The sequence below is a fragment of the Halorussus sp. MSC15.2 genome (assembly GCF_010747475.1).
In the GTDB taxonomy this organism is placed as follows: Archaea; Halobacteriota; Halobacteria; order Halobacteriales; family Haladaptataceae; genus Halorussus.
Genome location: NZ_VSLZ01000007.1, coordinates 110,995 through 166,880, shown reverse-complemented (window position 1 = coordinate 166,880; position 55,886 = coordinate 110,995). Strand labels below are relative to the sequence as shown.

The following is a 55,886-nucleotide window of genomic DNA, read 5'->3' as shown; positions in this document are numbered from 1 at the left end:
TCGGCGTACTGAACGACGTAGCCGCCGGGAGTGAGGTAGTAGGTCTCGGGCGCGTCGTCTGCGACCTGCTGCGTTTCGAGTCGCCGGCGGTCGCCGATTTGCTTGCCGTCTCGACCGATTCGTCCGGGTTCGCGCTGTTCGTAGACTGCCTCCAGCGTGAGGTCCACACCGTTGGGTTGAACTTGCTCGTCGTCGGTTTCCGAGATATGTTCGGCGACGAACGGGCCACTCTCGAACATGTGCGTTCGGTTCCACCGCGCAACTATAGCGTTGGCGAACTCGCGGCGGCGTGAGAACGCGACTCGGTTGGCACAATTTTTGCCCTACAGCGCCGGGATTTACAACAACCATCAAGAACCGAAACACGCGGGATTTATACCCGAGGAGGGCAGATATTTGAACGATATGGGACAGACGCTAACGGAGAAAATCCTCGAGGACCACCTCGTCGAGGGAGATCTCACCACAGGCGAGGAAATCGGAATCGAAATCGACCAGGTCCTCACACAGGACACGACTGGGACGCTCGTTTGGCTTCAGTTCGAGGCGCTCGGTCTCGACGAAGTACAGACGGAACTGGCGGCGCAGTACTGCGACCACCAGACTTACCAGTTCGACTTCAAGAACACGGACGACCACCGCTTCCTGCGCTCGGCCGCGGGCACCTACGGCGCGCACTTCTCGCGACCCGGGAACGGTATCTGTCACAACGTCCACAAGGAGAACTTCGCCGCGCCCGGCAAGACGATGCTGGGTTCGGACTCCCACACGCCGACCCCCGGCGGACTGGGCGAACTCGCAATCGGTTCCGGCGGTCTCGACGTGACGGTCGCCATGGGCGGCGGCGCGTACTACATCGAGATGCCGGAAGTCGTCAACGTCCGACTCGAAGGTGAACTCCCCGAGTGGGCCACCGCGAAGGACGTCATCCTCGAGATGCTCCGACGCCTCTCCGTGAAGGGCGGCGTGGGCAAAATCTTCGAGTACACCGGTCCGGGCGTCGAGAGCCTCTCGGTCCCCGAGCGGACGACCATCACCAACATGGGCACGGAACTCGGTGCGACCTCCTCGATTTTCCCGACCGACGAGAACACCAAGGACTACCTCGAACGTCTCGGTCGCCCCGAGGACTACGTCGAAATCGGTCCCGACGAGGACGCCAACTACGACGACCAGATTACCATCGACCTCTCGGACATCGAACCGCTCATCGCGAAGCCGTCGATGCCCGACAACGTCGTGCCCGTCAGCGAGGTCGAAGGCACGGAAGTCGATCAGGTCATGATTGGTTCCTGCACCAACGGCGCGTACGAGGACATCCTCCCGGCCGCGAAGATGCTGGAAGGCCGCGAGACCAACAAGACGACCGAGATGATAGTCGCACCCGGTTCCAAGCAGGCCTCCGAGATGCTCGCCCGCGAGGGCTGGGTCTCCGAGATGATGGCCGCAGGGGTCAACTTCTCCGAGGCGACGTGCGGTGCCTGTATCGGCATCGGTCACGTTCCGGCCAGCGACTCCGTGTCGCTCCGGACGTTCAACCGTAACTTCGAGGGCCGTTCGGGTATCGAGGACGACAACGTCTACCTCTGCTCGCCCGAAGTCGCCACCGCGGCCGCCATCAAGGGCGAGATTATCGACCCGCGCAACCTCGCCGACGAACTCGGCGACCTCGAGGACCCCGGCTTCGAGATGCCCGAGAAGTACACGGGCAGCAACGTGGACCTCATCTCGCCGGACGAGGCTCCCGACGACGAACTCATCAAGGGGCCGAACATCGGCGACGTCCCGCTGAAGGACGAACTTCAGGCCAGCCTCGAAGGAGAGGCGCTCCTGAAGATGGAAGACAACATCACGACCGACCACATCATCCCGGCGACCTCGGACATCCTGAAGTTCCGGTCGAACATCCCGAAGCTCTCGGAGTTCACCCTCTCGCGAGTGGACCAGGGCTTCGCCCAGCGCGCGCTGGACGCCGACGGCGGCTTCCTCGTGGCGGGCGAGAACTACGGACAGGGTAGCTCGCGCGAACACGCCGCGCTGTGCCCGATGTACCTCGGCGTGGAGGGCGTCCTCGCCCAGAGCTTCGCCCGCATCCACAAGGCGAACCTCTTCAACTTCGGTCTCATCCCGCTCGAAATCGACGAGGAGACCTACGCGAAGATTCAGCAGGGCGACGACATCGAAATCGTGGACGACGTGGCCGAAGCGGTCCGCTCCGGTCAGGAAGAGTTCACGGTGCGCGTCAACGACGACTGGGAAGCGACGGCCCACCTCGACGCCTCCGCCCGCGAACGCGAGATTCTGGCCGACGGTGGCAAGCTCTCGCACACGAAGAAGCAGGCCGAAGGCGGTAGCTCCGGCGCGACCCCCGCGGACGACTAAAGGGCAGAACTATTGCTTTTTTATTAGTAGCGATTATCTACTTGTAGCCTCAGATGTAATACTCGAAGAGTATTCCGATATATCCCATAATTATAATAAGGATGCCAAAGATTCGATAGAACAAGACGCCCGTTTCAGTTATCTCCTCCTGGTCTGCCATCCCCGGAGTATTTCTAATTTTAGATACTTTATTAGGGAATAATATCCAGGGAGACCCTACAAGAATGATGATTAGACCAATGACGATTGGCTCAAGCTGCATCTAAATAAATAAAGGAAAGTTTTTCTTTTACCTCTTCTCCTTTATTTCGCCAGTTTCACTTCAAGGAAACGGAGATAGGGAGATTAGTTGCTATGTATTCTGGTTTTTCACCAGAAATATCGTGAGTGCTTATTTCAGTGTTTTCAGTCACTTTTTCAATACCATACTTTTCTTTTGCTGATTTACTCATGCGTTCAGGGTGAAGATCAACTTTTCCCCGTTTTGGGTGGGTGTTGACTGAACAGACGGTTCATCATCTTCGAAGAAACTGACTGAATACTCAACTTCAGTTGCAGTATTCCCCAAACTACCTTGGCTACAGCCTGTTTTGATGTTTAGATGTTCTGCACCAGCGATCATACCTTCAGGACCTGCAACGAAAAATCGCTGGAAATGAGAGGCGTCCGACCAACGGTCTTCCCATGAAGCAGGATGGTGAGTCAGTTCCCATCCATCCGAGGTCTGGTTGACACCGTTATTGTCATCCAAAGTGGCAGCGAAGTCATCAAGTGCTACTGCGAAGGCAATCCCTGGATGAAGAGCGCCTAAAGCGACATCAATTGGGATTTCAAACTTGTCCGGTAGAGTATCACTATTACTAATATTATTCGGATATACACCAAAGTAATCCCGGTTGTCATGGGTGGTGATTGTCCAATCACTATTAGGGCGGCCAAGAGTCATGTCATAATACTGTCCCCCAATATTATTGCTAGGCTGAAGACTCCCATCTGTATATTGCCATCGGGCAGCGATGTTTGTCGAGAGTGCCATGTCATGTAGCCATCCCCTTGAGGAGTACCATTCGCCATGATACCATGCAAGGGAAGACCCCTGAGAAATTGCACCGTCACTTGTGTCAAATTGACCCCACTTGTCAGAACACTTCCATTGCGTCTGGGGGCAATCAGTGCCTGTATAGTGTTGACAATCAAAGTTAGTTGTCCGACCACAGTTGCCATCCATTGCCTCCACATTACCACTTGCCACTATCGAAGGGCCAGTGATTGCTAATCCGCCTGTAGCAGCCATCTTCTTCAAGATATTCCTTCTGTTCATTTTTTCAACAGGGGTACTAACCCTATCATAGTAGTGTAATGGTTAGAATTGAAAACTTTCTGATTGGATAATACATAATTATAATTCAGTCACAAAATTACCCGGACATTCGCAGGGCTGGCTAATATATGTGCAATCGCATCCAAAATTCGCGGGAAGACTATCCAAAAGGTGGGGGTGGGTGGGGGAGATTTCGGGAGCTTGCACCTCCGGCCGGAGAGTGCATTTCGTTCTTATGATTAGTGCTACTAAAGAATTACGGGGTCGATTTCGGGCATGACACTCTTAAGGGTCGGGCGAGAAACCGCGGCCAGTGACAACGACTCACGCGGGGAACGGCGACGGCGTGCGGATTCGGCAGGCGGTGCAGGCAGACCTGCTGGCCGTACTCCGCATCGAGCGGGCCTCGTTCGACCAGCCGTGGCCGTTCTCCGCGTTCGAGCGATACCTCGGCGAACCCGGCTTTCTGGTGGCGGTCGCAGGCGGCCCGGGAACTCCGCTGGTCGAAGACGGCGACGAGCGAGACGTGCAGTCGAACGAGAGCGTCGTCGGCTACGTCGTGGCCGACCTCGTCCCCAACCACGGGCGACCGTTCGGCCACGTCAAGGACATCGCGGTGCATCCCGACCACCGCGGCGAGGGCGTCGGCGCGCGACTGCTGGAGCGCGCGCTTCACGTGCTGGAGGTCCGGGGCGCGCGGAGCGTGAAGTTGGAGGTCCGGGCGAGCAACGACCGCGCGGTGTCGCTGTACCGGGAGTTCGACTTCGAGTTCCTCCGGACCATCCCGCGATACTACGACGACGGCGAGGACGCGCTCATCATGGTCGTGGACCTCGACGTTTGAGCAATCGAGACTGGGAGTTCTCGAACGACAGCGGTCGGTCGAACGTGCGCACCCGAGTCGAGCGAGCGCCGGAGTATCGCCGGCGGTCCGGCGTCGAGCGTGGCGCTTTTCGGCGCGGGCGACCTACGACCGGGCATGGGATACGCCTGTCCGGTCTGCGAGACGCCCCAGTCCGACGCCGAACACCTCGCCAACCACCTCGCGTTCACGGCGATGCTCGGCGACGACGACCACGAGGCGTGGCTGGACGACCACGCGCCCGGGTGGAGCGAGGACGGCGAAGACGAACTCGCGGCGCGCATCGAGGAGTTCGCCAAGGAGGTCGAGTTCCCGCAGGTGTTCGAGGACACGACGCACGACCACGGCCACGGCGACGAACCGCAGGCGGGCGACCTCTTCGAGGACGAGTTGGAGCGCGCCAACGAGCGCGGCCGCGGGTCGCGCGCCAGCGGCCGCGGCGGTGCGGGCGCGCCTGCGCTCGACGCCGAAGCGCAGGGGATTCTGCAGGAGGCCCAAGAGATGACCGAGGAGATGCTGGACGACGACGGCGAGGACGACGAGGAGTGACTGCTGCGGTCCCGTCGGTGACGACTCCGTGTCGGACCGAGCGGAGGACGAAAACCAGTAGTCCCCGGCCTCCGAACGCCCGACCATGGAGACGCACGGCTTTCTCGCGCCCGAGAGCGAGACCGAGGTACGGCAGCGCTACGAGGCGGTCGGTCCCGCGGCCCAGACCGTCGTCAAGGAGACGGCGAGGGCGATGGCGTTCGACGCCGACGAGTACGGCGAGCGCGTGACCGGCGAGGTGGTCGAGACGGCGCGCGACGCCCTGTTCGCGTCGCTGCTCGAAGTCCGGACCGGCACGCGCGAGCAGTACGAGGAGTGGTTGGCCGACCGCGACCGCGAGGTGAGCGAAGAGGGGTCGGAGAACGTCGGGCACGTCGCGTGGCACGACGCGCTCGGCGAGACCGTCGTCGCCGCGACGTACGAGAACGAGCGCCGGGCCGCGGTGGCGACCCTCCGACGGCAGGCGTTCGGTCGCGTCTATCGCGACCTCGTGGCGCAGTAAGCGGACTTTGAACCCGGTCTGGGACCTCCGTGGTCCGGAGAACCGGAGGAGTTCCCGTCGGAGGACGGTTACGAATCGACGTCGACGTCGTCCGCCGGACCGAGGTCGTCGTCCTCGCGCACCGCCTCCGCGCGCTCGGCCGTCCCGCGAACCTCGTCACTGCACGCGCTGTACTCGTGGTTGGGCGCGCTGCACTTCCCGTCGCAGGGGTGGTCCACGAGGTTCTTGAGTCGGTGGACCGCCTCCTCGGAGAGCGCCTGTCCGATGGCGCGCGGGTCGTCGGCGTCGCCGTCTCGGAGCGCCGCCACGTCGAGGTCGAGGTCGTCTTCGAGGAAGTTCTCGGCGACGCACCGCCGCCACGTGAACTCGCGGGCCGCCGCCTCGCCGTCGTCGGTGAGGACGACGCCCTCGTACTTCTCGTAGTCCGCGAGACCGCGCTCGTCGAGCGACGTGACCATGCCGGTGACACTGGCGTCGCTCACGTCGAGCACTTCCGCGAGTTCGCCGGTGCCCGCACGGCGGTCGGTCTCCGCCGTGAGCAGGTGGACGGCGCTGAGGTAGCGGCCGACGCTCTCGGATACCTCGCTCATGCTACGCGTTTGGTCGTGTCCGACCGGCATAAGCCTGTTCCCGGACATCTCGGGCGAGGTGACGGAGTCCGAGTGACCGACCTGCGACCGGGAATCGAGAGGTCCGTCAGCGATTCTCCAGTCGGAGCGTGACGGGCAACAAGCTACTAAGCCTCCGACGCTGTACGTTTGCGGCAGCATGTTCACGGCCGACCGGACAGGGGCGACCACGAGCGGGGACCGCACTCCGAAGCATGGCTGACGGAGAGTCGCCGTTGAGTCAGTCGGACATCGAGTCGCGAATCCAGCAAGTCGGTCGGTACTCCCGCCTCGTCAAGACCGGGTTCGCGGTGATACTGCTCGCGTTCGCGCTGGCCGTGGTCACGGTCCTCCCCGCGAACCTCGGGAGCGTCGCGGCCGCCGTCGACGCGATACTCCTCCCCCTCATCTTCGTCGGGATGGGGCTGTTGCTGTTCGGAATCGGGATGCACCTCCACCTGCTCCACCTCAACCTCGTCCACCAACTCCGCAAGCAGAACGGGAAGGAATCGCAGGCCGCCGGACGGGAGACCGAGTCGGAGTCGTAACGCGCTCGGATTCCGGTCGGATGGCCGAGACGAGCAGTCACGCTTTAGCGTCCGGCACCCGACCCACCCCACATGAGCGAGGACTGGCGCGTCGTCGAGTCGGTCGCGGAGTACGAAACCGGGTGGTACACCGGGGGCTACGACCTCGTCGAGCAACCCGACGGTTCGACCAAGAAGTACTACTGGGCAGAACTCCCGCCCGCGGTCGTGGTGCTGGCGGTCACCGACGGGCAGGTCGTCTTCGTCGAGCAGTACCGACCGGTCATCGGCGAGACGTGTCTGGAGTGTCCCGCCGGAATCGTCGAGGACGGCGAGTCCTACACGGTCGCCGGCGCGCGCGAACTCCGCGAGGAGACCGGGTTCGACGCCGCGGGCGTCAGCCTCTTGGAGGACTTCTACTGCTCGACCGGCGTCCTGCGCCACGAGCGGGGAATCGTCTTCGCGGAGGGCCTGACGCCCGTCGAACGCGACCTGGACGACAACGAGTTCCTCTCGGTCCGAGCGATGCCCGTCGAGGACGCCCTCGACGCCGCGCGGGAGGCCCCCGCCAACGACGCCACCATCGAGGCGCTCCTGCTCGCCCGCGAAGAAGGACTGCTGTGAGACCGATTCCGCCGGTCAGGTGTCGGTGACCAGCGTCCGGGCGATGAGTTTCGCCTCGGCCCGGCGCATCCGGCCCGAGACGGCGGTCGGCGAGAGGTCGAGCAGGTCGGCGAGTTCTTCGAGCGTGACGTCCCGCGGTTCCTCGAAGTAGCCGTGTTCGAGCGCGGTCAGTAGGGTGTCGCGCTGCTCGGCGGTCAGGTCGTAGGTGCCGTCGGCGTCGATTTCGGTCAGCGAGTGGAGTCGCTGGAGTTCGAGCGAGATGTCGTGGTCGATGCAGTCTGACTGGAACGACCGGACGGCGTCGTGAGACGGGAAGCGGAGTTCGAATCGCCACACGTCGCGTTGTCCGCTGGCCTCCAACACGGTGGCATCGACGCTCTGGATGACTCGCGCGAGGTCGGCCACGACGTCCGACCACTCCACTCGGTAGAGGGTCTGGTCGTCGATGCTGTCGACGACCTCCAGCGACTCGACTCTCGGTTGCTCGCGGACCGTCTCGGCGAACTCCGCCAGCGTCTCGCCCCACGCCCAGAAGAACGGCAGTATCTCCTTGCGCGTCGGCACGACCTTCTCCAGTTCGACGCGAACGTCCGGGTGGGCGGCGAGCGCGTCGCCCAGCGCGAACTCACCGGCGGGCGTCGTGAACTCCGCGATGATACTCATCGTCCCATTAATCGGCATTCTTGTTTAAAAGGACTGTCCAGTATTGAAAGCGGGCGAGTCCCGGCAGTGCGTCTGCGCCACGGACTCTCACCGGCACGCCGACACCGCCTCTCGAATCGCGGCGACGTACTCCTCGCGGTCGTACCCGATTCGCGGGAGCCAGACGTTCTGGTAGGATGGGTGCAGCAGCGGGAGGACGGTCGTCCCGAACTCCGGGAGGTCCCGGAGGTCGAGGACCGCATCGAGGAACCCATCGGGGAGGTCCCCTAACAGCGCCACCGTGGCGTGCTTGCCGGTGGCCGCGACCACCGCGGGGGAGATTCGGTCGAGTTCGGTCGCGAGGTGGCCACGGCAGTTCTGGCGCTCCGCTGCCGTCGGTTCGCGGTTGGTCGGGTGTCCGTCGTCCTCCGCCTCGTCGTTCTCGGAGTCTTCTGGAAAGCACTTCACTGCGTTCGTGAAATAGAGGTCCTCGGGCGCGAGGCCCGCGTTGGCGAATAGGTCCCGGACCGCCCGGCCCGAGTGCCGGGAGGTGTAGGCCATCCCCGTCCAGTTACCGCCCCGCCAGCGGTCGGCCTCCGGGTCGCCGAAGGCGGGCGCTTCCCCGACGACCACCACGTCGGCGTCGAGCGACCCGTTCCCCCACGAGATGCACTCGCGGGACTCGGCCAACGCGGGACACCGCGAACATCCCGGTTCGAGGACGTTGCGCGACTCGCGGTCCGGATACTCGGCCATGGCGAAGTTTGTGCGGGCGCGGCCGTGAATCTGGCGTCCACCGGAGGAAGTTGTGAAACGCTGTTCAGGCGTTCAGGTTGTTGTTCTCGACGTACTGCTTCGTGAGAGCGCTGGAGTTAGCGAGTAGTTCCTTCGCCGTTTCCACGTCGGGTCCCTTCGCGGCGAATCCAAAGTTTCCAAGCACGACGTACACCGACCAACCGTCGGAGTACACGCCCGAACCTTTGTCTTTGGCGTCTTTCTTCGATGACCATCGGAGAATCTCTACCGCGTAGTGGTTACCATCTTCGTCGTCATACCCTGCCGAGTAGCCCGCTTCCGCGCCGACCATCCCGGCCGACTGTTGCTGGGATTGAGTCCGGGTCAAGCCCTCGGGTGCGTCCGGGAGCAGTTCCTTCGGGTTCGCGTCCTCGGCGGGAGGCGACGGACCGTCGTTCCCACTACCGCCACCGGTACAACCGGCCAGTGTTCCCGCGAACGCTGCACTCGCGACACCTCGAACAAATGTTCTACGTTCCATCAGGTACAATTTATGACACTCTATTCATACCGCTTTTGGTTCGCGTGGGGAGTAGCGAAGTTGACGCTCACGAAACCTATTTGTCGCCGGTCGCACACCCACGACGCATGGACGACGCAAACATTCGCCCCGCGACACCCGACGACGTGGCCGACGTGCGCCGCGTCGCTCGCGAGTCGTGGCACGCGACCTACGACGGCATTCTGGGCGCTGAAGCCGTCGAGACGGTCGTGGACGATTGGTACGACCTCTTCCGCCTGCGCCAGTCGGTCGAGCGCGAGGACGGCCTGTTTCTGGTCGCGGAGCGTGAGGGAGACGGCGAGGACGCCGAAACCGAACTGCTCGGTTTCGCGCAGAGCGTCCTCGGCGACGCGGACGACGCCGCGGCCCAACTCCCGCGCATCTACGTTCACCCCGACCACTGGGGCGAGGGCGTCGGGTCCGCGATGCTCGACCGGGTCGAGTCGTGGGCGGCCGACCGCGGGGCCGAGCGACTCCGACTCCTCGTACTGGCCGACAACGAGGTCGGCAACGCCTTCTACGAGAGTCGGGGCTACCGGACGGTCGGCGAGCGCGAGTCCGAGTTCGAGGGCGAGACCGTCACCGACTACGTCCGCGAGAAGGAGTTGTAGTTACTCCTCGACGACTTCGATACCGCGGTTGTTGACCGCGGCGGCGTCGAGACCCACCTCTTCGAGGAACTTCTTGTACTCGCGCTCGCAGGCCTCGGCGTCGGCCTGCTTGTCGCTCGCGCGGTCGCAGAGCGCCACGAGGTCCTCGGGCACGTCGTTGGTGTAGACTATCCAGTGGTTGATGAGGTCGCTGAGTCGACGGATGGGACTGGTGAAGTGACCGTAAATCTCGAAGTTGAGCGCGTGGTGGCCGCCGAACGGGTCGTTCATGTACCGCGCTCGGGGCATCACCTTCATCACGGCCCACTGAATCTTGTCGAGTTGGCGGTCGGGCGCGTCTTCGAGCGTGGCGTTGACCGCCTGTCGGGGGTCGTCCCACTTCGACCCCGGAATCGAGACGCCGTCGAGGTCCTGAATCTCCTGCAGGGCCTCGCTCCACTCGTCGGGACTCGGTTGCGGGTGGACTCGGTACATCGCTTCGACGCCCCGGTCCCACATGAGCGTGTGCGTGACGGCCTTGTTGGCCTTCAGCATGCACTCCTCGATGATGGTGTGAGCGCGGTCGCGCCGGGGGTTGAGGACGAGGCTCCCCTCCTCCTTGCGCTGTTGGTGCATCTTGTCGGCCAACTCGAACGCGAGTTCGTTCTCCTCGTGGAGGTCGGCGTCCTCGTCCTCGATGCGGTCCTCGGCCTGCGTGTAGGTGAGTCGCTCGTCGCTGTTGATGACCGACTTGTAGATGTCGATGCTCTCGTAGCCCAAGTCCTCCTTGTCGAGGTGCATCTCGACGGTGTGGGCGAGGCGGTCCTCGTTGGGCACCAGCGAGCAGACAGTCTCCGCGAGCACCGGCGGGAGCATGTGTATCGTGTAGTCGGGGAGATAGACGGTGTTGGCGCGCTCGACGGCCTCCTCCCACATGTTGGTCTCCGGGTTGACGTAGTGGGTCACGTCGGCGATGTGGACCCAGAGGACGTACTCGTCGTCGCGCTCCTCGATGGAGAGGGCGTCGTCGAAGTCCTGCGCGTCGATGGGGTCGGTCGTCCACGTCGTCTTGTCCCGGAGGTCCTCGCGCTCCTCGACCTCGTCTCGAATCTCGGACTGGATGTCCTCGGTGCGCTTCTCGGCCTCGGTCAGCACCTTCTGCGGGAACTCGTCGCGGATTTCGAACTTCTCGAAGAGTTCCTCGCGCTTCTCTTCGAGTCGGTCTGCCAATTCAGGGGATATCTCGACCGGGCCTTGCCCTTCTGGGGTGCCGGCCTCGGCCTGTGCGTCGCTCGTCATACCGAAGGATAACGGAGTCGAATAGTTAGGCGTATCGGAGCGACGGTGTCGTCACCGCGTCCGCTCCGGCGCGACCGCTCGTCGTCGAAGGCGTTAGACCGTCTCTGACGGTAGTGACGCTACCCCGTCGCTCCCGGCAGTAATGCCGATTCATCGCTCGTGGTCGAGCGGACCGTAGCGGTCCTCTACGGCCTGACAGTAGCGGGAGAGGAACTCGATTTCGGTCAGTCCCCCGGCGTCGATGTCTACCAGCAGGTCTTCGAGTTCGTCTCTCGGTTGGTGACACAGTTCGGTGTGACACTCCTTGCAGAGGTGTTCGAACGTCTTGCCTTTGCGTTCCCAGCGGTCACCTTCCTTGTCGTACTCGCGCGCGTCGGAACGACGGATGGTCTCGCCGCAGGCGATGCAATCGACCGAGTCGTTTCCCCGGTTACTCCGGGAACCCCACATACTCGGATACACGTCCCGCGATTACTTGCGGTTTTTGGTCAACACTTCGGTAGCTTCGCCCGGATTTCCGCGAAAGTAACGGGCGCTTACCGCGGTGGTTTCGCGCCGGAGCGAGGCGATACGAAGTTACGGACGGACTATCCCGGTCGGCACCCACGGACCGCCCTGTAGTAAACGACCGAACACCTAGCCGTCGAGACGGACCGACCGCTCGGCCGACGGGACTCGCGTCCGGCGCGTTCGAGGTACCGCGGGGCTTATTCGGCCGGAAAGCGAAGGTGGAGTCGATGGACGCCGAAATCTCCCCCGAGGAGGTAGACGAACTCCTCGACGCGGACGAGGACGTCCGCGTCGTGGACATCCGGCCGGAAGCAGAGTTCGACCGGGGACACATCCCCGGTAGCGAAAACGTCCCGTTCCACGCGCTCGCCGACGAAATCGAACGGTTCGACGGGGCCGACCGAATCGTGACCGTCTGCCCGCACGGCAAGGCCAGCGTGCAGGCCGCGCGACTCGTCGCCTCCTACGAGGGCGTGTCCGACGACGCCCGCGTCGAGAGCATGGAGGGCGGACTCTCGAAGTGGGAGTACGGACTGACGCGGAGCGGCGACGAGGAGAACGCGAGCGACGAGGGCGCTGACGGAGACGACACCGACGAACCGGACGCCCCCTTCTGAACCGCGGCCGACGGACGACGCAGGCAACCAACACGCGTCTGTGACGCGGATTTCAACTCTCGAACGTTCAGACGCGACTGTAACGAGCAATACCGAGTAGGGCCGGTCGGTAGAAAGAAGAGTAAGAACGTGGTCGTGACTCGATGACCCTCTTCGACATCACAAAACCGACGTGAAATCAGGCTACGTTGAACCCTTTGTCACGGAGGAAATCCTCGACGCGCCCGGTGTGATTGCCCTGGAGCTCTATCTGGCCGTCCTCGACGGTCCCACCGCAGGCGAACTTCGACTTGAGGTCTGAGGACAGACTGTCGAGATCCACGTCCTTCGGGTCGAATCCTTCGATAATCGTTACTTCCTTACCGTAGCGTCGCTCGTCGATGCGGATGTTAATCTGCTGGGACTCTTTGGCCACGTCCTCGCAGACGCAAAGCTCTTGAGGCAGCCCGCACGTCGAGCACACTTCCGACATTACAATTCGGGAATTGGTCGTAGGGGTACAAAACTGTGTCGCTAATTCCCCGAGTAGGGCCGCGATAGAAACCGGAGGCGAGCGATTATCCTCCGTCGGGGAGACGCCGTAGCGAGGCCGGAAGCGTGCCCTGCCTCACCGTCTGCCGCCGTCCGCACCGACATCGAGGAGACCCCGGCGCTCGCTGACCAACTCGTCCACCAGCGAGACCGCCTCCTCGGCCAGTCGCTCCTCGGCGTCTCCGGCGTACCGGACGCGTTCGTAGATGGCCCCCACGCGCTCGGCCCGGTCGTCCACGTCGGCGTTCGCGGCCAGCGACGCGAGGTACTCGCGTCGGGACTCTCCGGGTCGGCGCTCGCGGTACTCTTCGGCGAGCAGGCGTTCGAGTCGGTCGAACGCCCGCGTCACGTCGGTCTCGGGGTCGCGACGAGGTTGCCACCTGAGCCAGACCGCGCGCCGGAGTCGGTCGAGGAGACCGGCCCGGCGCGCGGCCGCGAGCAGGCCGACGACCACGAGCGCGCCCAGCACCGCCTGCTCGCGCGACGGCGGGCCTATCGGGAGACCGCCGCCCTCGTCGCCGGAGGTCCCGCCGCCCGCGCCGTCTGCGGTGGTAGTGAACCCGCCGAGCGTCCCGTTGAGCGCATCTCCGCCGGGGTTGACGGGGCGGCGGTCGCCCAGTCCGGGCGCAGACGTCGTCGGCCCGGTCGTCCCGTTTTCGGTGGGACCTGTCGTCGTGCTCTCGTCGGGGTCGGTCGTCGTCGCGGTGGTCGTCGGCGTCCACGTTCCCTCCTCGCTCTCCTCGGTGTCCACGTCCGAGATATTACTCTGGCGGGCCTGTTGGACCTGCGAGCCTTCGGCCTGCTGGCGCGGGGCGGACGGCGTGGGGTCGAACTTCACCCACCCGACCTCCGGGAAGTAGACCTCGACCCACGCGTGGGAGTCGAGACCACGGACGACCCACTCGTCGCTGGCGACTCGCTGGCCGGGGGTGTAGCCGACCGCGAACCGCGCCGGAACCCCCTGCGACCGGAGCATGGTGACCATCGAGGTGGCGAAGTAGGTGCAGTAGCCCGACTCCATCTCGAAGATGAAGCTCTCGGCGATGTTCCCGTCCGGGCGCGAGACGTCGAGCGAGTAGCGCTTGTTCGATTCGAGCCAGTTCTCGACGGCCTTCGCCGTGCCGTAGGGCGTCTCTGCGCCCGCCTCGCTGACTATTTTGTTCGTCCGCGTCCGGATTCGGTCGGCCGAACTCCCCGGCAGTTGGAGGTAGCGACGCTCGACGCGGTCGGGGTAGTCGGTGCCAGCGGCCTGGAGTTGGCGCGCCGTGGGGTTCGGAACTCGACTGACGACCGTGTAGCTCTCGCCCTGTCGGAGCGCGCCAACTGGTTCGAAGGCCCCGAGCGAGGTGACGCGGGTGTTGTCGCGGTCGCCCGACTTCAACCGCGTCGGCTTCCACGCCGCGGGCATCGCGCCCATCCGTTCGACTTCCACGTTGACGGTCTGGGTCACGGTCTTCGACCGGCCGGGCGGTGCGGGTTGGGCCTGATACGTCCTGCCCTCTCCGGTCCGAATCCAGCCGTTACCGTCGTAGCGGTCGTAGGCCGCGACCCGCCAGTAGTCGGCGTCGCTGGATTCGACCGTGAATCGGACCTTCGGCGAGAGCCGAATCGACCCGACGATGGACACCCGGTCGCCGCTGGTGACGAACGCCTCCTCGACGGTCGGCGGACTCGCGCCGCCGCCGGGGAGGACGGGACTCGCGCCGCCGCCCGGAACGACGGTGGCCGTGGAGGCGAGGACCACCATCACCACGAGCACGACCGCCAAGGTGTCCACCTGCGCGGACGTGCCGCCGCGGCGCGCGAGCGTGCCGAACCCGAGCGTCGCGGCGGCCGCGAGCGACCCGACCAGCGTGGCGAAGTTGCCGAGGTCGCCGGTCAGGACGAAGAATCCCATCGCTGTCCCGGCCGCCCCGACCGCAAGCGCGTATCGCCGCCGCAGGACGAGGTACCACGGCGCGAACACCATCGCCGGGGCGACGCCGAGCGCCCACGCTCCGACCTCGGTCATCCGGAGGACCGACAGACCGGTGAGTAGCGCCACGTTGTCGGCCACGATTTTCCCGACCGACGCCGCGACGAGGTAGGCGCTGGGCACCGCCAGGTAGTACGCGGCGAGTCCGAGCGCGAGCAGTCCCGCCGCGAGCGCGCTAGCCTGCGCGAGGCGGAGGCGACGGGCGACCGCCGCCCCGGCGAAGAGCGTGGCCGCGACGAGCGCCAGCAGGGTCGTCGTCCCGCCCACGATGTCGGTGACGTGGTAGAGGACGCCGAGGTAAGTGGCCATCACGACCGCCAGCGACCCGACCGCCAGCCAGTGGTACGACACCGTCACCTCGCCGAGGTCGAGTTCTCGGCCGACCGCGCTGTTGGTGCTCGTTCCGCTCGCACGGTCGGAATTCGCACCGTCCGCGCTCATCGTGACTCACCTCCGGAGGGTCGGCCGCCGTCGGCGAGCGCGGTCCGGCTAGGGGCGGACTCCTCCGCACCCGTACCCGACAACTGACCGAAGGTGACGGTCCGCTCGCCGACGGTGACGCGGACCTCGTCCTCGTCTGTTCGGCCCTGTACGAGGACGTCGATGCCCTCCCGGCGGTTCTCGCTCACCGTTCCGGGGTGCGTCCGGGCCAACAGCGTCAGCAGTTCGGTCCGGTGGTCCTCGCCCGTGCCGGGTTCGACCCGGCCGCCGGGGACGGTCAGTCCGACCGCGAGTCCGGCGTCGAGCAGGTACGTCAGGATGCTGGCGGCGGCCTCCGCCACGTCGTCCATCCGGCCGCCGTCGGCCTCCGCGAGGAGTTCGACCTGCTGGCGCTCCTCGTCGGCCTCGAACTCCATCACCACGAGGTCCTCGTTGGGCCGCTTGGCGCTGGACTTCCAGTGAACGTCCCGGAGCGGGTCGCCGCGCTCGTACGCTCTGAGTTGGTCGAACCGGTCGCGGCCACCGAGACCGAACTGCCGCTGGAGCGACGCGAGGTCGCTGGCGTCGCTCAGCCGGTGAATCTCGGGGAACACGACGATTTCGTTGTTGACCGGGTAGGTGTACGTCTCCTCCCAGACGCCCAGCACGTCCTCCGCGACGACTTCGACCGGGCCGACCGACTGGAATCCGCGGTCCCGGAGCGTCACGTCGAAGGTGACGGTGCCGTCGGCGACGGTGGTCTCGAACTCGGGGTCCGCGAGGTCCAACCCGTCGCCGACGTCGAGACGGACGGTCGCCGCCAGCGGCGAGGCGGCCCGGAAGTCGAGCGACACCGTCGCGGTCTCGCCCGCGAACCCGTACTCGGGCGTCTCGGTCCGGAGTTCGGGCTGTCCGGCGCGCCTGACCTGAAACCACCCGGCCGCGAGCGCGACCAGCGTCGGGCCGACAACCGCGTTCAACGAGCGGGCGCCGAAGCGCGCGGCCATCAGGAACGCGCCGACCGCGACGACGGCGAGCGCCCATCCGCGTCGCGTGAACATCTCACTCCACCGGAACCGATTCCAGCGCCTCGGCTATCAGTTCGCGGCCCGACGCGCCGCCCGACGACGCGGCGGTCCGGACTCGGTGGGCGAGAACGCTCTGAGCCTCGGCCTGCACGTCGTCGGGAACCACGTAGTCGCGGCCGTCGAGGACCGCTCTGGCCTGCGCCGACCGGAGGAGCGCGATGGACCCGCGCGGACTGACCCCGAGGTCGGCGTGGTCTCGGGTGTAGTTCGCCAGCCGAGTCACGTACGCCCGAACCGGTTCCTCGGCGGTCACGGCAGCGACCGTCTCGCGGGCGGCCAGTACGTCCTCGGCGGTCGCCACGGGTTCGAGTTCCTCGATGGGGTGGCGGCCCGTGACGCGTCGGAGGACCTCCGATTCGTCCTCGGGCGAGGGGTAGCCGAGCGTGAGCCGTTTGGCGAATCGGTCCACCTCGGCGATGGGGAGTTCGTAGGTCCGGTCGGCCTCCACGTCGTTCTGCGTGGCGATGACGGTGAACGGCTGGTCGAGTTCGTAGGTCTCGCCGTCCACCGTGACCTGCGCCTCCTCCATGGCTTCGAGCAGTGCCGACTGGGTCTTCGGGGGTGCCCGGTTTATCTCGTCGGCGAGAACCACGTTGCCGAACACCGGGCCGGGACGGAACTCGAACTCGCGAGTTCGCTCGTCGAAGACGTTCACGCCGGTCACGTCGGTCGGCATCAGGTCGGGCGTGAACTGGACCCGCGAGAACTCGCAGTCGATGGACCGGGCCAGCGACCGCGCGAGCATGGTCTTGCCGACCCCGGGCACGTCGTCCAGCAGGAGGTGACCCCGCGAGAGGATGGCGGTCACGATGTGTTCGGTCACGTCGTGATGACCCACGATGACGCGCTCCACGTTCTCGACGATTCGCTCGGCGACGTCGGCGGCCTCGTCTACCGGCAAGGGGGTCGGTGACGCGTCGGTTCGACGTTGAGGGGAGTTAGCTTCCGTCATGAGTGGCTCCGTCAGCACGCGGAGGGCGAGAAAGCCGACGACCTGTCGCGTTGGCCGCCGAAGCGTGCAGTTATCGTGTTACCTTTCGCGTCCAGCTTTGAAACTTTTGTCCCAGCACGAACGTGTTTTACTCCGCAGTGGGAGACGGTCGATTCGTTCCCGACGTTCTAGCAGGGTTACGATACGTCGAATCTCGGAGGAGTCCGAGGTTTGATACACCCGCGCACACTACGTAGTTATCGACCACATGCCGCCGGAGAATCTCTTCGAGGAGTCGGCCGACGACACTCGGACAGCCATCATGGAAGCGACGTACCGAGCGCTGACCGAGTACGGCTACGCCGGTCTCACTATCCAGCGAATCGCGGACAAGTTCGACAAGAGCAAATCGCTACTCTATCACCACTACGACGGGAAGGACGACCTACTGGTCGATTTCCTCGAATTCGTCCTCGACTACGCCGAGAGCAACGTCCCGAGGAGCGGCGACGAGTCCGCGCCGAAACGGCTCACGGCGTTCATCGACAGCGTCTTCCCGCCGGACCCGGAGACGGACGACGAGTTCGTCGGCGTCTTCGTCCAACTCCGGGCGCAGGCGGTGCAGGACGACGACTACGAGTGTCACTTCACGGAGAGCGACCGCTACTTCCGCCAGCACATCGCGGGCGTCATCGAGGACGGCATAGAGGAGGGGACCTTCCGCGAAGTGGACGCCGAGCAGTCGGCGGCGTTCCTCGTCTCGCTGGTCAACGCCGCGCTGACCGAGCGCACTACGACCGACGACCCCGAGGCGCTCCGGGCGGTCCGAGCGGAGGTAGACGAGTACCTCGAAACCCGCCTGCTCGCGAACGACGACGCCGGGAACAGTGAGAGATAGCTCCGCTCTTCTACATCCGGACATCGACTGAGGTGACGGGGGGAACGGACGCGTCCGACCTACCACTCTTTGCAGTCGGCGCACACGAGACCGCCGTCCCGTTCGCCGTCCGCGCGCCACCGGCGTTCGACAGACGCGCCGCAGTCGGCGCACTCGCCGCCCGCGGGCGACCACTCGTACGTCGAGACTGCGGGGTCGGCGTCGTCGCTCTCGGTCGCGGCCGTCGATTCGAAGCCGTCGAGCGATGCGTCGTCACTCACGCCCCGAAGTACGGAGCCACCCGTCGTAAGCGTGCCGGAGTATCGTCCGCATACGGAGCAAACAAGTATCCCGACTCCAGACGTGTAGACATGGCGAGCATCATCCAGAACGTCTTGGACATGATTGGCTACTTCACCGACGTTGCGTTTGCCTTCCCGACCTCCATCCTCCTGCTGACGGTGGGGTTCTTGCTGGTGGTCCTTCCGTCGCTCGTGTTCGGGTACCTCGCCGCGGGCGGAATCGTGGACTACATCGTGCCCGACTCGGTCGGACGGCCGCCCGCACACCAGCGGTAACGCCGCTTCTCAGTCGCCCCGCTACTCGGCCGCGTCCAGCGCCCCAGCAACGAGGCTGACCGCGTCCTTCGGGTCGGGACCGAGCGGCGACCCGGCGACGAAGCTATCGGCGTACTCCAGCACTCCCGAAATCTTCTCCGCGGCGGCGTCCGGCGTTCCGGCGATACAGAACGCGTCTATCATCTTCGGCGTGACCGCATCGAACGCCGCCTCGAAGTCGCCGGACTCGATGGCGTCGCCGATTTCGGCCGCGCGGTCGCGGTCCACGTCGTGTCTGTCGAGGACCGGCGGGGCCGCCCCGGCGGCGATGAACGCGACCGGCGGTCTCGCGGCCTCGCGGGCGGTCTCTGCGTCCTCGGCCACGCTGACGCTGGCGTAGGCCGCGAAGTCGAACTCGTCGCGCCCGCCTCGGTCCTCGGGGCGCTCGGCCAGTCCCTTCTCGACCTGCTGGTCGGCCCACGCGAAGTCGTCGGGGTGGGAAGCGTTGACGAGCACGCCGTCGGCGTGCTTCGCGGACATCCGAATCATGTGGGGTCCCTGCGCGCCGACGTAGACCGGGATGTCGTCCTCGCGGGCCGCGCCGACCTCGTAGTTGAGACCGGCGTCGGTCGCTCGGAAGGTGCCGTCGTGGTCCACGCGCTCGCCCGCCCAGAGCTTCTGGGAGACCTTCATCGTCTCCAGCACGCGCCGGAGCGGCTTGTCGCGCTCGAAGCCCAGATTCCGGAGCGTCGAGCGGTCGCCCGCGCCGAGACCGCAGACCGCCCGACCGCCGCTGGTCTCGTCGAGCGTCGCCACGCGCGAGGCCAGCGAGACCGGGTGGCTCTCGTAGGGGTTGGCGACGCCCGGCCCGACCAGCAGGTCGTCGGTCGCGGCCGCGACCCTGTCGAGGACGACGAAGGGGTCGCGGTTGTTGTAGTGGCAACTGGCGAACAGCGCGTCGAACCCCTCGCGCTCGGCCTCCCGACCGATGTCCACGAGGTCGGAGACGGGGTGTTCGGGCGTGAGTTCAATTCCGCGCAAACTCCCACCCCCTGAGCGCCTGCCGAACGAAGTCGCCGTCCACGTCGCGGTAGAGGTTGTCGCTCCCCTCGTGGTTGCCGAACTCCCAGTCGCGCACGACCGCGACCGGGAGGCCGTCGTCGCCCTCGCCGGTCACGAGGTTCGCCGCGGCCGCGAGTTCGTCAACGACCGCCTCGACGGTGACTTCGAGTTCGTGGCCGTCGCGGTCGGTCTCGCCCCGCCAGTCGCGCGACGCCTGGATACCGGACCACCCGATGGCGACCCCGCGCTGGCCGTGCCGGAAGGGCCGCCCGGAGGTGTCGGTCACGATGACGGCGGGGTCGGCCGAGAGGTTGCGCCGGATTCGGTCGGCGCTCTCGCTCGGACGCTCGGGTAACAGCAGGAGGTCGTGCCCCTCGTCGCCGACGTTCGAGCGGTCGATGCCCGCGTTGACGCCGACGTGACCGAACCTCGTCGCCGTGAGCAGGAACGGCGCGTCCACGATTACCTCGGTGCTCTCCTCCAAGACGGCCTGCGCGAATCGGGGGTCCTTCTCCTCGCCGGAGACGGCTTCGAGTCGCTCGGCTATCTCCTTCGCTCGGGGTCCCGCCGGGAAGTCGTCGAGGTCGGCGCGTCGGTCCTCGGCCTTCGAGACGACGGTGCTTGCGACCAGCAGTACGTCGTCGTCCCGGATGTCGGCCCGCGATTCGACGAGGGCCGCGAGGTCGTCGCCCGGCCGGACCTCTGGCAGTCCCGGCACCGCGAACACGTCCATACCCGGAGATTGGCGCGTCGGAGGTAAAAACCCGCCCGAAACGGGCAAGTGACGACGGTGAGAGAAGGACGAGCGAAGCCGGGAACGGAAGCGAACCTCGTCGGAGAGACCTACGCCTCGGGGTACTTCTCCGGGTTCTCGACCCGCACGTCTTCGACGTACATCTTCGTGTTCACTTCGCCTTCGAGAATCTCGACGGTCATCATCGTCGCCACGTTCGCGGGGTCCGCGCCGGTCGCGCTCCCCGGGTTCAGGAACCGGATGCCCTCGATGTCGTCGTCCACGACCGCGTGGGTGTGGCCCGCCACCGCGATGCCCGGCCCGGTCAGTTCCTCGTTGACGGCCTCGGCGATGGTCTCCTCGTACTCCTCCGCCGTGGCGGCGGTGCCGTGGGTCACGACGAAGGTGGTGTCGCCGACCTCGACCGAGGCTATCTCCGGCAGGTCGAGCGACTCCGGGTCCATGTTCCCCGCGACGGCGGTGAAGTTGTCACCCGCGAGGTCCGCGACAGTCTCGTAGGCTTCGGGGCTGTCGAAGTCGCCGGCGTGGATGGTGTAGTCGGCCTCGCGGACGCGCTCGGCGACCCAGTCGGGGATTCGGTCCGCGCGGGACGGGACGTGCGTGTCGCTGATAATCGCAATTTCGACCATGGACGTGGTTTCAGGGCCGGTCGGCAAAAACGTTCAGGGCGGTGTCACAAGCGGTGGTCTTTTGCCGGGTGCGGTGGTCACTGTCAATGGTGGGGGAGACAGGGGGAATGCTAACACACGGTAACGGAACGACAGCGACGCTACTGGTACTGTTGCTCCTCGCGTCGGGTGTCGCCGGAGCGACGGTGGGTGCGAGTACGTCGAAGAGGACTGCGAGCGCTGCGACGGCGAACGCGCCAACAGCAAACGCCGCGACGGCGACAGCAAACGTAGCGACGGGGAACGGGGTAACAGAGAGCAGAGCGACGAGCGCGCAGGACGACGGCGGAACGCAGAACGCGACGGTGGCGTCGTGTGCGGCGACGCCGCCGGAGAACGGCTCGACCCCGCGTCGGACGTGAAAGGGTGGGAGAACGGCTACTGGTACGACGAGTCCATCGACGTGAGTCAGGACGACGGGGTCCAGCGCGAGGAGCGCGAGACCATCGTCTCGCGGACGATGGCGCGCGTCGAGGCGGTCCGGTGCGTCGAGTTCAATCAGTCCGTGCCGGTCGAACTGCTGAGTCGAGAGGAGTACCGCCAGCAGCAGGCAGGCCGGAACGTCTCGGATGGACTCCGAGCGTTCGACAACGGGAAGTTCGAGGCGCTGTTCCTCGTCAACGAGTCGGCCGACTCCATCGCGGTTCAGAGACGGAACAGAGGCTCCGGCGTCCTCGGGTTCTACAGTCCGCGAGGCGATAGAATCGTGGTCATCGCCGAGAGCGCCGAGACGCTCCGGATGGACGAGTTGACGCTCGCCCACGAGTTAATGCACGCGTGGCAGGACCAGCAGTACAACCTCTCGGGCAAGCCGTTCGCCGCGAAGTTACGCGACCAAGTGAACGCCCGGAACGGCATCGTCGAGGGCGACGCGAGACTCACCGAGCAACTCTACGACGAACTGTGCGGGGAGGCGTGGAACTGCCTCGAACCGCCCTCGCGCAGGAGCGCCGGGCCGCTGGCCAACATCGGCGTCTACCTGCTGAAGTACCAGCCGTACAGCGACGGTCCGGCGTTCGTCCGGATGGTCCACGAGGTCGGCGGCTGGGACGCCGTGAACGCGCTCTACGCCGACCTGCCCGCCTCGACGGAGCAGGTCATCCACCCGCAGAAGTACGGCATCGACCAACCGACGAACGTCTCGCTGAACGACGAGACCACCGAGGCGTGGAGTCGCGTCAGGCCGCCGGACCGACCGGGCTACGGCCAACTCGGTGAGGCCGCGCTGATGGCGATGTTCATCTACCCGTACTACCACAGTCAGGGCCAGTCGAACGTGGTTCCGCCCGCCCAGTGGTTCAACCGGAACGAGACGGGTAACGTCAGCGACTTCGACCCGCTGAACTACGAGTCCCAGTTCTCCACCGGGTGGGACGGTGACCGCCTCCACGTCTACCGGAACGAGTCCGGCGCGGGGGCGTACGTCTGGCGACTCGCGTGGGACTCCCCGCAGGACGCCACGCAGTTCGTCGAAGGCTACAGGCAGGTCCTCCGGTACTGGGGCGGCGAGGAAGTCGCCCCGAACGTGTGGCGCATCGACCGTGGGGGCTTCGCCGACGCCTTCTACGTGGACGTGAACGAGACGACGGTCACCATCGTGAACGCGCCGACGGTCAGCCAGTTGAACGAGGTCCGGTCGAGCGTCGGACCGCTCTCGGGCGACCAACCGACCGACGACACCGAGGCGACTGCGACAGCGGAGACCGAGACGAACGGGACCGAGACGAACGAGACTGCGACGAACGAGACCACGACCGAGGCGTAGGTCTGCGGCCGCGACACTGCCTCTTTTTGGACCGGGAGTTCAAGCCGCTCCGGACCGACGCGTCGAATATGGAGAGGACCCACGTCGTCACCTGTTTCCTCAGGAATCGCGGTGAGGTGCTGTTGCTGCGGCGCTCCGAGGCGGTCGGTTCCTACCCCGGTAAGTGGGGCGGCGTGGCGGGCCACGCCGAGGGCGACCCCGACGCCGGAGGCCGGACCGCGTCCTCCGAACCCTCGCCCGCCGACGCCCGCGAGGACGCCGCGGCCCGCGAGGAGATAGCCGAGGAGACCGGCCTGCTCGACGCCTGCACGCTCGCTCGCAAGGGCACGGCCTTCGAGTTCGAGGACGAAGAACTCGGAACGCGCTGGGTCGTCCACCCCTACCTGTTCGACTGCGAGCACCGGGACGCCGAGACCGACTGGGAGACCGACGAGTCCGAGTGGGTTCATCCGACCGAAATCCTCCGGCGCGACACCGTGCCGAACCTCTGGACCGCCTACTCGCGGGTCGCGCCCACCGTCCAGCAGGTCGCCGAGGACGAGGACCGCGGGTCGGCCTCTCTCTCGGTCCGGGCGCTCGAAGTCCTGCGTGACCGGGCGGGGTCGTTCGCCGTGCAGGGGAACGGCGGGTGGTCCCAACTCGCCGCCCTCGCCGAGCGACTGCTCGACGCCCGGCCGAGCATGGCCGCGGTCGGCAACCGCGTGAATCGCGCGATGGCGGCGGCGAGCGACGCGGCCGACGACGAGGCTGACGACGAGACCGCCGCGATGGCCGTCGAACGCGCCGCCCGCGAGGGCATCGAGCGCGCCTACCGGGTGGACGAGCGGGCCGCCGCGAACGCCGCGGCGGAGATTCGGGGCGGAACCGTGCTGACGCTCTCTCGCTCGGGGACCGTCTTCGACGCGCTCCCCGCGGCCGACCGCGCGTTCGTCGCCGAGTCGCGTCCGGCCCGGGAAGGCGTCGGCGTCGCCGAGCGACTGGCCGCGGACCCGGAGGGGCCGGACGTGACGCTCCACACCGACGCCGCCGTCGCGCACGTGCTGGCGACCGAAAACGTGGACGCGCTACTCGTCGGTGCCGACGCCGTCCTGCCCGACGGGCGGGTGGTGAACAAGACCGGGACGCGCGGGGCCGCGCTGGCCGCAGAGAGAGAGGGTGTTCCGGCGTACACGGTCGCGGCCAGCGACAAGGTCCGGACCGACGACGCGGTGCATCTGGAGGCGGGCGACGCCCGAGCGGTGTACGACGGCGACGCCGAAGTCGAGGCGCTGAACCCGACGTTCGACGTGACGCCCGCGGACCTGCTCTCGGGCGTGATTACCGAGCGCGGCGTGCTGGACGAGAGCGGAGTCTCGGCGGTCGCCGACGAACTCCGGGCGCTCTCGGCGTGGCGCGACGGCGAGTGACGGCGGCCCGGAACGACTCCGGCCGAACACTCAACTCGGCGCGCCTCGAAGTCGTACCGATGCCGGTACCGCCCGCAGACCTCTACGACCAGTACGCGGCCGACTTCGACGCCGACACCGGACTCGACGCGTTACCGGAGACGTTCCGCGACCTCCTCGACTCGTTCGTCGAGTCGCTCGACGGTCCGGCCGTCCTCGACGCGGGGTGCGGACCCGGCCGTGACGTGGAGTACTTCCTGACCCGCGGTCTCGACCCGGTCGGCATCGACCTCGCACGCGGCATGGTCGAGTACGCCCGCGAGAACCGTCCCGGCCGATACCTCCAGATGGACGTCCGCCGACTCGGGTTCGAGAGCGACCGGTTCGACGGTCTCTGGTGTCCCGCGTCACTGTTCTTCGTCCCGCCGGAGGAGATGGAGACGGCGCTGAGCGAGTTCGTGCGCGTGCTTCGGCCCGGCGGGGTCGCGAGAGTCGGATTCAAACTCGGCGACGGACCGGTCGAAGTCGAGAAGTGGGACGCGACGACGGTAGAGTATCACGTCTCCGAGAGCGAGGCGCGGGGGTTGCTCGAAGCGGCCGGGTTCCGCGTCGAGTCGGTTTCGGTGGACGAGGTCTCGCCGGAACGGACCTTCGCGAACTTCCGCTGTCGCGAGGCGGGCCGGTCGTAGAACGCTCTCGCCCGCGTCCGACAAGGATGGATTCATCACGCTCCGGGCGGTAGCACTACCCGGTGGCGATGAAGAAAGTTACCCCCTCCGAGCCCCTTGTGACGAGGAACTTTCACCGAGCCACCGTTCGATAATTCACGGCACGGTGGTTTCTGCGGGGAGGACTGGGTCTCGATACGCCGGACAGTAGTGACGAGTCCGGGCAACCGAGTGAAGTCGTCCCGCGAGACAGTCGATAGTTCCCCGACCCGAAGATTCAACCGCCGAGACTCCGGACAGTCAGCCATGCAGGTACGCCGTCTCGGCATCCACGACTCCGTGAGCGCCGTCTTCCCACCGGAACGACTCCGCGACGCGCTCGACGACCTCGGTAGCGAGGCGCGTCGCGCCTCGGACACGAGCGGGGAGCAAAGCGACCCGCGGGTCGCGGTCCCGGTCGTCGGTGACGACGAACTCGGCGACTGCGACGCGGTCGTGACCTTCGCGTACTCCGACGCCTTCCTCGACGCGGACCTCGACTGGATTCACTCGATTCAGGCCGGGTACGACCGCTTCCCGCTGGACGTCCTCGAAGAGCGGGGCGTCACCCTGACCAACAGCACCGGCATCCACGACACCTCCGTCGGCGAGTTCGCGGTCGGCCTGATGCTGTCGTTCGCGCGCCGCCTCCACACCTACGTCCGCGCGCAGGAGGACCGCGAGTGGCGCCACCCCGCGTGGGACGACCCGTTCACGCTCGACGGCGAGCGCCTCTGCGTCGTCGGACTCGGCACCCTCGGCCGAGGAATCGCCGAACGCGCCGACGCCCTCGGGATGGACGTGGTCGGCGTCCGGCGTTCGGGCGAACCCACGCCCCACACCGAAGCGGTCTACACGCCCGACGACCTCCACGAGGCCGTCGCGGACGCCCGGTTCGTCGCGCTGGCGGTCCCGCTGACCGACGAGACCACCGGGATGGTCGGAGCCGACGAGTTCGCTGCGATGCGCGACGACGCCTACCTCGTCAACGTCGCCCGCGGGCCGGTGGTCGTGCAGGACGAACTGGTCGCCGCGCTCCGCGACGGCGAGATAGCCGGCGCGGGACTGGACGTATTCGAGGAGGAACCCCTGCCGGAGGATTCGCCGCTCTGGGACTTCGAGGAGGTTCTCGTGACGCCTCACCGCGCCGCGGCCGAGCGGGACTACTTCCGACACATCGCGTGGTTAGTCAGGCAGAACGTCGAGCGCGTGGAGTCTGGCGACGAGATGACGAACAGGGTCGTCTGAGTCGGGTCTCACTCGTCCGGCGGCGTCATCCCCGCGTGTTCGTCGGCCGCCCGAACGCGCCACATCCGCGCGCGGAGGTCGTCGGGCATCGCGGGCACCCCGAGGTCGGGGACGCGGTCGAGTTCGTCGGGTGCGACCGGGAATTGCCTGAGGTCCTTGTGGAGCGCGATGCCGGCGTACGCGCCGTCGCCGATGGCGATGGGCGTCTGATTCTGACCGTGGGTCAGGTCGCCGACGGCGTAGACGCCCGAGACGCTGGTCTCGCGGTCCTCGTCCACTGCCACGGCACCGTCGTCGCGGAGGTCGCACCCGAGTGCCGCGGCGAGGTCGTTGTTGTACTCCCTGCCGTAGACGGCGAACCCGCCGCCGTACTCGCGGGTGCGGCCGTCGGCGAACTCCAGACCGCCGAGCCACGGGGCGTCGTCGCCGGTCGCGTGGTCCGAGTCCTCCGCGGCGAACGCGTGGTCCACGCGGTCCTCGACCACAGCGACCGGATGGGTCTCGACCTGCTCGGCCACGTCGTCGCTCCAGTCGGGGTCCTCGTCGTTCAGCAGGACGTCCACCTCGTCGGTGAAGTTGAGCAGGAGCATCGCCACCTCGGCCGCGTGGTCCTCGTGGCCGAGGACGAAGACGGGTTCGTCGCCGAGGGTGTAGGCGTCGCAGTGGACGCAGTAGTGGAGACCCCGGCCGGTGAACCGGCGGAGGTCCCGGACTCGCGGGGGAACGTCGGTGAACCCGGTCGCGAGGACCACGCGGTCGGCCCGGAGCGCGACGTTCTCGGCGGTCACGCGGAACTGGGTGTCGTCGCTCTCGTTCTCGAACTCGGTCGCGGCGGCCCGGTCGCGTTCGACCTCCTCGACCGCGCGCACGTCGTCACAGTAGTAGTCGGCGCCGTACTCTTCGAGTTGGTCGATGGCGAGTTCGGTCACGTCGCGTCCGGACGTCTCCTCGGAGACGCCGACGAGGTTGTGGACGAACGAGACCGACTCGTACCGGCCGCCCTCGCGGTTGACCAGCGCGGTCCGGTGGCCGAGGCGGGTCGCGTAGAGCGCGGTCGTGAGTCCAGCGGGGCCGCCACCGACGACGACGACCTCGTAGGCCGGGGTCTGAGCCATTGGGTGCGATTGCGTCGTGACGTAGTTTGACCTTGGGGCCGGGAATTTCGACCTTTGAATCGGACGTTCGGTGCGGGCGATTCGCGACTCCGGACGAACCCCACTCCGGACCGGTCGTCAGTGACCCACGTACTCGTCGCGCAGGCGAACCTCGTCGTCGGTCACGTCGGCTATCGCGTCGTTCCGGAGGGGGTAGGTGTCCTTCGTGTCCGCGCCCCAGTCCAACTTCGTCTTGAGCGGCCCCGCGAGGTCGTCCGCCGGGTCCACGTACGCGGTGCCGTCCTCGACGTCCGCGACGATGCCGATTCGGTTCCCCTCGCCGTCCACGACGGCGTTCGCCACGTCGTCTTCGGTCAGTTCTGGCATGGGTAGACGAGTCGGTGGCGAGCGTGGTAGGCGTGTCGGCCAGTCGCGCTTCGGTTGTCGGGAGACCAGAGACGTTCCGCTCCGGTGTCAATCGTCGTCAGTGTGGAAGGCGGGTGCCTCGCTTCGCGGGGCCGCGACCTCCAAGAACTGGACGTTCGGACTGCCCACGAACGCGACCAGACTGGCGAGAAACACGGGCGTGATGCTGGCCCCGTTCGTCAACGCGATTGCGATGAGCGCCGACGAGAGGGGAGTCGCCGTGACGACCGAGTTGAACGCCGCCATCCCCGCCAGCATCCCGAACATCGGCGGCAGTCCCGGCACGACGAGTCCGGCGGCCTGTCCGACGAGCGCCCCCATGAACATGTGGGGGATGATGAGTCCGCCGAGCCAGTTGCCGTGAATCGTGAGCGCCGCCGCTATCATCGTCCCGCCGAGGACGAGCAGCAACCGCTCGACGGTGAACGTCCCCGACAGGAGCACGTTCATCTTCGACCCGCCGTAGAAGTACGTCAGCGGGAGGACGTAGCCCAAGACGCCGATACCGAGACCCGCGAGCGTCGTTCGGACGTACACCGCGGGCGACCACTCGTTGAACAACCGCCCGACGAACGCGAACAGGTGCGTGTAGACGAAGCCGAACGGGATACAGACGAGACCGACGCCAATCGCCGCGGCCAACTGCCACGGTTCGACCGGGACGAGCGAACTCGCTCGCCACGCCGGGAACAACTCCATCCCTCCGAGCAGCACCTCTGTGAGATAGCCCGCGAAGCTCGCGACGAAGGTCGGCACGATGGCCTCGTAGTACTCGAGGCCGCGCTTGTGCGGGAGTTCCAACCAGAGGAGCGCCCCGCCGATAGGTGCGCCGAGAATCGTGCCGAACCCCGCGCCCATCCCGGCGAGGGTCAGCAGTTTCGTCGAGTTGTCGAACTCGAACAACTCGGACATCTTCGTGCCGAACGACCCGCCGACGATGCTCATCACCCCTTCGGGACCGGCGTTCTGTCCGGCGACGAGGCCGACGAGTCCGACCGGGATGACCGGCACGTTCTCGGCCATCTCGACGCGGCCCTCGCGGTGGAACTGCTGGACGAGCGCCGAGAGCGCCCCCGGGTAGAACGTCGCGTAGAGGATGACACCGATGAGAATCCCCGCCCCGGTGCTGACGACGACTCGCCAGATGGGCGCGTTCAACGCCGTCCAGAGCTGGTGTTTGAGCGCCAACCAGACGACGCGGAAGGCCGTGGCGACGACGCCGACGGTGACGCCTAAGAGCGCGGCGACGAACATCTGATGGTGGAGATGGCGTTCGTCGGCCCACCGCAGAGCGGTAGAGAACTGCCCCGGGACTCCGCTGGAAGCCATTACGCTGGCGTAGCCACTGAAGGGGGAGGTGCTTTACGTTCTGCGAACGCCGTGATTACGCTCGCGGGACGGCGACGACGGGCGTCTCGCCCACGCGAATGACGCGTTCGGTCACGCTCCCCATGACGACCCGGCCGACGCCCGACCGGCCGTGCGTACTCATCACGACGATATCGACGTCCTCCTCGTCGGCGTACGCGAGAATCTGCCGATACGGGGTCCCGACCTCTATCGCGCTGGTCACCGACAGGTCGCGGGCGGTGGCGTCCTCGACGAGGGGCGTAACGGCGTCGCGGCCGCGCGCTTCGAGCGCGTCGAGTCGCTCGTCGCCGCGTCCGACGATTGCGGTGGTTTCGTTCTCCGGAACGACGTGAAGCACGTGCAGTTCTGCGTCGTATCGCTCGGCGAGACTGTAGGCGTGTTCGGCGGCGGCCTCCGCTGCCTCGGACCCGTCCGTCGGGAGAAGCACGCGGTCGTACATGCGAGCGGGTAGCACACGAAACCCCTTAACTCTCGACCCGCCGACAGTGAACGCGCTCCGGGACGAGTCGGGAGAGAACGGGCGGTTACGAGAAGAACTTCAGCAGGTCGTCGCGCTTCTGCTCGTGGAGGTGGTCCTTCACGGCCTCGTTCAGCGCGTCGATGTTACCGCGCTTGGCGCTGATGGGCGCTATCGTGTCCTGCCACTGCTTCCACGGCGGGTGGAGACCGAGGCGGTCGCAGAGTTCGTTCAGGCGCTCGTCCTCGTCGTCCACCTTGTCCATCTTGTTGACCGCGACGACGACCGGGATGTCCACGTCCCGGAGGAAGTAGAACATCTCCACATCGTAGGGCACCTCGTCCTCGCCCGAGTGGCGGTCGATGATGTCCACCGCGCTCTTGCCGTCCACGACGAGGACGCCTACGAGTATCTTGTCGGCGTTGTCCTCGATGTAGCGCACGATGTCGGTCTTGATTTGCTCGCGTTGCTCCTCGGGCACGCCCGACATGAAGCCGAACCCCGGCAGGTCGGTCAGTACGAAATCGTCGCTGGCCCAGTCGTAGTGGTTGGGCGACCGCGTGACGCCGGGTTTGCTCCCCGTGTCGAAGGTGTGGCCCGTCAGTTCGCGCATCAGCGTGGACTTCCCCACGTTCGACCGGCCGACGAAGACGACTTCGGCGTCGCGGCCCGGGCGACTCTCGAACATACCCCCGATTGGGCGTGACGACGTTTAACGGCCGCGGTTCCACCGAATCGGCGTCCTCGGGTGCGGTCGGTCCTCGACGCGCTGAAACAGTTCTGTTGGCGCGGCTTATTTACCTCTTCCGTGCCATCTCCGAACATATGCGGCTCGTGCAGGTTTCGATTCCGGCGGGCAAGCGGGAGCTAGTCTCCGACGTGCTCGATTCGGAGGGCATCGATTACATGCTGACCGACGAGACCAGCGGCCGGGAGTACACCGCCATCGCCTACTTCCCGCTGCCGACCAACGCCGTCCAGCCGATTCTGGACAAGTTGGAGGACGCCGGACTCGGCGACGACCCCCACGCGGTCATCATCGACGCGGAGACCGACACGTCCCGCCGGTTCGAGGAACTCGAAAAGCGGTACACCGAGGACAGCGACGCGTCCGAACACATCGCCCGCGAGGAGATAACGACCAAGGCCCGCGAGATGGTGCCGGAGTTACAGACCTATCTGGCGATGACGATAATCAGCGCGGTCGTCGCCACCGCGGGGCTACTGCTGGACTCGGCGGCGGTCGTCGTCGGGTCGATGGTCATCGCCCCGCTCATCGGTCCGGCGATGGGCACGAGCGTCGGCACCGTCCTCCGCGACCGCGAGCTGTTCCGCGAGGGCGTGAAGTTCCAGTTCATCGGCGGGTTCGCCGCCGTCGCGAGTTCGACGCTGTTCGCGTTCGGCGTGCGATACGGTTTTCTCGTCCCGCCGGGGACGAACATCTTCGCCATCTCGCAGGTGAGCGGCCGACTGACCCCCGACTTCCTCTCGCTAGTGGTCGCGCTCGGCGCGGGCGCGGCGGGCGTGCTGAGTCTGGCCTCCGGCGTCTCGGTGGCGCTCGTGGGCGTCATGATAGCCGCGGCGCTCGTGCCGCCCGCCGCCGCAGTCGGCGTCGCCATCGCGTGGGGCCAACCGATGGCCGCGGTCAGTTCGCTCGTGCTGGTCCTCGTCAACCTCCTCTCCATCAACCTCTCCGGATTGCTCGTGCTCTGGTATCTCGGCTACCAGCCCCGGAGTTGGTTCGAACTCAGCGAGACCCGAGCGACGCTGGTCAAGCGCATCGGCGTCCTCGTGGTCGCCATCGCCGTCCTCTCGGTGTTCCTCGGCGGCGTCACCTACGCCACCGTCCAGAACGCGACGTTCCAGAACGAGGCCCAGAACGAAATCGACGCCGCGCTCTCACAGGAGGGGACACCGACGCTTCTCAACGTCGACTTCGAGGGGAACAGGGCACCGCCGTTCGGGCAATCGAAACAGGTGATAGTCACGGTCGGCAGAGCGCCCGGCGAGGAGTACCCGCGACTGGCCGAGCGACTGAAACAGCGCATCCGGCGCAGTACCGGCCGGTCCGTGACCGTGCAGGTCCGGTTCGTCGAGATAGACTCCGCGTAGGTCAAATCGCGATTTCACTCAAGCGGAGCTTTTTCTCGGCCCCCGTCGTACCACGCAGCGATGCACAAAGGAGTACTTGCAACCGTGGGTGTCGCCCTCCTGCTGGTGACTGCCGGATGCGTCGGGAGCGTCGCCCCGACCGCCGACGCGAGCGCACAGACCCAACAACCCGACCGCGGCGGTAAGACCATCGGCGTCTCCGCGACCGGGCAGGCCGCGGCCACGCCCGACCAAGCCGTCGTGCGTGTCGCAGTCGTCGCCAGCGACGACGACGCGAACGTGGTCCGCGAGCGACTCGCGGAGAACGTCACGCGGATGCGCGAGGCGCTCAAACGGGCGGGCGTCGCCGACGACCAGATTCGGACGGTCGCGTACAACATCGAACAGGAGTACCGCGAGGAAGGCGGCGAACGGCGACCCGCCGGGTTCCGAGGCGTCCACGCCTTCGAGATTACGCTGTCGAACACGAGCAGGGCGGGCGCTATCATCGACGCGGCGGTCTCGAACGGGGCCGACCGCGTGGACAGCGTCGAACTCACGCTGTCCGAGGAGCGCCGGAGGGAAGTCCGCGCCGAGGCGCTCCGGGACGCGATGGACAGCGCCCGCGCGAACGCCGACGTCATCGCCGAGAGCGCGAACCTGACCGTCACCGGCGTCCACAGCGCCTCGACCGGCGACGTGAGTTACAGTCCCGTGAGGGCCGAGTCGCTCTCTGCGAACGCGGCCGGCCAGTCCGGAACGCAAATCGAGTCGGGACCGGTGACGGTCGTCGCACAGGTGCAAGTGACTTACAACGCGACCGGCGCGTAGGTCTCCTCCGGGCGACCGGGGTATCGGTCCGTAGAGCGGGTTCAGGTGGCCTGAATGTTTTTGCGTCGGTACGCCGTGGCTCTGCTGTGCGACTGATACACGTCCTGATTCCGGACGAGCGACGCGGCCCGGTTCTGGGCGCGCTCGACTCGAAGGAGATAGATTACGCCGTTCTCGAAACCGACGAGCGGACGAGCGAGCAGGTACTCGTGGAGTTCCCCCTCCCGAGCGACGGGGTCGGCGACGTGATGGACGCGCTCAACGACGCGGGACTCGAAGAGGAGAAGTACACCGTCATGGCGACGGCCGAGACCGCCTCCACGCCGAACATGGAACGGTTGGAGAACAGGTACTCCGACGACTTCGACCCGCTGACCCGGAAGGAACTCCGGTCGAAGGCCCGCGACATGGCCCACGACCGGACGTCGTTCGTCTGGATGATATTCCTGAGCGCCATCATCGCCACCGCGGGCCTGCTGCTCGACTCGCCCGCAATCGTGGTCGGGTCGATGGTCATCGCGCCGATGGTCGGGCCGGTCCTCACCGCGAGCGTCGGCGCGGTCACCGGCGACAGGGAGATGCTCGCGGACAGCATCAAGTTGCAGGCGATAGGACTCGGCGTCGCCGTCGTGAGCGCGCTGGCGTTCGGCTATATTCTCCGGACGTTCTCGTTCGTCCCCCAGTTGCGAATCACCGCCCTCGGGCAGATTAGCTCGCGGGTCGCGCCGAGTCTGCTGACCGTGGCGGTCGGTCTCGCCGCGGGGAGCGCCTCCGCGTTCGGACTCACGACGAAGGGACCGACTTCGCTCATCGGCGTCATGATTGCCGCGGCGCTGATTCCGGCGGCGGCGACCGCAGGCATCGCTATCATCTGGGGATTCCCCATCGTCGCGGCGGGGTCGCTAGTCCTCCTGCTCGTCTCGCTCATCGGCATCAACGCCGCCGCGTTCACCACGCTCCGTTACCTCGGCTATCGGCCGAACGGCTTCGAACCGGGCCTCTGGCAGTTCGACAGTCGCAAACAGACCGCGACCGTCGCGGTCGGCGTCGCGGTACTCCTCCTCGTCGTCGGAGTCACGACGTTCGCCACGTACCAGCAGATAACCTACCAGCAGACCATCAATCGGGAGGTCAGTTCGGTGCTTCAGGACCCGGCGTACGCGAACCTCACCTACGTCCAGACCTCCACCGAGTACGCGTTCAGCGGCGGCCTGTTAGAATCAGAGTCGGTCACAGTGACCATCAGTCGCACGTCGGACCGGGAGTATCCCGAACTGGCGAATCGGCTCCAGCAGCAGTTGAACGCCGCGACGAGTCAGAATCCGTCGGTTCGGGTTCACTTCGTGGACTACGAGACCGCGAACACCACTCGGGAGTCGCTCGCTGCGTCCCCCTCCGCGGCCTACTCCCGGTCGTCGAAGGGGAGTTCCGGTTCGTACCCGACCGCCTCGACGGCGTCGTCCAGCACGCCCTCGACGTTCTCGCCGCTCTCGACGCTCATGTAGGCGTCGGCCTCCACGTCGGTCGAGAGGTCCGACTTGTTGCAGACAGTGAGGACCGGCACGTCTCCGAAGCGTTCGGCGAGGGCGTCCCGGAGTTCGAGTTGGGCGTCGAGGGGGTAGCCGCAGTACCCGCTGGCGTCCACCACGAAGACGATGGCGTCCGCGAGGTGGGTCAGCGCCGAGACCGCCTGATTCTCGATGTCGTTGCGCTCGTCTTCGGGTCGGTCCAGCAGGCCGGGGGTGTCCACTATCTGGTAGCGGATGTGGTCGCGCTCGAAGTGGCCGACGCGGACGCCCTTCGTCGTGAAGGGGTACTCCGCGATTTCGTTCCGGGCGTTCGTGACCGCGTTGACGAACGACGACTTGCCGACGTTGGGGTATCCGGCCACGACGATGGTCGGTTCGCTCGGGTCGATTTCGGGGAGGCGCCGGAGGTCCTGATGGGCCTGTCCGACGCGCAGGAGGTCGTCTTCGACCTCCTCGACGATGTCGGCGAGGCGGGCGAACCCCTGTTTGCGAATCTTGCGGTCGGCGTCGGCGTCGCCCGTGAGTTTGCCCTGATACTCGCGTCCGATGTCGTGGGTCTTCCTGCTGGCCCACTGGATTTCAGAGAGGCTCTGTCGAAGTTCGTCCACGTTCACGATGGCGTCGGCGAGTTCGTAGTAGAAGGGGTCAATCTCGTCGAAGTCCGGCCACTCCGCGGCGACGTTCTGCATGTTGTCGCTCAGGATGTTGGACGCCGTCTGGAGCATCGACTGCTGGGCCTCGGTCCCGTTCTTGGCCCGTCCCGCCCGCGCGGCCCGCGAGAACGCCTTGTCGATGAGTTCCTCCGACGTGGGTGTCGTCGGTAGGTTCTCGAAAATCATAGGCATAGGTAGGGTCTCGCGGGATTAAAAGGGCGTCCATACGAGCGCGGGGAGGAGCGGAACGCATGCGCTCAGAAGCCTCCTTTTCTACTATCTATAGAACAGAAAAATTTATTTTACCGGAATTAGAAATCCATATCGTGTCAGACAGGCAAACATCGGAGAAGCGTCGAACAGTTCTCAAGCAGGTCGGTGCTGCGAGTCTCACGTCGGTCGCCCTCTGGTCGGGGGCGACGGCAGCGGAGTCGGCGAGCCAGAGTCGCTCGAACCGCGGTCGAAGAATCGAGAACGCACTGAGTACAGTTAGCGATTACTTGGTTCTGGACTCGGACTTGACGATAACCGTCGAGGAGAAGCGAGCAGAAGAAGACGGAGTTACCGGGTTCGACCGGCGAGTAGCCGAAGACTTCGCGAGCCTCAACAACGAGTTGGCCGAAATCGACTTCCGAAGCATCAACGACCCTAGCGCTCGGTCGAAACGGGCGGAGCAACTCTTCCGACGTTTCGAACCGTACTTCGAACGGATTGCGACGGGGGAGGCCACTGGGAAGTCCATCGGGAGAGCGAGCAAGCGCCTCCGTCAGCAGTGGTCCGGCGACGTGACGACTATGGACGGCGGATGCGGTGGAACCCGAGACGACCCGCACCCGTGCCCCGATCGGAACTGGGTGAGCGATTCGTGGAATTCGAAGAGCGAAGTGCAGGACCACCTCAAATCAGAAGGGTATCACCAAACGGCGGAGTACGCGGCTTACGGTACCGACATCGACTGGACGAAGGTCGTCGACGCATACGGCTGTAGCGGTGGGCCGTTCCGCAACCAAGCCATCATTCAGCAACGAAACGGTGAGTGGACGTACAACACGCAGGGACCCGAACCGAATCCCGAAATCCACGGCTACGTCTGGCCCAGCGTCGATTGGGGGACGTACGTCGAGTGGTGGCACAGTAACCACTGTTAACTATCTCGACAGCTAAGCAAAATCAATAGCATGCTTCCCCTCCAGAGACGCCACCGACGCGCCGTCTCGGTCGGTGCCGCACTGTCCGGAGCGTTCCTGCTCTACTGGTCAGTCTCGGCCCTCTTTTCCGCATCGTACACGCCGAACACCGTCCCCGCAGTCGACGCGTTCCTCGGGAGCATCGACTGGATTTGGCTCACGGGACTCGGCGTTTTGCTCTTCCTCGTCGGCGTTCGACGGCCCCTCCGTTCGCTCTCCCGTCGCTCACGGGTCGTCTCGGTCGCGTTCGGCGCAGTCGGAGCGTGCCTCGTCGCCGCGTGGGTCGGGTTCGTCGCGCTGTCACTCAGTAGCGTCGGCGGGATGCTGTTCTTCTCGCCGGTCCTCGGAGCGGGCGGTCTCCTGCTGTCGGTCGGCGTATCCGGTTGGAAATCGGCGGGCGAGAGGGCGACGCAGTCGTAGCCCCTTTTCTCGGAGACCGTCACGCAAGTTCACGCCGGTCCCCGAGTTCGACCCCGCACCACTAAGTACCACGCTGTTTTACCACCAACTAATGAGCGGAGAGAGCCGACTATCTGCGACCGAGACGCGCTCGCCGGCACCGGTCGAGAGACCCGTCGCGCTCACCGTCGCGGGGAGCGACTCGGGCGGCGGTGCGGGCGTGCAGGCAGACCTGAAGACCATCGAGGCCCACGACGCCTTCGGGACGAGCGCTGTGACCGCAGTCACGGCCCAACACACTCGCGGTGTCGAGTCCACCCACGTCCTGCCCGCCGGTGAGGTCGCGGCCCAAATCGACGCCGTGACCGACGACTTCGGCGTGCGGGCGGCCAAGACGGGGATGCTCGCCACCGCCGAAATCGTCGGAGTCGTCGCCGACCGCGTTGCGAGCGCGGCGTTCCCCGTCGTCGTGGACCCGGTGATGGTCGCGACCTCGGGCGACCGACTGCTCGACCGCGAGGCCGAGGCGGCGTACGAGGGGCTGATTTCCGAGGCCGCGCTGGTGACGCCAAACGCCGACGAGGCCGCGGTGCTGACCGACGTGACGGTCGAGGACCGCGAGTCGGCGGTCGCCGCGGGCGAGGAACTGGTGGCGATGGGTGCCGACGCGGCGCTCGTCAAGGGCGGCCACGTCGGAGGCACCACGCTTCGAGACGTGCTGGTGACGCCGGACGAGACCCGGATTTTCGAGCATCCCCGCGTCGAGACGGACGCGACTCACGGGTCCGGATGTGCGCTCTCGGCGGCCGTCGCGGCCCGACTCGCGCGGGGAGACGACCTCGCGGACGCTGTCGAAGCGGGCGTGGACTTCGTGACTCGCGCTGTTCGCTACCACCTCGACGTGGGCGAGGGACCGGGCGCGGTCCACCACGGCGTCGAGGTGCGGAACCGGGCGGCGCGCGAACCGACCGCGGAGGAGGTCCGCGAGGTCGTCCAGACGTTCGTGGAGACCGACGTGTCGGCCCTCGTCCCGGAAGTCGGGATGAACGTCGTCGGCGCGACGCCATACGCCGAGTCAATCGGTGAGACCGCCGCGGTGGAGGGGCGCATCACGCGGACGTTCTCCGGCGTGAAACCGAACCGGGGCGTGCGCTTCGGCGCGTCGAGCCACGTCGCGCGCTTCCTGCTCGCCTGCAGGGAGTTCGACCCCGACCTCCGGTTCGCGGCGAACTGCCGGTTCGATTCGGACGTGGAGGCCGCGCTGGAGCGTCTGGACTGGGCGGTCGACGAGTACGACCGGGGTGCGGAACCGGACGAGGTGAAGGAGCACGAAGGGTCCACGATGCAGTGGGGAGCCAGACGGGCCTTCGAGTCGGTCGAGGGGACCCCGGTCGCTGTCGTTGACCGGGGCGAAGTCGGGAAGGAGGCGATAGTGAAGGTGGTAGCGGAGGACGGCGAGGAGTTGGCCGAGCGCGTGCTGGCGTTGCGGGACGCGCTTTGAGTGTCGTTTCGACCGCCGCACCGAGGTCGCTTCGACCGCACTACTGTTACCAGAGCGCGACGTAGGACGCCTATGGCTGATTCGGACGACGGCACGAATAGTCCGGACGACGGGGCGGACGATTCGGGCGACGACGAGGACCTCGCGTCGCTCGTCGCGGACCTGCACGACCACCTCGAAGCGACCGCCGAGTTGCCGGTCGAGGCGCGGGCGAGCCAGTGGCTCGGGGAGGCCGAGGCGGTCTGCGGGGACGCGACCGGCCCGGACGTTCCCGAGGCGGTCGTCGAGAAGCGCGTCGGACAGGTCCGGATGCTCCTCTCGAACGTCGAATCGACCGGGAACGACGCGGCCGACGAACGCGTCGCCGCGGCGCGCGAACTGGTCGAAGAAATCGAGTCGCGGCTGTGAGCCGGGGACCGTCGTCAGACCGCCTGCTACACCGCCGTCAGGCCGCCTGCTGCATCATCTGGCGGCACGACTCGGCGCAGTCGTCCAGCACGTCGGCGCAGACCTGACAGTGGTCTTGGTCGTGACGACGACACTCCTCGGCGCACTCCTCGCAGGCCCCGGCGCAGGCCTCCGCGAGTTGGGCGCTGTAGTTGGAGTTACGCGCCATGAACCGCGCGTGTTCGCTGGTGAGGTCGGCCACGTCCCGGCAGAGGCGGATGCACTTGGCCATGTCCATGTCCTCGTCGAGACACTGGTCGGCGCACCACTCGCAGGCCTGCATCGCTTCCAGACAGTTGTCCATGCACTCCTCGGCGGTGTCGCTGAGTTCGAGTTCTGCTAGTGCCATCGCATCTGAATGACACGATAGCGAGCGACTTACGCTCGGTGGCTAACTCGAAGCGAGGGTTCGCTCGTCTCGCGCGAAGTCGGTGTCGTCACGCCCCCATCTCGGTTCCCATCTCCGCGGGGTTCATCATCCCCCCCCTTGACGCCGTAGCGAATGAGCAGGAGGTTGACCGGGTAGGCCGCGAGGAGACCCAGCGTCAGCGAGAACACCAGCGAGGTCCAGAACAGCACGTCGCCCAGTCCGGCCTCGCCCGCGAGCCATACGTCGGTGCTGATGGCGACGATTTCCATCACGGTGATGCTCGCGGTCTCGGAGTAGAAGGCGTCCCAAAGTGCCTCGCGCAGGCCGACGCCCTCCTGTAGAAGCGGACCGACCGTCATGAGATAGCCGAAGAAGTACGCCAGCGCGAAGGTGAGGACGACGACGCCCGTCGTCTTGAACGCGAACAGACCGACCGCGATGGAGACGCCGAGGACCTCGCCGGTGCCACACCCCGAGTAGCAGTGGCTGACCGACCGGAACCCCTTTCGCCAGAGCGAGTCGTGGTCTATCTGAGTCCGGCCCGAGTACCAGTAGCCGAGGAGACCGAGTGGTCCGGAGTACAGCACCGTGAACCCCCAGACGAACTTCATGAGGCTCTTCAGTTCCGCGTTGTTCGTCCGGAGGTCCCAGACGAGGACGCCGAGCGACAGCGCGACGACGACGGCCCACACCGCGAGGTAGGTTGGGTTCGTCAGCACGTTCTGGAGCGCCTGTTGGATACCCATACGAGCGGGTACGGCGCTCTGGTTTTACGGGGTTGTGGCTACTCCGCAACGCTACTCCAGGGGTACTTTCGGCAGAGAATCGGTCTTTCCCCGTATTCCGCCTTATTTTCTGAACTTCGTATCGGGGGTAGAGCGCAGAATCGAAGGGGAAAGTCCGAAAAGGAACGCTCCCCTAATCACACACATGGCGAAACAGATAACCGTCGAAGGCATGAGCTGTGGCGGCTGCGAGGAGAACGTCGAGAACGCGCTCCGGGACCTGCCGGGCGTGACCGACGCCGAGGCCGACAACGAGCGCGACAGCGTGACGGTCGAAGGGGAGGCCTCCGACGAGGACATCGCGGCCGCGGTCGAGGACGCCGGGTACACGGCGAAGGTGTAGTCGAGCGACACGGCGAAGCTGTAGTCGAGGCCTGACGTTCCGCGGCGCTACGTTCTCGCGTTTTTCGGAGGTCCCGTAGGCGATTCCGCACCGTTTTAGTCGTCGTCGCCCCTGTCTCTCGATGATGACTCTACTCTCGCGTTCGTCCCACCGGGGAGGTGGCCGACGTGTCCGAGGCTGACGCCGAGGCGACCGGTATCGTCGGGGAGTTCCTCTCGCTCAAGGCCGAGACCGACGCCGAGTTCCTCGTGATGCAGGTCGGCGACTTCTACGAGTTCTTCGGCGAGGACGCCGAGGAAGTCGCGGACCTGCTCGACCTGAAGGTCTCCCAGAAGTCCAGCCACGGGTCCAGTTACCCCATGGCTGGCGTCCCGGTGGACAAACTCACGCCCCACCTCAAGCAGTTGGTGGAGCGGGGCTACCGCGTCGCCATCGCCGACCAGTACGAGACCGACGACGGCCACGCCCGCGAGATTACGCGGGTCGTGACGCCCGGGACCCTGCTGGAGACGACCGACGCCGAGGCCCAGTATCTGGCCGCGGTCGTCCGGGTCTCGCCGGAGCGCTACGGTCTCGGCGTGGCCGACGTGACCACCGGCCGGTTCCTCGTGACGGAGGTCACCGGCGAGGACGCCGACGCCGCGAGCGACCGGGTGTTCACCGAACTCTACCGGTTCGACCCCGCCGAGGTCCTGCCCGGTCCCGAGGTCCGCAACGACGACGCCTTCCTCAACCGAGTGCGCGAGCGCACCGACGCCACCCTCACGCTGCATCAGGCCGACGCGTTCGCGCCCGGCCGGGCGACCCACGAGACGAAGGCCCAGTTCGGAGAGGAGACCCTCGCCAGCGTCGGTCTCGACGAGACGGCGGGGGCGAGCAGGCGAAACGAGAACCCGCAGGTGCAGGCCGCGGGCGCACTGCTCTCGTACGTCGAGGAGACCGGGACCGGCGTCAAGGCCTCGATGACGCGCCTCCAGTCCTACGAGGGCGACGACCACGTCTCGCTCGACGCGACAACCCAGCGCAACCTCGAACTCACCGAGACGATGCAGGGCGACCGCGACGGGTCGCTGTTCGACACCATCGACCACACCGTGACGAGTCCGGGCAAGCGCCTCCTGAAGGAGTGGCTCCAGCGCCCCCGACAGGACCTGCCGACTCTCCGCGAACGGGCCGACGGCGTGGCCGCGTTCGCCGACTCCGCACTGGCCCGCGAGACGGTCCGGGAGACCCTCGACGGGGCCTACGACCTCGAACGACTGGCGAGCAAGGCGGCCCACGGGAGCGCGGACGCCCGCGACCTCCTGCGGGTGCGCGAGACCCTCGCGCTCCTGCCCGAGGTCGCCGACGCCGTCGCTAACGACCCCCGGCTATCGGACTCACCGCTCGCCGAGGTTGTCGCCCGGCCCGACCGCGAGGCGGCCGCCGCCCTCCGCGAAGAGTTGGGAGCGCTCGCCGAGGACCCGCCGGGAACCGTCACGGAGGGCGGTCTGTTCCGACGGGGCTACGACGACGAGTTGGACGAGATTATCGACCAGCACGAGGAGGCGAAAGAGTGGCTTGCGACGCTGGACGACCGCGAGAAGCGAAAGACCGGCATCGGACACCTCCAAGTGGACCGCAACAAGACCGACGGCTACTACATTCAGGTCGGCAACTCCGAGACCGGGAAGGTGCCCGACCGCTACGACCGACTCAAGAGCCTGAAGAACTCCGAGCGCTACACCACCGACGAGTTGGACGAGCGCGAGCGCCAGATATTCCGCCTCGAAGAGCGCCGGGGCGAACTGGAGTACGAACTATTCGGCGACCTGCGGGAGGGAGTCGCCCGGCGTGCCGACCTTCTGCAGTCGGTGGGGCGCGCCCTCGCGGAACTCGACGCCCTCGCCAGCCTCGCGGTCCACGCCGTCGAGAACGACTGGGTCCGACCCGAACTCACCGAGTCGGGGGACCTCCGCATCGACGCGGGCCGCCACCCCGTGGTCGAACGTACGACCGAGTTCGTCCCGAACGACCTCCGGATGGACGGGGCGCGTGCTTCCTCCTCGTCCGACCGCGGGCGCACCGGCGACCGCGACGAACGCCGCTTCCTCGTCGTCACGGGACCCAACATGTCGGGCAAATCGACGTACATGCGACAGGCCGCGCTGATAACCCTGCTCGCCCAAATCGGGAGCTTCGTCCCGGCCGACGCCGCGGAGGTCGGGTCGTGGACGGCATCTACACCCGAGTCGGCGCGCTGGACGAACTCGCGCAGGGTCGCTCGACGTTCATGGTCGAGATGCAGGAGCTATCGAACATCCTCCATTCGGCCACCGAGGACTCGCTGGTCATTCTGGACGAGGTTGGCCGAGGCACCGCGACCTACGACGGCATCTCCATCGCGTGGGCCGCCACGGAGTACCTCGCCAATCAGGTCGGTTCGAAGACCCTGTTCGCGACTCACTACCACGAACTCACGAGCCTCGCGGACCGACTCCCCGGCGTCCAGAACGTCCACGTCGCGGCGGACGAGTCCGACGGCGACGTGACCTTCCTCCGGACAGTCGAGGACGGGCCGACGAATCGCTCGTACGGGATTCACGTCGCGGACCTCGCAGGGGTTCCCGAACCGGTGGTCGAGCGCTCGCGCGACGTCCTCCGGCGACTCCGCGAGGACGAGGCCATCGACGTGCGCGGCGGCCAGAGCGGCGACGGAGGCGGCCAGCGCGGGGAGAGCGACCCGCAACAGGTCGTGTTCGACCTCGGGTCGGGGCAGTTCCGCGGGGCCGACGACGCCGGTGGAGACGGCGCTGGCGGACGTGACGAGGCGTCGGTCGAGTCGGCAGGTGCCGAACCAGCGGGTTCGGAGTCAGTCGATGCAGAGTCTGTGGACCCGGAAACGGAGGCCGTGATGGAGGCGGTGAAGGACACGGACCTGAGCGACACCTCGCCCATCGAGTTGATGAATCGAGTTCAGGAGTGGCAAGAGCGGTTGCGGGAGTGACTCGCCGATATCGAGACGCGACTTCGGAAGTGAGAGCGTCCGTGACTCGCCGGGCCGCGACACCTGCCTGAAACGCGGTCACACACCACTATCGAAGTGTTTCGTCGCGAAGCCGGTTCTGGGAAGGGGCACCTCTATCGAAGTGTTACCTTACGGGACGGTACGGACGGAGACACCTCTATCGATGTGTTCGGTCGTCGGAGAGCGGGGAGCGGCGGAATCGCGAAGCAGTCGTGGACGCTTGATGCCACAACTACTCGCCTTCCGTAGGTTTTCCGCGTGAGAGCCGAGCAGAATCGAGGCGGCGAGACGGCGATGTCGAACAGACGGAACACATCGAACACATCGATAGAGGTGGGTGTGAGGGTCGTTCGAAGAGGGGGAAGGAGAGTGAAAGAAAGAAGAGACGGGAGGTGAGGAAGAAGAGAGCAGAAGTAGAGATAAAACGTTCCGCGAGACCGCCCAGCCTCCGGAAATTCCGTCACGTGGGTGTGAAGCGCGAAATAGGGTCTCCTCTCACCGCCGAGCGACGGTCTCTCCTCGACCCCACCCGACCCCTCCGAACACTTCGATAGAGGTGTCTCTGGGTCGGAGGTGCTCACAGTAACGCCGGACGGACACTTCGTCGGAACTCCGTACGAAATCTGATACTCGGTTTCGCGTCTCCGGAATCCGATTCCGTCCCGAGTCGTACCCCGGGAAAACACATCGATAACGGCAACGTTTAATGGGCGGACCGAGACGGCCGAAGCATGGATTCTGACGCCCCAGTTGGAGACGACGAAGACGGGGACGCTTCTCTGCGGGACCGCCGGGCGAGAATCGACCGGCGGACGCGGTTTCGGACGACAGCGAGGACGCGGTATCCGATACCGGCGAAGACGCGGTATCGAACGTCGGCGACGACACCGTATCGGACCCCGGTAACGCGACGCTCCGAGGCGACCCCGAGCGCCGACGTGCGTCGGACCTCCGGAAGGCGGCCGCCTCCGAAGCAGATTCGGAGTCCGCGAACCGGGACCCGACGTCCGCGGAACTCGACGCGGAGTCAGGGGAACCGGACTCGAAGTCGATAGAGGAGATGCTGCTGGAGTTCGACGAGCAGAAGTCGCTCATCCGGAATCGGTCGCTGCTCAACCCGAACGAGGTCGTCGAGGAGGAGCGAATCGTCGGGCGCGACGAGCAACTCACACAGGTCACGAAGATGCTGCGAGTCGCCATCGGCGACAATCGCCCGCCGAACCTCTTCCTCTACGGGCCGTCGGGGACCGGGAAGTCGCTCATCATCAACGCGGTGTGCGAGAACATCGGCCGCCTCTGCGACAACCGGGGGATTCGGTTCGGCGTCATCGAGATGAACTGTCAGGACATCGGGACGCTCGGGTCGGCGGTCTACGAACTCGCTCGGAAGGTCGCCGACCGGGCGGGCGTCCCGCTGGAGGTGCCCCAGCACGGCGTCTCGACCAAGGAGAAGTGGCGGGAACTCTACCGACTCGTCAACGAGAACTACGAGACGGTCGTGTTCGTCCTCGACGAGTTGGACATGCTGGTGGGTCGGCGCGACAAGGACCAACCGGCGTTCTCGCGACTGCTCTATCAACTCTCGCGGGCCGGGTCGAGCAACGACATCACCGCGCAGGTGTCCATCGCCGCCATCACGAACGACACGAAGATGCTCGAATCGGTCGCAGTCGGGCGCTGAGTTCGTTCACCCCGGAGGACGTTCACTTCGACGACTACGACGCCAACCAGTTGCGCGCAATCCTCCACCACCGGAAGGACGCTTTCTACGACGACGTGCTCGAAGACGACGTGATTCCGCTCGCGGCGGCGTTCGCCGCCCAGACCCACGGCGACGCCCGGAAGGCCATCGACCTCATGCGGGTCGCGGGCGACCTCGCCGAGCGGGAGGGTGCCGACCGGGTCGGCGAGCGCCACGTCCGGAAGGCTCAGGACAAGGTCGAGCGGAACCGCGTGCTGGAGGTCACGCGCGGAATCAGCACGCAGAAGAAGCTCTGTCTGTACGCGACGGCCGCGGTGGCGAACCAGAGCGGGAGCAGTTCGGCGCGGAGCACGACCGGGTATCATGTCTACCAGTTCCTCACCGACGCGCTCGACACCGACCAGTACCATCAGGAGACGTACGTCAACAAGATGAAGGAGCTGACGACCTACTCCATCGTGGAGTCCGAGCGCAAGAGCCACGGGCCGTCCTCGGGGATGTTCATCGAGTTCACGTTCAACGAGCAACCGGCGACCATCATGGCGACGCTCGGCGAGGACTCGCGGCTCGGCGACCTCTCGGAGGACGAGGTCACGGCGGTCGTCGGAGCGCAACTCGCGAGCGATAGCTGAGCGACACCGAACGACGGTGAGAGGTGGCACTGACGGAGGAGTGACGAGTCGGTAGTCGTGTCGGTAGCGCGACCCCGAATCGACCCCCGACTCCGGGCGACCGACCGCTGAGAGGCGAACCATTTTTCCCCTGTTTACGCGAAGTCCGAGACGAATGGTCGATAGCAGTCCCGACGAACGCGAGTGGGTGTCGCCGCCGGAGTCGTTCGTCGAAACGGCGAACGTCACGGCGGCCGACTGCGAAGCGTTCCGCGAGGCGGGGTGGCCCGAGTGCTGGAAGCGACCCGCCGACCTGCTGGACTGGGGCCGCTCGTTCGACTCGGTACTCGACGACGAGGGGACCACTCGCTGGTTCCCCGGCGGGCGACTCAACGCCTCGTACAACTGCGTGGACCGCCACGTCGAGGCGGGTCGCGGCGAGGAAATCGCCATCTCGTGGGAGGGGAAACTCGGCGAGACCCGGACGTACAGTTACCGGGAACTCGCCGACGAGGTGAACGCGTTCGCCGCGGCGCTCCGCGAGATGGGCGTCGGCGAGGACGACGTGGTCACGCTCTACCTGCCGATGATTCCCGAACTGCCGGTCGCCATGCTGGCGTGCGCCCGCATCGGCGCACCCCACTCGGTCGTCTTCGCGGGGTTCTCCGCGGACGCCCTCGCGACTCGGTTGGAGGGCGCGGAGTCGGAGTACCTCGTGACCTGCGACGGCTACTACCGGCGGGGGGCCGCGCTCGACCTGAAGCGCAGGGCGGACAACGCCTGTCTGTCGGTGGACCACGGCGTCGAGCAGGTCGTGGTGAACCGCCTCGACGACGACCCCGCGGCGGGCGACCACCGCGCCTACGCCGACCTCGTGGCCGACCACGCCGGGGCGGAAATCGAACCCGTCTCGCGCGAGACCGACGACCTCCTCTTTCTCATCTACACCTCAGGAACGACGGGCGAACCCACGCTGGTCCGCCACACCACCGGCGGCTACCTGACACACGTCGCGTGGACCAGCCACGCCGTCCTCGATTTGGGTCCCGAGGACACCCACTGGTGTTCGGCCGACGTGGGCTGGATTACGGGCCACTCCTACGCGGTGTACGGCCCGCTCGCGCTCGGCGCGACCACCGTCCTCTACGAGGGGACGCCCGACCACCCAGAGACCGACCGCCTCTGGGAGATAATCGAGCGCAACGAGGTGGACGTGTTCTACACCGCACCCACGTCCATCCGGGCGTTCATGAAGTGGGGCGAACAGCACCCAGAGAGCCACGACCTGTCGAGTCTGCGCCTGCTCGGGACCGTCGGCGAGCCCATCGACGAGACGGCGTGGCACTGGTACCGCGACCACGTCGGCGACGGCGAGTGCCCGGTCGTGGACACGTGGTGGCAGACCGAAACCGGCGGCATCGTCCTCTCGACGCTCCCCGGCGTTGACCGGATGCGCCCGGGAGCGGTCGGGAAGAGCCTCCCCGGCATCGAGACGGACGTCGTCGACGAGTTGGGCGAATCCGCTCCACCCGGAGAGTCGGGCCAACTGGTCGTCACGCGCCCGTGGCCGGGGATGGCCCGGTCGCTGTGCGAGGGGTCCGGGTGGGGCGCGCGCCGGACGCGCACCGTCGGCGGGGAGTGGCAGTACGCCACGGGCGACAACGCCGTCCGCGACGAGGACGGCTACGTCCACCTGCTCGGACGGGCCGACGACGTCCTCAAGGTCTCAGACAGGCGGCTGAGTACCACCGAAATCGAGTCGGCCATCGTCGGCGTCGGGGGCGTCGCGGAGGCCGCCGTCGTCGTGGGCGAGGACGCCGACGCCGTCCGGAAGTCGGAGATACACGCCTTCGTCAGCCCCGAGTCGAACGTGGCCGGCGACGACGCGCTCCGCGGGCGCGTCCGCGAGGCGGTCGAGGAGGCCATCGGCCCCATCGCGGCACCCGACGTGGTGACGTTCACGCCGTCGCTCCCGAAGACGCGCTCGGGGAAGGTCGTCCGCCGCTACCTCGCGGCCATCGCCAACGGGGAGGACCTCGGCGACACGAGCGCGCTCCGGAACCCGGAAGTCGTCGGCGAACTCGAATCGCTGCTGGACCGATAGGAATCCGAGGTATTTCGTCTTTTTCTGAAGGTTCGAAATATCGTTTCTTGGGTATCTATTCGGCGATAAAACGGGAAATCCATAAATCGGCTGACCCACTCGTACAGTCCGGAGTGGACCCGCAATTCGGAGGTGGACTTCACCCTCACCGACGAACCGCAGAACGCCCCATATACCCTGAGAGGCTACAATATACCGTTTCAGTGAGTCGGGACACAACTCCGACCCGACGAAATCCACCGCTCGAATCGGGTTACCATTCGAAGCTCGTTTCGGAACGTTTATTCGCTCTTCTGAAGGAATACGAAATAGAATGGCCGTCGAATCCCGCGACGCGTTCCTGACGACCGCCGAGTACGAGCGCCTCCGGCGGCGGGCCGAGACGTACCGCGAGGACCTCGTGGTGGCACTCGCCGGGCGCGTCGGTCTCCGGGCCTCGGAGATAACCCGCGTTCGCCCGGCGGACCTCCGCGAGCGCGAGCGCGGCGGCGAGGTTCACTACCTGCTCACGGTGCCCGAGGGCGACGGCGAGACCCGCGAGGCGTACGTGCCACAGGAGGTGGCCCACGACCTCCGGAAGTTCGCCAACGCGAACGACGTGGACCGCTACGACCCGCTCGTGGACGTGTCGCCCCGGCGCGTTCAGATGCTGGTCGGCGACGTGGCCGACCGGACCGACGGACTCCGCGACGTGACCTGCCGGGACCTCCGCCAGCACTTCGCGTGGCGACTGCTCGTGGAGGAGGGCGTCGCCCCCCGAGTCGTGCAGGCGGTCGGCGGGTGGCAGAGCCTCCAGAGTCTCGCGCCGTACCTCGACGACCCGACCACCGCGGAGGTCGTGGAGGCTTTCGCCGAGGAACCGGCCGCAGGTCCGCGAATCGAACGCCGTCCGCTCGCCCGCCAGCGAGGCACCGCCGACGCGCGGAGCGACGACCTCCTCGCGTGCGCCGGCGCACTCGGCGAGGCGCTCGCGGACGCGTCCACGACCGAGGACGCCGAGCAGGTCGTCTGCGACAGTCTGTCCGACGCGTACCACGCGGTGTGGGTCTGCGACGAGCGCGGCGACGTCCGGACGAGCGCCGCCCCGAAGTCCACCGACGGCGTCCCCGCCGACGTTCTCGACGCGGCGGGCGTCACGGACGGTGAGAACATCGCAGACGTGAAAGTAATCGATACCGCGTCGGCCGGAGGAGGACTGTCCGACGAGGCGCTATCCAGCGGGGCGCTGTCGGGATGTTCGGTCGCCGTCGCGCCGCTCCGGTCGAGCGAGACGGTCCACGGACTGCTCTGCGTGGCCCACGATGCGTTCGCCTCGGCCGACCGGACGTTCGTCGCGGACGTCGGACGGCGCGTCGGCCGGACCGTCACCGCCATCGCTCGCAAGCAGTTGCTGTTGGCCGACACCGGCGTCGCGCTCTCGCTGCGGACCACCGACCGCGGCGTCTTCCTCGTGGCGGCCTCGGCCGACCTCGGGTGTCGGTTCGAACTCGAAGGCGTCGTCCCGGTCGAGGACCACTCGTTGCTCTACTTCGTCACTGCGAGCGGTGCCGCGGTGGGGGGCGTGTTGGAACGAGTGTCGAGCGCCGACGCCGTGGACGACGCCCGCCTCATCCGCGACTACGGCGACGGCGCGCTCTTCGAGTTCGCCGTCTCGGGCGACTCCATCGCGCCGATGCTGGTCGAGCGCGGCGGCACCGTCCGCGAACTCTCCGTCGAGGGCGGCGTCGCGGACGTGTCCGGGGTCTTCTCGTCGCGCGTAGACGTCCGGCGAGTCGTGGAGGCCGTCGAGGAGGCGTTCCCGGCGACGAATCTCCGGTCGAAGCGCGACGTCGAGGAACCGGTTCAGAGCGCGGCCACCGTCCAGCAGACTGTCCACGACCGCGTGACCGAGCGCCAGCGGACCGTCCTCCGGGCCGCCTACCTCGCCGGGTACTTCGAGTGGCCCCGGGGCAGCACCGCGGAGGAACTCGCGGCCTCGATGGACGTCTCCTCGCCCACGCTCCACAACCACCTCCGGAAGGCCCAGCAGAAGGTGCTCGAAGCGGTGTTCGACGACCCCGACCCCCGGACGGTGGACGCCGACGGACACTAACTATTTAGCCTCGCGTGCGAACGCCGGTTCAGTTAAACCTCCTACCGCAGACATTAAACACCATAAAATACACTTACGACGGCTATACGCGGCGAACGATGCCGTTTGGAATAGTTAGTTCCATCACTTATATAGCTATGTTGTGGTTGTGAAGACGGCTCATGCCGGAAGAACAAGACGTCGAACTCGAAGCCCGACTCGCCGACCAAGAGCGATTCGTCCCCTCCGAATCGTTCGTCTCGCAGGCGAACGTCTCGGACAATTCCGTCTACGAGACGTTCGAAGAGGAGTGGCCCGAGTGCTGGGAGCAGGCCGCGGACCTGCTCGATTGGAACGAGGAGTACGACACGGTGCTGGACGACTCGAACCCGCCGTTCTACGAATGGTTCACCGGCGGGGAACTCAACGCCTCGGCGAACTGCCTCGACCGGCATCTGGACGAGCGCGGCGACGAGGCTGCAATCGAGTGGGTCGGTGAACCCACCGACGAGGAGAACCGCACCTACACCTACGAGGAACTCCACCGCGAGGTCAACGAGTTCGCCGCGGCGCTCCGCGAGATGGGCGTCGGCGAGGACGACGTGGTGACGATGTACATGCCGATGATTCCGGAACTCCCCATCGCCATGCTGGCGTGCGCCCGCATCGGCGCACCCCACTCGGTCGTCTTCGCGGGCTTCTCCGCGGACGCCCTCGCCACCCGGATGAACTCGGCCGACTCCGAGTACCTCGTGACCTGCGACGGCTACTACCGGCGCGGCGACGCGCTGGAACACAAGGCCAAGGCCGACGAGGGCCTCGACGGCGTCGAACACGAGGTGTCGGACGTGGTCGTCGTGGACCGACTCGGCGACGACTACGACCACCCGATGGGCGAGAACCACCGCGATTACGACGACCTCGTGGCCGACCACGCTGGCGCGGAGGTCGAACCGGTGTCGCGCGACGCGGAGGACATGCTGTTCCTGATGTACACCTCCGGTACGACGGGGCAACCGAAGGGCGTCAAGCACACGACCGGCGGTTATCTGGCGTGGACGGCGTGGACGTCGCAGGCAGTCCTCGACATCAAGCCCGAGGACACGTACTTCTGCTCGGCGGACATCGGCTGGATTACCGGCCACTCCTACATCGTCTACGGCCCACTCTCGCTGGGCACCACGACGATGATGTACGAGGGAACGCCGGACCACCCCGAGCAGGACCGCCTCTGGGAGATTATCGAAGAGTACGAGGCCGACCAGCTCTACACCGCGCCAACCGCGATTCGGGCGTTCATGAAGTGGGGTTCGGAGTACCCCGACAAACACGACCTGTCGAGTCTCCGCCTGCTCGGGACGGTCGGCGAACCCATCAACCCGCGGGCGTGGAAGTGGTACTACAAGCACATCGGCGGCGAGGACTGCCCCATCATCGACACGTGGTGGCAGACCGAGACCGGCGGCATGATGGTCACCACGCTCCCCGGCGTGAAAGACATGAAACCGGGGTCCGCGGGACCGCCCCTCCCGGGCGTAGACGTACAGGTCGTAGACACCGAGGGTGAGCAGGTCGAACCGGGGCGCGCGGGCCACCTCACGGTCCAGAAGCCGTGGCCGGGGATGCTCCGGACGTTGTACAACAACGACGAGCGCTATATCGAGGAGTACTGGGCGGAGTACTCCGACACCGACAGCGACGACCCCGACGACTGGGTCTACTTCCCGGAGGACGGCGCGAAAATCGACGAGGACGGCTACATCACGGTCCTCGGGCGCGTGGACGACGTACTGAACGTCTCGGGCCACCGCCTCGGCACGATGGAAATCGAGTCGGCCATCGTCGGCGTCGAAGGCGTCGCCGAGGCCGCCGTCGTCGGCGGGAACCACGACGTGAAAGGCGAAGCGGTCTACGCCTACGTCATCACCGAGGACGGCTACGAGGAGGGCGACGAGATGCGCGACCGCATCGTCGAGGGTGTCGAAGACGCCATCGGACCGATTGCTCGGCCCGAAGCCGTCGTCTTCACTCCCGAACTCCCCAAGACCCGCTCGGGCAAAATCATGCGACGACTTCTGGAGGACGTGGCTAACGGCGAGGAGTTGGGCAACACCTCGACGCTTCGCAACCCTGAAATCGTCAGCGAGATAGCGTCGAAGGTCGGCGACGACTGACCACCGCTCCACCTCTCGATACGACGAACGACGACCAGACCAAAACGAACTTTGAACCATGACAGATAATAACTCACGAAAGGACGAATCGAACGCCGACATCGAGACCGACGGCGGCGTGGCGGCCGGTCGAGAGACCGCCGACTACCTCGATGCGGAAGTCAACATCTTCAAACCATCCACCCCGTTCATGCGGGACCACCTCAGGGTCGTGTGGACGATGTTCGCGGCGTGGGCGCTCCTCGTGTTCGGACCCGTGACGGCGACGTACCTCGCGACCGACTTTATGACGAGCGTGACCGTAATCGGCTTCCCGCTCCACTACCTCCTGACCGCGACGGGGGCACCGGCGGGCGCGCTCGTGCTCTCGTTCGTCTACGCGCGGAAGCGCGACCGACTCGACGAGAAGTACGGTATCGACCACTCGACCCGGCGACAGGAACCGGAAGCGGCCGCGACTGACGGAGGGTCCGACCGATGATGTTCACGCCGCTCGACCTCCTGCCGGACGCGCTCAACGCCTCGTTCAAGGCGATTCCGGCCGTGATGGTCTCGGCGATGCTGCTGCTGTTCCTCGGCATCGGGTACGTGTTCCGCGTGGCCGACACCGAAGACCTGTGGGTCGCGGGCCGGTCCATCGGGAACGTCGAGAACGGGATGGCCATCGGCGCGAACTGGATGTCGGCCGCGTCGTACCTCGGCATGGCCGCGCTCATCGCGTTATCGGGCTACTACGGACTCGCGTTCGTGGTCGGCTGGTCCACGGGCTACTTCATCCTGCTCATCTTCCTCGCGGCCCAGATGCGCAGGTTCGGGAAGTACACCGCGCCCGACTTCGTCGGCGACCGATTCGACTCCGACACCGCGCGAGCCATCGCCGCGCTGACGACCATCCTCATTGGGTTCGTCTACTCGGTCGGACAGGCCCGGGGCATGGGACTGGTCGGCATCTACGTCTTCGGCGGCGACTACACCACGATGGTCGTCCTGCTGATGGCTATCACGGTGGGTTACCTCGCGCTGTCGGGGATGCTGGGCGCGACCAAGAACATGGCCGTCCAGTACGTCATCCTCATCGTGGCGTTCCTCGCGGGACTGTACGCGGTGGGTTGGACGCAGGGCTACTCGACGTTCCTGCCGCAGGTCGAGTACGGCGCGCTCCTGAGCCAACTCAACAGCGAGTTCACCCAACCGTTCACGAACGGCGGCTTCTACCTCTGGGTCGCGACCGCGTTCTCGCTCATCGTCGGCACCTGCGGACTCCCGCACGTGCTGGTGCGGTTCTACACGGTCGAGAGCGAGCGGACCGCGCGCTGGTCCACCGTCTGGGGCCTGTTCTTCATCTGCCTGCTCTACCTGAGCGCCCCCGCCTTCGCGGCGTTCGGGACCGACCTCTACGCGAAGAAGGTCGGCGACGTGTACGGCGCGAGCGGCATGAGCGGCGCGGAAGGCGACGTCATCGTCGTGCTGGCGTCCCAACTCGCCAACCTCCCGACGTGGTTCGTCGGACTCGTCGCGGCGGGCGGCATCGCCGCCGCCATCGCCACGACCGCGGGACTGTTCATCGCCGCGTCGTCGGCGGCTGCACACGACATCTACACGAACATCATCAACTCCGACGCGACCCAGCGCCAGCAACTCCTCATCGGTCGCGCGACCATCGTGGTGCTGGGCGCTATCGTGACGGTCACCGCGCTCAACCCGCCCGCGCTGGTCGGCGAACTGGTCGCGCTGGCCTTCTCGCTGGCCGGACTCGTGCTGTTCCCGATGTTCTTCCTCGGTCTCTGGTGGGAGAACGCCAACCGACAGGGCGCGCTGGCCGGGATGACCACCGGCCTCGCCATCTGGACCGCGGCGGTGTTCAACGAACTCATCTTCGCCACCGACGCCGGTCCGGTCGTCCAGATTTACGCCGACATCTTCCCCGCGGTCGGGGCGGCGCTCGCCGGGACGCCCATCGTCTTCGCGGTCACCATCGGCGTCTCGCTGGCGACCGACGAACCGCCCGAGCGAATCAAGCGCATCGTCCGGCAGTGTCACAGTCCGGAACCGATGGGCCAACAGCAGAGCGCCGAGGACGTCGTCTCGACGGACGGCGGTCAGGTTTCGGGGGACGACTGAGATGTACGAGCGCATCCTCATCCCCACCGACGGGAGCGAAACCGCCGAACTGGCTGTCGAGGAGGCACTCGACATCGCCGAGAAGTTCGACGCGGAGGTGTACACGCTCTACGTCGTGGACACCGACGCTGCGGAGTTGAGCCTCGGTACCGAGCAGGTCGAGCGCATCCGGTCGGGGCGCTTCGGCGAGATGGACGAACTCGAAGCCCGCGCCCGGGAGGCGACCGAACACGTCGCGGCCCGCGGCCGCGAGCGCGGCATCGACGTCGCGGAGCACTTCCGCGCGGGCCGACCCCACGACGTCATCGCCGACTTCGCCGAGGACCACGACGTGGACCTCGTCGTCATGGGTAGCCACGGTCGGTCGGGCGTCCGACGGATGCTCCTCGGGAGCGTCACCGAGCGCGTCCTCCGCTCGACCCACCGGTCGGTACTGGTCGTAGACGAACGGGAGGGCGAATAACGTGACGGCGAGTCGAGTCGGGACCGTCGCGGAGACGGTCCGCGACAACGTCCGAGACCACGTCCGCGAGCATCGGTCGGGCATGGTCACCGACTTCGTGTTCGCCGTCGTCTGGGTCGCCGCAGTGTCCGTGCTGTTCGACGTGCTTCAGGGGCCGACGTGGGCGTACCACCTATCGCTGGCGGGCGGCGTCGTGGCCTACTTCGGCTTCTTCGCGTCGCTGGAGGTGGCCGAGCGCGAGGCGTGACGCCCGCGGATTCCCGGACGCGCCGACCCGACCGGTCTCGCGCCGGGCGTACACCCCAGCGCCTGCCGGTTGCTGAACCCTTTTCGTCCGTCGTTCGTGCGCTCGAACGTCGTGACCGGCGTAGAGGAACCGGCCAGCGTGTCCGAGTGCAATAACAACAACATTGTAAGCTCGTCACACGGGATTTCGTCGGAGTATCTGGCGAATCCGAATCTCGAGTTCTAATCCGCCGCCGACGCAGTTTTACCCTGCTTCGATTGTATCGATACTGACTCGAATGATACCGACTTCTGCTTCGACGTAGAATCCCCGTTTTCCACCCCATCTATCTCGCGTGGCCGTTGTAGTTGGAAGAGCGTCCATCGTCTCTTTTATACGTCTATACTCCGCTTCCGAGATGTTCTTTCGATACTTGTTCTGCGAATCGACCTCGGCAATTGCAGTTTGTACCGGCTCAATGTCCTGAATCGAGTCGTTCCGTCGTTCGAGGACGACGACGTCGCTAGGTACTTCGTTAACCACCTCGGCGTAGACGTGAGGCGTCCCTTGAAGAGTATGGCTATCGAGGGCGGTACATCCTGCAAAAACTGAAAATGCGATTACGATACCGGTCGTAATCAACCGGAGCTTGGACGGAGGACCGCTCATCGTTTTCCTCGAAACGTTACGTTGTTTTAAATTCTCGTGTGAGGAGTAAGAGTCGGCTTCGCTCGCAGCTTCGTTCTCTGAGATGAGCACGTTAATAGCCCCCATCGGGCACTGAAGTGCAAGTTGGCCTCGAGCGATTCGTCGCGAGCAAGAGAGCGCTTTGCGCTCGTCCGAAGAGCAAGTCGTCCGCAATACTGTTCCTGTGAACCCCATTCCCACCGCCGTCGATTGAGAGGAACTTCACGTCGCGGTAGGTCGCGTCCGGACGGGAGACTGGAGTGTACTGGGACTGTAACACCGGATTGATAGTCGCCTGCTCCGTGGGTGGGCACATGACCGCCGACCGTCGTTCGCAAAGGAGGGAACGGAGATGAGCGACCGAATCACCCAGTTGGACGACGCCACCATCCGCCAGATAGCCGCGGGCGAGGTCGTCGAGCGACCCGCCTCGGTCGTCAAGGAACTCGTCGAGAACAGCCTCGACGCCGACGCCGACCGCATCGACGTGACGGTCGAGGAGGGCGGCACGGAGGGAATCGCGGTCAGCGACGACGGTATCGGCATGAGCGAGACCGACCTCCGGGCCGCGGTCCGCGAACACACCACGAGCAAAATCGAGGACGCCGACGACCTCGAAGCGGGCGTGACGACGCTGGGCTTCCGGGGCGAGGCGCTCCACACTATCGGCGCGGTGGCGCGGGTGACAATTACCTCGAAACCGCGCGGCGGGACCGAGGGCACCGAACTCCGACTGGAAGGCGGCGAGGTCGAGTCGGTGGGTCCCGCGGGGTGCCCGGAAGGGACCACCGTGGAGGTCACCGACCTGTTCTACAACACCCCCGCGCGCCGGAAGTACCTCAAGACGACGACCACCGAGTTCTCGCACGTCAACACGGTCGTCACGCGCTACGCGCTGGCCAACCCCGACGTGGCGGTGTCGCTGACCCACGACGACC

General features: G+C 66.1%; 56 protein-coding genes and 2 pseudogenes (2 of these 58 only partly in view). 32 read left to right on the top strand and 26 right to left on the bottom strand.

What is annotated here, in order from left to right; all coding sequences use genetic code 11:
• A protein-coding gene (locus FXF75_RS20085; RefSeq protein ID WP_163523853.1) for a deoxyuridine 5'-triphosphate nucleotidohydrolase crosses the window boundary here: on the bottom strand, window positions 1–239 show its 5' end (the start). Its footprint begins 241 nt before the window's first position; the window shows 239 of its 480 coding nt (coding positions 1–239); its start codon is at window positions 237–239; its stop codon lies beyond the left edge, outside the window.
• Window positions 240–405: 166 nt separating this feature from the next.
• Here FXF75_RS20085 and FXF75_RS20080 point away from each other — a divergent pair, with 166 nt between their 5' ends.
• Window positions 406–2,382, top strand: coding sequence for an aconitate hydratase (locus FXF75_RS20080; RefSeq protein ID WP_163523852.1), 1,977 nt, complete (start codon window positions 406–408; stop codon window positions 2,380–2,382).
• Between the two features lie 317 nt (window positions 2,383–2,699).
• Here FXF75_RS20080 and FXF75_RS23225 read toward each other — a convergent pair whose 3' ends face one another.
• Together FXF75_RS23225 and FXF75_RS20075 are read right to left on the bottom strand one after the other, a co-directional pair.
• Window positions 2,700–2,834 (bottom strand): hypothetical protein, encoded by a 135-nt coding sequence (locus FXF75_RS23225; protein ID WP_275897449.1) that lies wholly within the window; start codon window positions 2,832–2,834, stop codon window positions 2,700–2,702.
• Window positions 2,831–3,418: a hypothetical protein gene (locus FXF75_RS20075; RefSeq protein ID WP_163523851.1), complete on the bottom strand. Its 588-nt coding sequence runs from the start codon at window positions 3,416–3,418 to the stop codon at window positions 2,831–2,833. Before FXF75_RS20075 ends, FXF75_RS23225 begins: the two co-directional genes overlap by 4 nt.
• Before the next feature lie 598 nt (window positions 3,419–4,016).
• Here FXF75_RS20075 and FXF75_RS20070 point away from each other — a divergent pair.
• From FXF75_RS20070 to FXF75_RS20060, 3 genes are all read left to right on the top strand, one after another.
• Entirely contained in the window at window positions 4,017–4,547 is a 531-nt protein-coding gene (locus FXF75_RS20070; protein WP_163523850.1) for a GNAT family N-acetyltransferase, read from the top strand.
• A gap of 135 nt (window positions 4,548–4,682) precedes the next feature.
• A complete protein-coding gene (locus tag FXF75_RS20065) occupies window positions 4,683–5,114 on the top strand; it encodes a DUF5810 domain-containing protein (protein WP_163523849.1) in 432 nt (143 codons plus the stop codon).
• A gap of 85 nt (window positions 5,115–5,199) precedes the next feature.
• A complete protein-coding gene (locus tag FXF75_RS20060) occupies window positions 5,200–5,616 on the top strand; it encodes a DUF5809 family protein (protein WP_163523848.1) in 417 nt (138 codons plus the stop codon).
• A gap of 68 nt (window positions 5,617–5,684) precedes the next feature.
• On the opposite strand, the gene FXF75_RS20055 is transcribed toward FXF75_RS20060, so the two are convergent.
• Window positions 5,685–6,206: a metal-dependent transcriptional regulator gene (locus tag FXF75_RS20055; RefSeq protein ID WP_240334815.1), complete on the bottom strand. Its 522-nt coding sequence runs from the start codon at window positions 6,204–6,206 to the stop codon at window positions 5,685–5,687.
• A gap of 233 nt (window positions 6,207–6,439) precedes the next feature.
• On the opposite strand from FXF75_RS20055, the gene FXF75_RS20050 reads away from it, so the two are divergent.
• Complete coding sequence (locus FXF75_RS20050) at window positions 6,440–6,772, top strand: hypothetical protein (protein ID WP_163523846.1); 333 nt, start codon at window positions 6,440–6,442, stop codon at window positions 6,770–6,772.
• Between the two features lie 72 nt (window positions 6,773–6,844).
• A complete protein-coding gene (locus tag FXF75_RS20045; protein WP_163523845.1) occupies window positions 6,845–7,375 on the top strand; it encodes an NUDIX hydrolase in 531 nt (176 codons plus the stop codon).
• A 15-nt stretch (window positions 7,376–7,390) separates the two neighbouring features.
• Here the strand turns inward: FXF75_RS20045 and FXF75_RS20040 are convergent, their stop codons facing one another.
• The 3 genes from FXF75_RS20040 to FXF75_RS20030 all read right to left on the bottom strand — a co-directional run bounded on the left by FXF75_RS20040 (window position 7,391) and on the right by FXF75_RS20030 (window position 9,293).
• Window positions 7,391–8,038 (bottom strand): bacterio-opsin activator domain-containing protein, encoded by a 648-nt coding sequence (locus FXF75_RS20040; RefSeq protein ID WP_163523844.1) that lies wholly within the window; start codon window positions 8,036–8,038, stop codon window positions 7,391–7,393.
• 87 nt (window positions 8,039–8,125) lie between these two features.
• Window positions 8,126–8,773: a uracil-DNA glycosylase family protein gene (locus tag FXF75_RS20035; RefSeq protein WP_163523843.1), complete on the bottom strand. Its 648-nt coding sequence runs from the start codon at window positions 8,771–8,773 to the stop codon at window positions 8,126–8,128.
• A 64-nt stretch (window positions 8,774–8,837) separates the two neighbouring features.
• On the bottom strand, window positions 8,838–9,293 hold the full coding sequence (locus tag FXF75_RS20030; protein ID WP_163523842.1) for a hypothetical protein: 456 nt from the start codon (window positions 9,291–9,293) through the stop codon (window positions 8,838–8,840).
• A 107-nt stretch (window positions 9,294–9,400) separates the two neighbouring features.
• Here FXF75_RS20030 and FXF75_RS20025 point away from each other — a divergent pair, with 107 nt between their 5' ends.
• On the top strand, window positions 9,401–9,925 hold the full coding sequence (locus FXF75_RS20025) for a GNAT family N-acetyltransferase (RefSeq protein WP_163523841.1): 525 nt from the start codon (window positions 9,401–9,403) through the stop codon (window positions 9,923–9,925).
• Here the strand turns inward: FXF75_RS20025 and FXF75_RS20020 are convergent, their stop codons facing one another.
• Together FXF75_RS20020 and FXF75_RS20015 are read right to left on the bottom strand one after the other, a co-directional pair.
• The gene (locus FXF75_RS20020; RefSeq protein ID WP_163523840.1) at window positions 9,926–11,203 is read right to left on the bottom strand and encodes a ribonuclease R family protein; all 1,278 of its coding nucleotides are present in this window, start codon (window positions 11,201–11,203) and stop codon (window positions 9,926–9,928) included.
• A 150-nt stretch (window positions 11,204–11,353) separates the two neighbouring features.
• Window positions 11,354–11,653, bottom strand: coding sequence for a hypothetical protein (locus FXF75_RS20015; protein ID WP_163523839.1), 300 nt, complete (start codon window positions 11,651–11,653; stop codon window positions 11,354–11,356).
• Window positions 11,654–11,940: 287 nt separating this feature from the next.
• Here FXF75_RS20015 and FXF75_RS20010 point away from each other — a divergent pair, with 287 nt between their 5' ends.
• A complete protein-coding gene (locus tag FXF75_RS20010; protein WP_163523838.1) occupies window positions 11,941–12,330 on the top strand; it encodes a rhodanese-like domain-containing protein in 390 nt (129 codons plus the stop codon).
• A gap of 178 nt (window positions 12,331–12,508) precedes the next feature.
• Here FXF75_RS20010 and yciH read toward each other — a convergent pair whose 3' ends face one another.
• The 4 genes from yciH to FXF75_RS19990 form a co-directional block, all read right to left on the bottom strand.
• A complete protein-coding gene (gene yciH / locus FXF75_RS20005) occupies window positions 12,509–12,802 on the bottom strand; it encodes a stress response translation initiation inhibitor YciH (protein WP_128477306.1) in 294 nt (97 codons plus the stop codon).
• 135 nt (window positions 12,803–12,937) lie between these two features.
• Entirely contained in the window at window positions 12,938–15,277 is a 2,340-nt protein-coding gene (locus FXF75_RS20000) for a transglutaminaseTgpA domain-containing protein (protein ID WP_163523837.1), read from the bottom strand.
• Entirely contained in the window at window positions 15,274–16,317 is a 1,044-nt protein-coding gene (locus tag FXF75_RS19995; protein WP_163523836.1) for a DUF58 domain-containing protein, read from the bottom strand. The genes FXF75_RS20000 and FXF75_RS19995 overlap by 4 nt, the downstream gene beginning before the upstream one ends.
• Window position 16,318: 1 nt before the next feature.
• Window positions 16,319–17,296, bottom strand: a complete 978-nt coding sequence (locus tag FXF75_RS19990; RefSeq protein WP_163523835.1) for a MoxR family ATPase — start codon at window positions 17,294–17,296, stop codon at window positions 16,319–16,321.
• Between the two features lie 247 nt (window positions 17,297–17,543).
• Here FXF75_RS19990 and FXF75_RS19985 point away from each other — a divergent pair, with 247 nt between their 5' ends.
• Window positions 17,544–18,173, top strand: coding sequence for a TetR/AcrR family transcriptional regulator (locus FXF75_RS19985; protein WP_163523834.1), 630 nt, complete (start codon window positions 17,544–17,546; stop codon window positions 18,171–18,173).
• Between the two features lie 59 nt (window positions 18,174–18,232).
• On the opposite strand, the gene FXF75_RS19980 is transcribed toward FXF75_RS19985, so the two are convergent.
• Window positions 18,233–18,433: a hypothetical protein gene (locus tag FXF75_RS19980; protein ID WP_163523626.1), complete on the bottom strand. Its 201-nt coding sequence runs from the start codon at window positions 18,431–18,433 to the stop codon at window positions 18,233–18,235.
• 90 nt (window positions 18,434–18,523) lie between these two features.
• Here FXF75_RS19980 and FXF75_RS19975 point away from each other — a divergent pair, with 90 nt between their 5' ends.
• Window positions 18,524–18,730 (top strand): hypothetical protein, encoded by a 207-nt coding sequence (locus FXF75_RS19975; protein WP_163523833.1) that lies wholly within the window; start codon window positions 18,524–18,526, stop codon window positions 18,728–18,730.
• Between the two features lie 21 nt (window positions 18,731–18,751).
• On the opposite strand, the gene FXF75_RS19970 is transcribed toward FXF75_RS19975, so the two are convergent.
• The 3 genes from FXF75_RS19970 to FXF75_RS19960 all read right to left on the bottom strand — a co-directional run bounded on the left by FXF75_RS19970 (window position 18,752) and on the right by FXF75_RS19960 (window position 21,154).
• Complete coding sequence (locus FXF75_RS19970) at window positions 18,752–19,750, bottom strand: 5,10-methylenetetrahydromethanopterin reductase (RefSeq protein ID WP_163523832.1); 999 nt, start codon at window positions 19,748–19,750, stop codon at window positions 18,752–18,754.
• Window positions 19,737–20,504 carry a coenzyme F420-0:L-glutamate ligase gene (locus FXF75_RS19965; protein WP_163523831.1) on the bottom strand — a complete coding sequence of 256 codons (768 nt, stop codon included), beginning with the start codon at window positions 20,502–20,504 and terminating at the stop codon, window positions 19,737–19,739. The genes FXF75_RS19970 and FXF75_RS19965 overlap by 14 nt, the downstream gene beginning before the upstream one ends.
• 110 nt (window positions 20,505–20,614) lie before the next feature.
• Complete coding sequence (locus tag FXF75_RS19960; RefSeq protein WP_163523830.1) at window positions 20,615–21,154, bottom strand: metallophosphoesterase family protein; 540 nt, start codon at window positions 21,152–21,154, stop codon at window positions 20,615–20,617.
• Between the two features lie 352 nt (window positions 21,155–21,506).
• Here FXF75_RS19960 and FXF75_RS19955 point away from each other — a divergent pair, with 352 nt between their 5' ends.
• From FXF75_RS19955 to ddh, 4 genes are all read left to right on the top strand, one after another.
• Entirely contained in the window at window positions 21,507–22,958 is a 1,452-nt protein-coding gene (locus FXF75_RS19955) for an Hvo_1808 family surface protein (protein ID WP_309221873.1), read from the top strand.
• Window positions 22,959–23,026: 68 nt separating this feature from the next.
• Window positions 23,027–24,364, top strand: coding sequence for an NUDIX domain-containing protein (locus FXF75_RS19950; protein ID WP_163523829.1), 1,338 nt, complete (start codon window positions 23,027–23,029; stop codon window positions 24,362–24,364).
• A gap of 59 nt (window positions 24,365–24,423) precedes the next feature.
• Window positions 24,424–25,032, top strand: coding sequence for a class I SAM-dependent methyltransferase (locus tag FXF75_RS19945; RefSeq protein ID WP_163523828.1), 609 nt, complete (start codon window positions 24,424–24,426; stop codon window positions 25,030–25,032).
• A 285-nt stretch (window positions 25,033–25,317) separates the two neighbouring features.
• Entirely contained in the window at window positions 25,318–26,298 is a 981-nt protein-coding gene (ddh, locus tag FXF75_RS19940) for a D-2-hydroxyacid dehydrogenase (RefSeq protein WP_163523826.1), read from the top strand.
• Window positions 26,299–26,306: 8 nt separating this feature from the next.
• Here ddh and FXF75_RS19935 read toward each other — a convergent pair whose 3' ends face one another.
• The 5 genes from FXF75_RS19935 to engB form a co-directional block, all read right to left on the bottom strand.
• A complete protein-coding gene (locus tag FXF75_RS19935) occupies window positions 26,307–27,413 on the bottom strand; it encodes an NAD(P)/FAD-dependent oxidoreductase (RefSeq protein WP_163523825.1) in 1,107 nt (368 codons plus the stop codon).
• Between the two features lie 117 nt (window positions 27,414–27,530).
• The gene (locus FXF75_RS19930; protein WP_163523823.1) at window positions 27,531–27,779 is read right to left on the bottom strand and encodes a hypothetical protein; all 249 of its coding nucleotides are present in this window, start codon (window positions 27,777–27,779) and stop codon (window positions 27,531–27,533) included.
• A gap of 87 nt (window positions 27,780–27,866) precedes the next feature.
• Entirely contained in the window at window positions 27,867–29,147 is a 1,281-nt protein-coding gene (locus tag FXF75_RS19925) for a chloride channel protein (RefSeq protein WP_163523821.1), read from the bottom strand.
• A gap of 55 nt (window positions 29,148–29,202) precedes the next feature.
• Window positions 29,203–29,628 (bottom strand): universal stress protein, encoded by a 426-nt coding sequence (locus tag FXF75_RS19920; protein WP_163523819.1) that lies wholly within the window; start codon window positions 29,626–29,628, stop codon window positions 29,203–29,205.
• Between the two features lie 85 nt (window positions 29,629–29,713).
• On the bottom strand, window positions 29,714–30,334 hold the full coding sequence (gene engB / locus FXF75_RS19915; RefSeq protein ID WP_163523817.1) for a GTP-binding protein EngB: 621 nt from the start codon (window positions 30,332–30,334) through the stop codon (window positions 29,714–29,716).
• A 137-nt stretch (window positions 30,335–30,471) separates the two neighbouring features.
• Between engB and FXF75_RS19910 the strand changes: the two genes are divergently transcribed.
• The 3 genes from FXF75_RS19910 (at window position 30,472) to FXF75_RS19900 (ending at window position 34,073) form a co-directional block, all read left to right on the top strand.
• On the top strand, window positions 30,472–31,758 hold the full coding sequence (locus tag FXF75_RS19910; protein WP_163523815.1) for a TIGR00341 family protein: 1,287 nt from the start codon (window positions 30,472–30,474) through the stop codon (window positions 31,756–31,758).
• Between the two features lie 60 nt (window positions 31,759–31,818).
• A complete protein-coding gene (locus FXF75_RS19905; RefSeq protein WP_163523813.1) occupies window positions 31,819–32,568 on the top strand; it encodes an SIMPL domain-containing protein in 750 nt (249 codons plus the stop codon).
• A gap of 86 nt (window positions 32,569–32,654) precedes the next feature.
• Window positions 32,655–34,073: a TIGR00341 family protein gene (locus FXF75_RS19900; RefSeq protein WP_163523811.1), complete on the top strand. Its 1,419-nt coding sequence runs from the start codon at window positions 32,655–32,657 to the stop codon at window positions 34,071–34,073.
• Here the strand turns inward: FXF75_RS19900 and FXF75_RS19895 are convergent.
• Window positions 33,971–34,936, bottom strand: coding sequence for an NOG1 family protein (locus tag FXF75_RS19895; RefSeq protein ID WP_163523809.1), 966 nt, complete (start codon window positions 34,934–34,936; stop codon window positions 33,971–33,973). The genes FXF75_RS19900 and FXF75_RS19895 overlap by 103 nt on opposite strands.
• Before the next feature lie 140 nt (window positions 34,937–35,076).
• On the opposite strand from FXF75_RS19895, the gene FXF75_RS19890 reads away from it, so the two are divergent.
• The 4 genes from FXF75_RS19890 (at window position 35,077) to FXF75_RS19875 (ending at window position 38,245) form a co-directional block, all read left to right on the top strand.
• Complete coding sequence (locus FXF75_RS19890) at window positions 35,077–35,898, top strand: hypothetical protein (protein ID WP_163523807.1); 822 nt, start codon at window positions 35,077–35,079, stop codon at window positions 35,896–35,898.
• 30 nt (window positions 35,899–35,928) lie between these two features.
• A complete protein-coding gene (locus FXF75_RS19885; RefSeq protein ID WP_163523805.1) occupies window positions 35,929–36,357 on the top strand; it encodes a hypothetical protein in 429 nt (142 codons plus the stop codon).
• A gap of 91 nt (window positions 36,358–36,448) precedes the next feature.
• Window positions 36,449–37,837: a bifunctional hydroxymethylpyrimidine kinase/phosphomethylpyrimidine kinase gene (thiD, locus tag FXF75_RS19880; protein WP_163523804.1), complete on the top strand. Its 1,389-nt coding sequence runs from the start codon at window positions 36,449–36,451 to the stop codon at window positions 37,835–37,837.
• Between the two features lie 72 nt (window positions 37,838–37,909).
• On the top strand, window positions 37,910–38,245 hold the full coding sequence (locus FXF75_RS19875; protein ID WP_240334814.1) for a hypothetical protein: 336 nt from the start codon (window positions 37,910–37,912) through the stop codon (window positions 38,243–38,245).
• A gap of 37 nt (window positions 38,246–38,282) precedes the next feature.
• Here FXF75_RS19875 and FXF75_RS19870 read toward each other — a convergent pair whose 3' ends face one another.
• Window positions 38,283–38,633 carry a four-helix bundle copper-binding protein gene (locus tag FXF75_RS19870; protein WP_163523803.1) on the bottom strand — a complete coding sequence of 117 codons (351 nt, stop codon included), beginning with the start codon at window positions 38,631–38,633 and terminating at the stop codon, window positions 38,283–38,285.
• Window positions 38,634–38,662: 29 nt separating this feature from the next.
• Window positions 38,663–39,400: a DUF4396 domain-containing protein gene (locus tag FXF75_RS19865; protein WP_163523802.1), complete on the bottom strand. Its 738-nt coding sequence runs from the start codon at window positions 39,398–39,400 to the stop codon at window positions 38,663–38,665.
• A 184-nt stretch (window positions 39,401–39,584) separates the two neighbouring features.
• On the opposite strand from FXF75_RS19865, the gene FXF75_RS19860 reads away from it, so the two are divergent.
• From FXF75_RS19860 to FXF75_RS19815, 10 genes and pseudogenes are all read left to right on the top strand, one after another.
• Window positions 39,585–39,782 carry a heavy-metal-associated domain-containing protein gene (locus FXF75_RS19860; RefSeq protein WP_163523801.1) on the top strand — a complete coding sequence of 66 codons (198 nt, stop codon included), beginning with the start codon at window positions 39,585–39,587 and terminating at the stop codon, window positions 39,780–39,782.
• A 167-nt stretch (window positions 39,783–39,949) separates the two neighbouring features.
• Window positions 39,950–42,768 (top strand): annotated as a pseudogene (gene mutS, locus FXF75_RS19855) (DNA mismatch repair protein MutS).
• 1,081 nt (window positions 42,769–43,849) lie between these two features.
• Window positions 43,850–45,123 (top strand): annotated as a pseudogene (locus FXF75_RS19850) (orc1/cdc6 family replication initiation protein).
• Between the two features lie 154 nt (window positions 45,124–45,277).
• Complete coding sequence (locus tag FXF75_RS19845; RefSeq protein ID WP_163523800.1) at window positions 45,278–47,206, top strand: acetate--CoA ligase; 1,929 nt, start codon at window positions 45,278–45,280, stop codon at window positions 47,204–47,206.
• A 313-nt stretch (window positions 47,207–47,519) separates the two neighbouring features.
• Complete coding sequence (locus FXF75_RS19840; RefSeq protein ID WP_163523799.1) at window positions 47,520–49,298, top strand: bacterio-opsin activator domain-containing protein; 1,779 nt, start codon at window positions 47,520–47,522, stop codon at window positions 49,296–49,298.
• Window positions 49,299–49,459: 161 nt separating this feature from the next.
• Window positions 49,460–51,451, top strand: a complete 1,992-nt coding sequence (gene acs / locus FXF75_RS19835) for an acetate--CoA ligase (protein WP_163523798.1) — start codon at window positions 49,460–49,462, stop codon at window positions 51,449–51,451.
• Between the two features lie 58 nt (window positions 51,452–51,509).
• Window positions 51,510–51,932 (top strand): DUF4212 domain-containing protein, encoded by a 423-nt coding sequence (locus FXF75_RS19830; RefSeq protein ID WP_163523797.1) that lies wholly within the window; start codon window positions 51,510–51,512, stop codon window positions 51,930–51,932.
• A complete protein-coding gene (locus tag FXF75_RS19825) occupies window positions 51,929–53,572 on the top strand; it encodes a VC_2705 family sodium/solute symporter (protein ID WP_163523795.1) in 1,644 nt (547 codons plus the stop codon). Before FXF75_RS19830 ends, FXF75_RS19825 begins: the two co-directional genes overlap by 4 nt.
• A gap of 1 nt (window position 53,573) precedes the next feature.
• Window positions 53,574–54,035: a universal stress protein gene (locus FXF75_RS19820; RefSeq protein WP_163523794.1), complete on the top strand. Its 462-nt coding sequence runs from the start codon at window positions 53,574–53,576 to the stop codon at window positions 54,033–54,035.
• A 1-nt stretch (window position 54,036) separates the two neighbouring features.
• The gene (locus tag FXF75_RS19815) at window positions 54,037–54,282 is read left to right on the top strand and encodes a hypothetical protein (protein WP_163523625.1); all 246 of its coding nucleotides are present in this window, start codon (window positions 54,037–54,039) and stop codon (window positions 54,280–54,282) included.
• Between the two features lie 243 nt (window positions 54,283–54,525).
• Here FXF75_RS19815 and FXF75_RS19810 read toward each other — a convergent pair whose 3' ends face one another.
• The gene (locus tag FXF75_RS19810) at window positions 54,526–55,020 is read right to left on the bottom strand and encodes a hypothetical protein (RefSeq protein ID WP_163523792.1); all 495 of its coding nucleotides are present in this window, start codon (window positions 55,018–55,020) and stop codon (window positions 54,526–54,528) included.
• Window positions 55,021–55,300: 280 nt separating this feature from the next.
• Here FXF75_RS19810 and mutL point away from each other — a divergent pair, with 280 nt between their 5' ends.
• A protein-coding gene (gene mutL, locus FXF75_RS19805) for a DNA mismatch repair endonuclease MutL (RefSeq protein WP_163523790.1) crosses the window boundary here: on the top strand, window positions 55,301–55,886 show its 5' end (the start). 1,661 nt of this gene lie beyond the right edge of the window; 586 of the gene's 2,247 nt are visible here — the first part of the coding sequence; its start codon is at window positions 55,301–55,303; its stop codon lies beyond the right edge, outside the window.

Bases quoted from the DNA above. Each gene is read 5' to 3' on its own strand.
- FXF75_RS20080 (WP_163523852.1), top strand. From the start codon at position 406: ATGGGACAGACGCTAACGGAGAAAATCCTCGAGGACCACCTCGTCGAG.
- FXF75_RS23225 (WP_275897449.1), bottom strand. From the start codon at position 2,834: ATGAGTAAATCAGCAAAAGAAAAGTATGGTATTGAAAAAGTGACTGAA.
- FXF75_RS20075 (WP_163523851.1), bottom strand. From the start codon at position 3,418: ATGGCACTCTCGACAAACATCGCTGCCCGATGGCAATATACAGATGGG.
- FXF75_RS20065 (WP_163523849.1), top strand. From the start codon at position 4,683: ATGGGATACGCCTGTCCGGTCTGCGAGACGCCCCAGTCCGACGCCGAA.
- FXF75_RS20060 (WP_163523848.1), top strand. From the start codon at position 5,200: ATGGAGACGCACGGCTTTCTCGCGCCCGAGAGCGAGACCGAGGTACGG.
- FXF75_RS20055 (WP_240334815.1), bottom strand. From the start codon at position 6,206: ATGAGCGAGGTATCCGAGAGCGTCGGCCGCTACCTCAGCGCCGTCCAC.
- FXF75_RS20050 (WP_163523846.1), top strand. From the start codon at position 6,440: ATGGCTGACGGAGAGTCGCCGTTGAGTCAGTCGGACATCGAGTCGCGA.
- FXF75_RS20045 (WP_163523845.1), top strand. From the start codon at position 6,845: ATGAGCGAGGACTGGCGCGTCGTCGAGTCGGTCGCGGAGTACGAAACC.
- FXF75_RS20040 (WP_163523844.1), bottom strand. From the start codon at position 8,038: ATGAGTATCATCGCGGAGTTCACGACGCCCGCCGGTGAGTTCGCGCTG.
- FXF75_RS20035 (WP_163523843.1), bottom strand. From the start codon at position 8,773: ATGGCCGAGTATCCGGACCGCGAGTCGCGCAACGTCCTCGAACCGGGA.
- FXF75_RS20030 (WP_163523842.1), bottom strand. From the start codon at position 9,293: ATGGAACGTAGAACATTTGTTCGAGGTGTCGCGAGTGCAGCGTTCGCG.
- FXF75_RS20025 (WP_163523841.1), top strand. From the start codon at position 9,401: ATGGACGACGCAAACATTCGCCCCGCGACACCCGACGACGTGGCCGAC.
- FXF75_RS20020 (WP_163523840.1), bottom strand. From the start codon at position 11,203: ATGACGAGCGACGCACAGGCCGAGGCCGGCACCCCAGAAGGGCAAGGC.
- FXF75_RS20015 (WP_163523839.1), bottom strand. From the start codon at position 11,653: ATGTGGGGTTCCCGGAGTAACCGGGGAAACGACTCGGTCGATTGCATC.
- FXF75_RS20010 (WP_163523838.1), top strand. From the start codon at position 11,941: ATGGACGCCGAAATCTCCCCCGAGGAGGTAGACGAACTCCTCGACGCG.
- yciH (WP_128477306.1), bottom strand. From the start codon at position 12,802: ATGTCGGAAGTGTGCTCGACGTGCGGGCTGCCTCAAGAGCTTTGCGTC.
- FXF75_RS20000 (WP_163523837.1), bottom strand. From the start codon at position 15,277: ATGAGCGCGGACGGTGCGAATTCCGACCGTGCGAGCGGAACGAGCACC.
- FXF75_RS19995 (WP_163523836.1), bottom strand. From the start codon at position 16,317: ATGTTCACGCGACGCGGATGGGCGCTCGCCGTCGTCGCGGTCGGCGCG.
- FXF75_RS19990 (WP_163523835.1), bottom strand. From the start codon at position 17,296: ATGACGGAAGCTAACTCCCCTCAACGTCGAACCGACGCGTCACCGACC.
- FXF75_RS19985 (WP_163523834.1), top strand. From the start codon at position 17,544: ATGCCGCCGGAGAATCTCTTCGAGGAGTCGGCCGACGACACTCGGACA.
- FXF75_RS19975 (WP_163523833.1), top strand. From the start codon at position 18,524: ATGGCGAGCATCATCCAGAACGTCTTGGACATGATTGGCTACTTCACC.
- FXF75_RS19965 (WP_163523831.1), bottom strand. From the start codon at position 20,504: ATGGACGTGTTCGCGGTGCCGGGACTGCCAGAGGTCCGGCCGGGCGAC.
- FXF75_RS19960 (WP_163523830.1), bottom strand. From the start codon at position 21,154: ATGGTCGAAATTGCGATTATCAGCGACACGCACGTCCCGTCCCGCGCG.
- FXF75_RS19950 (WP_163523829.1), top strand. From the start codon at position 23,027: ATGGAGAGGACCCACGTCGTCACCTGTTTCCTCAGGAATCGCGGTGAG.
- FXF75_RS19945 (WP_163523828.1), top strand. From the start codon at position 24,424: ATGCCGGTACCGCCCGCAGACCTCTACGACCAGTACGCGGCCGACTTC.
- ddh (WP_163523826.1), top strand. From the start codon at position 25,318: ATGCAGGTACGCCGTCTCGGCATCCACGACTCCGTGAGCGCCGTCTTC.
- FXF75_RS19935 (WP_163523825.1), bottom strand. From the start codon at position 27,413: ATGGCTCAGACCCCGGCCTACGAGGTCGTCGTCGTCGGTGGCGGCCCC.
- FXF75_RS19930 (WP_163523823.1), bottom strand. From the start codon at position 27,779: ATGCCAGAACTGACCGAAGACGACGTGGCGAACGCCGTCGTGGACGGC.
- FXF75_RS19925 (WP_163523821.1), bottom strand. From the start codon at position 29,147: ATGGCTTCCAGCGGAGTCCCGGGGCAGTTCTCTACCGCTCTGCGGTGG.
- FXF75_RS19920 (WP_163523819.1), bottom strand. From the start codon at position 29,628: ATGTACGACCGCGTGCTTCTCCCGACGGACGGGTCCGAGGCAGCGGAG.
- engB (WP_163523817.1), bottom strand. From the start codon at position 30,334: ATGTTCGAGAGTCGCCCGGGCCGCGACGCCGAAGTCGTCTTCGTCGGC.
- FXF75_RS19910 (WP_163523815.1), top strand. From the start codon at position 30,472: ATGCGGCTCGTGCAGGTTTCGATTCCGGCGGGCAAGCGGGAGCTAGTC.
- FXF75_RS19905 (WP_163523813.1), top strand. From the start codon at position 31,819: ATGCACAAAGGAGTACTTGCAACCGTGGGTGTCGCCCTCCTGCTGGTG.
- FXF75_RS19895 (WP_163523809.1), bottom strand. From the start codon at position 34,936: ATGATTTTCGAGAACCTACCGACGACACCCACGTCGGAGGAACTCATC.
- FXF75_RS19885 (WP_163523805.1), top strand. From the start codon at position 35,929: ATGCTTCCCCTCCAGAGACGCCACCGACGCGCCGTCTCGGTCGGTGCC.
- thiD (WP_163523804.1), top strand. From the start codon at position 36,449: ATGAGCGGAGAGAGCCGACTATCTGCGACCGAGACGCGCTCGCCGGCA.
- FXF75_RS19875 (WP_240334814.1), top strand. From the start codon at position 37,910: ATGGCTGATTCGGACGACGGCACGAATAGTCCGGACGACGGGGCGGAC.
- FXF75_RS19870 (WP_163523803.1), bottom strand. From the start codon at position 38,633: ATGGCACTAGCAGAACTCGAACTCAGCGACACCGCCGAGGAGTGCATG.
- FXF75_RS19865 (WP_163523802.1), bottom strand. From the start codon at position 39,400: ATGGGTATCCAACAGGCGCTCCAGAACGTGCTGACGAACCCAACCTAC.
- FXF75_RS19860 (WP_163523801.1), top strand. From the start codon at position 39,585: ATGGCGAAACAGATAACCGTCGAAGGCATGAGCTGTGGCGGCTGCGAG.
- FXF75_RS19845 (WP_163523800.1), top strand. From the start codon at position 45,278: ATGGTCGATAGCAGTCCCGACGAACGCGAGTGGGTGTCGCCGCCGGAG.
- FXF75_RS19840 (WP_163523799.1), top strand. From the start codon at position 47,520: ATGGCCGTCGAATCCCGCGACGCGTTCCTGACGACCGCCGAGTACGAG.
- acs (WP_163523798.1), top strand. From the start codon at position 49,460: ATGCCGGAAGAACAAGACGTCGAACTCGAAGCCCGACTCGCCGACCAA.
- FXF75_RS19830 (WP_163523797.1), top strand. From the start codon at position 51,510: ATGACAGATAATAACTCACGAAAGGACGAATCGAACGCCGACATCGAG.
- FXF75_RS19825 (WP_163523795.1), top strand. From the start codon at position 51,929: ATGATGTTCACGCCGCTCGACCTCCTGCCGGACGCGCTCAACGCCTCG.
- FXF75_RS19820 (WP_163523794.1), top strand. From the start codon at position 53,574: ATGTACGAGCGCATCCTCATCCCCACCGACGGGAGCGAAACCGCCGAA.